General features: G+C 56.7%; 54 protein-coding genes and 1 pseudogene. 10 read left to right on the plus strand and 45 right to left on the minus strand.

Features of this window, described 5'->3' with window-relative positions; translation table 11 throughout:
- Both ACRESD_RS01150 and ACRESD_RS01155 read left to right on the plus strand, forming a co-directional pair.
- Positions 1 to 496 (plus strand): fimbria/pilus outer membrane usher protein (locus ACRESD_RS01150; protein ID WP_431749247.1); only part of this gene is annotated, 496 nt, incomplete at its 5' end.
- Between the two features lie 144 nt (positions 497 to 640).
- A complete protein-coding gene (locus tag ACRESD_RS01155) occupies positions 641 to 862 on the plus strand; it encodes a helix-turn-helix transcriptional regulator (RefSeq protein WP_431749248.1) in 222 nt (73 codons plus the stop codon).
- Between the two features lie 224 nt (positions 863 to 1,086).
- Here the strand turns inward: ACRESD_RS01155 and umuC are convergent, their stop codons facing one another.
- Positions 1,087 to 2,364, minus strand: coding sequence for a translesion error-prone DNA polymerase V subunit UmuC (umuC, locus tag ACRESD_RS01160; RefSeq protein ID WP_431749249.1), 1,278 nt, complete (start codon positions 2,362 to 2,364; stop codon positions 1,087 to 1,089).
- A complete protein-coding gene (locus tag ACRESD_RS01165; protein ID WP_431749250.1) occupies positions 2,357 to 2,782 on the minus strand; it encodes a LexA family protein in 426 nt (141 codons plus the stop codon). Before ACRESD_RS01165 ends, umuC begins: the two co-directional genes overlap by 8 nt.
- Positions 2,783 to 2,883: 101 nt before the next feature.
- Between ACRESD_RS01165 and ACRESD_RS01170 the strand changes: the two genes are divergently transcribed.
- Entirely contained in the window at positions 2,884 to 3,564 is a 681-nt protein-coding gene (locus ACRESD_RS01170) for an SOS response-associated peptidase family protein (RefSeq protein WP_431749251.1), read from the plus strand.
- A gap of 408 nt (positions 3,565 to 3,972) precedes the next feature.
- Here the strand turns inward: ACRESD_RS01170 and praB are convergent, their stop codons facing one another.
- From praB to ACRESD_RS01285, 23 genes are all read right to left on the minus strand, one after another.
- Positions 3,973 to 4,464 (minus strand): alkane oxidation protein activator PraB, encoded by a 492-nt coding sequence (praB, locus tag ACRESD_RS01175; protein WP_431749252.1) that lies wholly within the window; start codon positions 4,462 to 4,464, stop codon positions 3,973 to 3,975.
- Between the two features lie 155 nt (positions 4,465 to 4,619).
- Positions 4,620 to 5,126 (minus strand): lysis system i-spanin subunit Rz, encoded by a 507-nt coding sequence (locus ACRESD_RS01180; protein WP_431749253.1) that lies wholly within the window; start codon positions 5,124 to 5,126, stop codon positions 4,620 to 4,622.
- Positions 5,123 to 5,656, minus strand: a complete 534-nt coding sequence (locus ACRESD_RS01185; protein WP_431749254.1) for a glycoside hydrolase family 19 protein — start codon at positions 5,654 to 5,656, stop codon at positions 5,123 to 5,125. The genes ACRESD_RS01180 and ACRESD_RS01185 overlap by 4 nt, the downstream gene beginning before the upstream one ends.
- 43 nt (positions 5,657 to 5,699) lie before the next feature.
- The gene (locus tag ACRESD_RS01190; protein WP_431749255.1) at positions 5,700 to 6,842 is read right to left on the minus strand and encodes a hypothetical protein; all 1,143 of its coding nucleotides are present in this window, start codon (positions 6,840 to 6,842) and stop codon (positions 5,700 to 5,702) included.
- Positions 6,843 to 6,903: 61 nt separating this feature from the next.
- Complete coding sequence (locus tag ACRESD_RS01195; protein WP_431749256.1) at positions 6,904 to 7,602, minus strand: hypothetical protein; 699 nt, start codon at positions 7,600 to 7,602, stop codon at positions 6,904 to 6,906.
- A 334-nt stretch (positions 7,603 to 7,936) separates the two neighbouring features.
- The gene (gene gpJ, locus ACRESD_RS01200) at positions 7,937 to 11,791 is read right to left on the minus strand and encodes a TipJ family phage tail tip protein (RefSeq protein ID WP_431749257.1); all 3,855 of its coding nucleotides are present in this window, start codon (positions 11,789 to 11,791) and stop codon (positions 7,937 to 7,939) included.
- Positions 11,792 to 11,846: 55 nt separating this feature from the next.
- Entirely contained in the window at positions 11,847 to 12,440 is a 594-nt protein-coding gene (locus tag ACRESD_RS01205; protein ID WP_431749258.1) for a tail assembly protein, read from the minus strand.
- Between the two features lie 58 nt (positions 12,441 to 12,498).
- Entirely contained in the window at positions 12,499 to 12,843 is a 345-nt protein-coding gene (locus tag ACRESD_RS01210) for a hypothetical protein (RefSeq protein WP_431749259.1), read from the minus strand.
- A gap of 90 nt (positions 12,844 to 12,933) precedes the next feature.
- Positions 12,934 to 13,353 carry a hypothetical protein gene (locus ACRESD_RS01215; RefSeq protein WP_431749260.1) on the minus strand — a complete coding sequence of 140 codons (420 nt, stop codon included), beginning with the start codon at positions 13,351 to 13,353 and terminating at the stop codon, positions 12,934 to 12,936.
- Positions 13,354 to 13,512: 159 nt separating this feature from the next.
- Complete coding sequence (locus ACRESD_RS01220; protein ID WP_431749261.1) at positions 13,513 to 14,268, minus strand: C40 family peptidase; 756 nt, start codon at positions 14,266 to 14,268, stop codon at positions 13,513 to 13,515.
- 2 nt (positions 14,269 to 14,270) lie between these two features.
- Positions 14,271 to 15,020 (minus strand): phage minor tail protein L, encoded by a 750-nt coding sequence (locus ACRESD_RS01225; protein ID WP_431749262.1) that lies wholly within the window; start codon positions 15,018 to 15,020, stop codon positions 14,271 to 14,273.
- 9 nt (positions 15,021 to 15,029) lie between these two features.
- On the minus strand, positions 15,030 to 15,368 hold the full coding sequence (locus ACRESD_RS01230; protein WP_431749263.1) for a phage tail protein: 339 nt from the start codon (positions 15,366 to 15,368) through the stop codon (positions 15,030 to 15,032).
- Positions 15,369 to 15,370: 2 nt separating this feature from the next.
- A complete protein-coding gene (locus ACRESD_RS01235) occupies positions 15,371 to 18,652 on the minus strand; it encodes a phage tail tape measure protein (RefSeq protein ID WP_431749264.1) in 3,282 nt (1,093 codons plus the stop codon).
- Positions 18,649 to 18,918, minus strand: coding sequence for a DUF1799 domain-containing protein (locus ACRESD_RS01240; RefSeq protein WP_431749265.1), 270 nt, complete (start codon positions 18,916 to 18,918; stop codon positions 18,649 to 18,651). Before ACRESD_RS01240 ends, ACRESD_RS01235 begins: the two co-directional genes overlap by 4 nt.
- A 47-nt stretch (positions 18,919 to 18,965) precedes the next feature.
- Positions 18,966 to 19,346 (minus strand): phage tail assembly chaperone, encoded by a 381-nt coding sequence (locus ACRESD_RS01245; protein WP_431749266.1) that lies wholly within the window; start codon positions 19,344 to 19,346, stop codon positions 18,966 to 18,968.
- Positions 19,347 to 19,349: 3 nt separating this feature from the next.
- Complete coding sequence (locus tag ACRESD_RS01250; protein ID WP_431749267.1) at positions 19,350 to 19,997, minus strand: phage tail protein; 648 nt, start codon at positions 19,995 to 19,997, stop codon at positions 19,350 to 19,352.
- 71 nt (positions 19,998 to 20,068) lie between these two features.
- Complete coding sequence (locus ACRESD_RS01255; RefSeq protein WP_431749268.1) at positions 20,069 to 20,488, minus strand: phage tail terminator-like protein; 420 nt, start codon at positions 20,486 to 20,488, stop codon at positions 20,069 to 20,071.
- The gene (locus ACRESD_RS01260) at positions 20,485 to 21,060 is read right to left on the minus strand and encodes a hypothetical protein (RefSeq protein ID WP_431749269.1); all 576 of its coding nucleotides are present in this window, start codon (positions 21,058 to 21,060) and stop codon (positions 20,485 to 20,487) included. Before ACRESD_RS01260 ends, ACRESD_RS01255 begins: the two co-directional genes overlap by 4 nt.
- On the minus strand, positions 21,057 to 21,446 hold the full coding sequence (locus ACRESD_RS01265; RefSeq protein WP_431749270.1) for a hypothetical protein: 390 nt from the start codon (positions 21,444 to 21,446) through the stop codon (positions 21,057 to 21,059). Before ACRESD_RS01265 ends, ACRESD_RS01260 begins: the two co-directional genes overlap by 4 nt.
- A complete protein-coding gene (locus ACRESD_RS01270; protein ID WP_431749271.1) occupies positions 21,446 to 21,940 on the minus strand; it encodes a DnaT-like ssDNA-binding protein in 495 nt (164 codons plus the stop codon). The genes ACRESD_RS01265 and ACRESD_RS01270 overlap by 1 nt, the downstream gene beginning before the upstream one ends.
- Position 21,941: 1 nt before the next feature.
- The gene (locus ACRESD_RS01275) at positions 21,942 to 22,277 is read right to left on the minus strand and encodes a hypothetical protein (RefSeq protein ID WP_431749272.1); all 336 of its coding nucleotides are present in this window, start codon (positions 22,275 to 22,277) and stop codon (positions 21,942 to 21,944) included.
- A gap of 57 nt (positions 22,278 to 22,334) precedes the next feature.
- Positions 22,335 to 23,483 carry a P22 phage major capsid protein family protein gene (locus ACRESD_RS01280; protein ID WP_431749273.1) on the minus strand — a complete coding sequence of 383 codons (1,149 nt, stop codon included), beginning with the start codon at positions 23,481 to 23,483 and terminating at the stop codon, positions 22,335 to 22,337.
- Positions 23,484 to 23,558: 75 nt separating this feature from the next.
- Complete coding sequence (locus ACRESD_RS01285) at positions 23,559 to 24,347, minus strand: DUF6651 domain-containing protein (RefSeq protein ID WP_431749274.1); 789 nt, start codon at positions 24,345 to 24,347, stop codon at positions 23,559 to 23,561.
- 197 nt (positions 24,348 to 24,544) lie between these two features.
- On the opposite strand from ACRESD_RS01285, the gene ACRESD_RS01290 reads away from it, so the two are divergent.
- Complete coding sequence (locus ACRESD_RS01290; protein ID WP_431749275.1) at positions 24,545 to 25,084, plus strand: hypothetical protein; 540 nt, start codon at positions 24,545 to 24,547, stop codon at positions 25,082 to 25,084.
- Here ACRESD_RS01290 and ACRESD_RS01295 read toward each other — a convergent pair.
- The 6 genes from ACRESD_RS01295 to ACRESD_RS01320 are packed head-to-tail and all read right to left on the minus strand — an operon-like array spanning position 25,081 to position 30,338.
- Positions 25,081 to 25,329 (minus strand): hypothetical protein, encoded by a 249-nt coding sequence (locus tag ACRESD_RS01295; protein WP_431749276.1) that lies wholly within the window; start codon positions 25,327 to 25,329, stop codon positions 25,081 to 25,083. The genes ACRESD_RS01290 and ACRESD_RS01295 overlap by 4 nt on opposite strands.
- The gene (locus tag ACRESD_RS01300; RefSeq protein WP_431749277.1) at positions 25,326 to 26,438 is read right to left on the minus strand and encodes a hypothetical protein; all 1,113 of its coding nucleotides are present in this window, start codon (positions 26,436 to 26,438) and stop codon (positions 25,326 to 25,328) included. The genes ACRESD_RS01295 and ACRESD_RS01300 overlap by 4 nt, the downstream gene beginning before the upstream one ends.
- Positions 26,439 to 27,833: a DUF4055 domain-containing protein gene (locus ACRESD_RS01305; protein ID WP_431749278.1), complete on the minus strand. Its 1,395-nt coding sequence runs from the start codon at positions 27,831 to 27,833 to the stop codon at positions 26,439 to 26,441.
- Positions 27,834 to 27,838: 5 nt separating this feature from the next.
- Positions 27,839 to 29,170, minus strand: coding sequence for a terminase large subunit domain-containing protein (locus ACRESD_RS01310; protein ID WP_431749279.1), 1,332 nt, complete (start codon positions 29,168 to 29,170; stop codon positions 27,839 to 27,841).
- Positions 29,167 to 29,682: a DUF2280 domain-containing protein gene (locus tag ACRESD_RS01315; protein ID WP_431749280.1), complete on the minus strand. Its 516-nt coding sequence runs from the start codon at positions 29,680 to 29,682 to the stop codon at positions 29,167 to 29,169. Before ACRESD_RS01315 ends, ACRESD_RS01310 begins: the two co-directional genes overlap by 4 nt.
- Before the next feature lie 32 nt (positions 29,683 to 29,714).
- Entirely contained in the window at positions 29,715 to 30,338 is a 624-nt protein-coding gene (locus tag ACRESD_RS01320) for a putative metallopeptidase (RefSeq protein ID WP_431749281.1), read from the minus strand.
- Between the two features lie 118 nt (positions 30,339 to 30,456).
- Between ACRESD_RS01320 and ACRESD_RS01325 the strand changes: the two genes are divergently transcribed.
- Together ACRESD_RS01325 and ACRESD_RS01330 are read left to right on the plus strand one after the other, a co-directional pair.
- Positions 30,457 to 30,711, plus strand: a complete 255-nt coding sequence (locus tag ACRESD_RS01325; protein WP_431749282.1) for a helix-hairpin-helix domain-containing protein — start codon at positions 30,457 to 30,459, stop codon at positions 30,709 to 30,711.
- Between the two features lie 770 nt (positions 30,712 to 31,481).
- Positions 31,482 to 31,670 carry a hypothetical protein gene (locus ACRESD_RS01330; protein WP_431749283.1) on the plus strand — a complete coding sequence of 63 codons (189 nt, stop codon included), beginning with the start codon at positions 31,482 to 31,484 and terminating at the stop codon, positions 31,668 to 31,670.
- An 87-nt stretch (positions 31,671 to 31,757) separates the two neighbouring features.
- On the opposite strand, the gene ACRESD_RS01335 is transcribed toward ACRESD_RS01330, so the two are convergent.
- From ACRESD_RS01335 to ACRESD_RS01400, 14 genes are all read right to left on the minus strand, one after another.
- Positions 31,758 to 32,093, minus strand: a complete 336-nt coding sequence (locus tag ACRESD_RS01335; protein ID WP_071486898.1) for a phage holin, lambda family — start codon at positions 32,091 to 32,093, stop codon at positions 31,758 to 31,760.
- A 163-nt stretch (positions 32,094 to 32,256) separates the two neighbouring features.
- Entirely contained in the window at positions 32,257 to 33,219 is a 963-nt protein-coding gene (locus ACRESD_RS01340; RefSeq protein WP_431749284.1) for a hypothetical protein, read from the minus strand.
- Between the two features lie 117 nt (positions 33,220 to 33,336).
- Entirely contained in the window at positions 33,337 to 33,660 is a 324-nt protein-coding gene (locus ACRESD_RS01345) for a hypothetical protein (protein ID WP_431749285.1), read from the minus strand.
- 98 nt (positions 33,661 to 33,758) lie between these two features.
- On the minus strand, positions 33,759 to 34,013 hold the full coding sequence (locus ACRESD_RS01350) for a hypothetical protein (protein WP_431749286.1): 255 nt from the start codon (positions 34,011 to 34,013) through the stop codon (positions 33,759 to 33,761).
- A gap of 31 nt (positions 34,014 to 34,044) precedes the next feature.
- Entirely contained in the window at positions 34,045 to 34,233 is a 189-nt protein-coding gene (locus ACRESD_RS01355) for a zinc finger domain-containing protein (RefSeq protein WP_431749287.1), read from the minus strand.
- Between the two features lie 163 nt (positions 34,234 to 34,396).
- Positions 34,397 to 35,158, minus strand: a complete 762-nt coding sequence (locus ACRESD_RS01360; protein WP_431749288.1) for an N-acetylmuramoyl-L-alanine amidase — start codon at positions 35,156 to 35,158, stop codon at positions 34,397 to 34,399.
- Positions 35,159 to 35,427: 269 nt separating this feature from the next.
- Positions 35,428 to 36,009, minus strand: a complete 582-nt coding sequence (locus ACRESD_RS01365; protein ID WP_431749289.1) for a hypothetical protein — start codon at positions 36,007 to 36,009, stop codon at positions 35,428 to 35,430.
- Positions 36,006 to 36,647 carry a recombination protein NinG gene (locus ACRESD_RS01370; RefSeq protein ID WP_431749290.1) on the minus strand — a complete coding sequence of 214 codons (642 nt, stop codon included), beginning with the start codon at positions 36,645 to 36,647 and terminating at the stop codon, positions 36,006 to 36,008. The genes ACRESD_RS01365 and ACRESD_RS01370 overlap by 4 nt, the downstream gene beginning before the upstream one ends.
- Positions 36,644 to 37,066 carry a hypothetical protein gene (locus ACRESD_RS01375; RefSeq protein ID WP_431749291.1) on the minus strand — a complete coding sequence of 141 codons (423 nt, stop codon included), beginning with the start codon at positions 37,064 to 37,066 and terminating at the stop codon, positions 36,644 to 36,646. Before ACRESD_RS01375 ends, ACRESD_RS01370 begins: the two co-directional genes overlap by 4 nt.
- On the minus strand, positions 37,063 to 37,551 hold the full coding sequence (locus ACRESD_RS01380; protein ID WP_431749292.1) for a hypothetical protein: 489 nt from the start codon (positions 37,549 to 37,551) through the stop codon (positions 37,063 to 37,065). The genes ACRESD_RS01375 and ACRESD_RS01380 overlap by 4 nt, the downstream gene beginning before the upstream one ends.
- 28 nt (positions 37,552 to 37,579) lie before the next feature.
- Positions 37,580 to 38,386: an ATP-binding protein gene (locus tag ACRESD_RS01385; protein ID WP_431749293.1), complete on the minus strand. Its 807-nt coding sequence runs from the start codon at positions 38,384 to 38,386 to the stop codon at positions 37,580 to 37,582.
- Positions 38,376 to 39,221 carry a replication protein gene (locus ACRESD_RS01390; RefSeq protein WP_431749294.1) on the minus strand — a complete coding sequence of 282 codons (846 nt, stop codon included), beginning with the start codon at positions 39,219 to 39,221 and terminating at the stop codon, positions 38,376 to 38,378. Before ACRESD_RS01390 ends, ACRESD_RS01385 begins: the two co-directional genes overlap by 11 nt.
- Positions 39,222 to 39,286: 65 nt before the next feature.
- Positions 39,287 to 39,709 (minus strand): phage regulatory CII family protein, encoded by a 423-nt coding sequence (locus tag ACRESD_RS01395; RefSeq protein WP_431749295.1) that lies wholly within the window; start codon positions 39,707 to 39,709, stop codon positions 39,287 to 39,289.
- Between the two features lie 82 nt (positions 39,710 to 39,791).
- Positions 39,792 to 39,971 carry a Cro/CI family transcriptional regulator gene (locus ACRESD_RS01400; RefSeq protein ID WP_431749296.1) on the minus strand — a complete coding sequence of 60 codons (180 nt, stop codon included), beginning with the start codon at positions 39,969 to 39,971 and terminating at the stop codon, positions 39,792 to 39,794.
- A 109-nt stretch (positions 39,972 to 40,080) separates the two neighbouring features.
- Between ACRESD_RS01400 and ACRESD_RS01405 the strand changes: the two genes are divergently transcribed.
- From ACRESD_RS01405 to ACRESD_RS01420, 4 genes and pseudogenes are all read left to right on the plus strand, one after another.
- Complete coding sequence (locus ACRESD_RS01405) at positions 40,081 to 40,737, plus strand: LexA family protein (RefSeq protein WP_431749297.1); 657 nt, start codon at positions 40,081 to 40,083, stop codon at positions 40,735 to 40,737.
- Positions 40,738 to 40,755: 18 nt separating this feature from the next.
- A complete protein-coding gene (locus tag ACRESD_RS01410) occupies positions 40,756 to 40,983 on the plus strand; it encodes a hypothetical protein (RefSeq protein ID WP_431749298.1) in 228 nt (75 codons plus the stop codon).
- A 48-nt stretch (positions 40,984 to 41,031) separates the two neighbouring features.
- A complete protein-coding gene (locus ACRESD_RS01415) occupies positions 41,032 to 41,373 on the plus strand; it encodes a hypothetical protein (RefSeq protein ID WP_431749299.1) in 342 nt (113 codons plus the stop codon).
- Positions 41,366 to 41,806 (plus strand): annotated as a pseudogene (locus ACRESD_RS01420) (hypothetical protein); the annotation flags it as partial. The gene ACRESD_RS01415 and the pseudogene ACRESD_RS01420, both read left to right, overlap by 8 nt.

A 41,806-nucleotide genomic window follows, 5' to 3' on the forward strand; every position in this document is an offset into this window, starting at 1 on the left:
GGTGGAGATCAAAGACACGCCAAACGTGGGCGTACTGAACGCTCCTGGCACGCTGACCAACAAAAAGGGATATGCGTTAGTGCCGTATGTGATGCCATATCGGAAAAACCGCGTGGCACTGGACACCAGCGAACTAGACACAAGCGTAGACATTGATGAGGGTGTGACCAATGTTGTGCCGCGACGCGGGGCTGTAGTGAAAGCGAAATTCACTTCCAGTCGTTCGGAAAAGGTCCTGCTCAATGTCCGCCTCCAAGACGGTTCACTGCTGCCGTTCGGCACCTCGGTGCTCAACGAAAAAGGTCGTAGTGCAGGCGTGGTGGGGCAAGCCGGGCAGGTGCTGCTATCGGTTAACGAGGGCAAGGCCTACAGCATGAAATGGGGCGATAAAGCGTCACAGAGCTGCACTATTAGCTTGGATATAAGCCAGATCGAGGCGGTGGATGGCTATCGTGTGATGGCTGCGACATGTAATACCGTTTCCACCCCCTACTGACATGCCCCTACCACCTTCTTTCTATGCCTTTCATGAGACTGCTCCGTTGTTCGTGAGACACCTTTATTGTGGCTTTTTGCTTTTTTGCATGTACATCTCTAGCTGCGTACTTTTATCGCGTTACCTGCACCAACGGAGGATCAAGTGGACGCATTGTTTGGTGAGCGTTTAGCCCGAGCCAGAGCTTCAGCGAACATGACTCAGCGGGATTTGGCGGACCAGGCGGGCATAACCTGGTCCCAGATATCTCGCTATGAGACGTCAAAGGCCTGGCCGCGACTGAGGGTATTGCTCAAGCTCGCTGATGCGCTAGGAGTTACAGCCGAGGCCCTATCTGGCGACGGCAGCAACGATGAAAGCCGCTAGGTCACTCTTATGTTGACTGGCGCGGAGACCAAGGCAATCAAAGACTTTGCTGCAGAACCTCGTACCCTTCCGTTCCGGGCAAGCAGTCATCCCAGCCAATGATGCCAATTGCACAATCCATAGGATGGTTCGCACAGTCACCAAGGGCCAGCAACATCGTGGCACTCAACATTCTCTTCATGAGTATGGCCCTCCCCGGCGTCCTGCCGACCGAACACCACCCCCTACTTGCAAGCCACCGACCAAAGCTGATCAAGCCTCGTCGTATAGCTCTGGCTCATCATTTCCCGGCGCATCCCCCAGTCGGGGTTCGTCGGCACACTGGCCGAACGCAGCGTTCCCCTTCCCCACCTTTCGTTGATCCGGTCGAGCACGGCCATCACTCTGGTCGCCTCGGCTGGCTGAGACACCGCGAATAGATCATCCGTGTATTCGCCTGGCTGGCACAGGTTGAGCAACATCACCTCGGCCTTGCTGTATTTGAAGCCTGGGCGATAGATGTGATCCACCGCATCGACGGCAGCCTTTGTCAGCAGGCGTACGTCATCGGTAGGGTACGGCAGATCTACCACTACCCCGTTTGCGTATTTGGCCTCGTCCGGATTGAACATGCCTGTTCGGATGCAGACGCGCACTTTCTTGCACAGCGAGCCTTGGGCACGAAGCTTTTCAGAGGCTCGCATCATGTAGGTGGCCAGCGCTTCTTTGATCGGCGGCAGCTCGGTAAGGCGCTTGCCAAACATCCGGCTACAGCAGATCTCCTGCTTGGGCGGGTCGGGCTCGTCCAGCTCCAGGCATGAGGTGCCGGCCAGTTCTCGGGCTGTCTTCTCGATTACCACGCTGAACTTCTTGCGGAGTATCCACGGATCAGCCTTGGCCAGGTCCATGGCGGACTTGATACCCAGCGCGTCGAGGTGGACTTTCATCTTCCGCCCGACACCCCACACCTCGGCTACGTCGGTGTTGCGCAATACCCAGTCACGCTTGGCCGGATCAGTGATGTTTACCACCCCTCCGGTCTGTGCTTGCAAGCGCTTCGCTGTGTGGTTGGCCAGCTTGGCCAGGGTCTTGGTGTGTGCGATTCCCACCCCCACCGGGATTCCGGTGCACTGAAAGACCCTGGCGCGAATTTGGCGGCCGAGGGCATCCAGGCCTTCGATACCCGACAGATCGGCGAAGGCCTCATCGATGCTGTAGATCTCGACGGCGGGCACCATGCTCTCGATCAGCGTCATGACTCGTTCGCTCATATCCCCGTACAGGGCGTAATTTGAGGAAAACGGGACAATGCCGTGCTGCTTGAGCTTGTGCTTGATCTGGAAATACGGCTCCCCCATTTTGATAAATGGCTTCGCGTCGTAGCTTCGGGCGATGACACAGCCGTCGTTATTGCTGAGTACCACGATGGGCACCTTCGCCAAGTCAGGTCGGAACACACGCTCGCAGCTCGCATAGAAGCTGTTGCAGTCGATCAGGGCAAAGACAGGTTCCGGCTTAGACATGGCTGCGCACAGTGTTGGTGATCACGCCCCAGATAGAAAGCTCATCGCCCTCCAGGATGTAGCGTGCCGGGTATTTAGGGTTTTCCGACAACAGGATGACCTCTTTCCCACGCTTGCACAGCCGCTTGCAGATAGGGTCATTGTTGAGAAGTGCCACGACCACATGCCCGTGGGCCGGCTCAATGGACCTGTCTACGACAGCCAGATCGCCCTCAAAAATACCGGCCCCCTGCATGCTCTCACCGGTGATGGCGATCAGGTAGACGTGCGGCGCCCTGATATTTAAGACCTCATCCAATGAGATGTGCTGCTCGATGTGATCGGCGGCCGGCGATGGAAAACCCGCTGGCACCCGAAACGAGCAGAAAGGCAGCTTCGTGCCGCCTTCGGATATAGGGCCTAAAATGGTAAAGCTCATGACGCAGCCTTCTACAGATACTGTACGAATGTACAGTTAACTTTGCAGTCGGCTTGCGGTCAATTTTTCTGTAGGGGATTTCGACAGACGGAGGGGCACCTATGTGCGGGAGGATTTCGCAGTACAGCGATATTCGAGAGTACGTTGCAACGCTGGGCATGGCTGGCACCTTGGTGAACTCCGTAGGTGAGGCGCCGATTGAGCGCTACAACGTCGCCCCGTCCACCCAGGTCGCTCTACTCCACATCCAGGGCGAGCTGTTGCATGCCGACTCCGTGCGCTGGGGATGGCGGCCACACTGGGCCAAGGACCGTGCCGCGCCGATCAATGCACGCGTCGAGAAGGTAGCCCACGGGCCATTCTTCCGGGCGATCTGGCCGCACCGGGCAATCACTCCAATCGATAACTGGTTTGAGTGGGTGGATGAAGGCGGGCCGAAGAAGCAGCCCTACCTGATCCGCCGGCGTGACGGCGCCCCCGTACTGTGTGCGGCCATTGGCCAATTACCCGACGCCGATGAAGGTCCGGGCGAGCATGACGGCTTCGTGATCATCACCGCTGATAGCGCCGGCGGCATGGTGGACATTCACGACCGGCGCCCCGTGGTGCTGACGCCGGACCTGGCCCGGGAATGGCTTGACCCGGCAACACCCAAAGAGCGCGCCGAGCAGATGGTGTTGCACCAGGGCGAACCATCGGAGGTGTTTGAGTGGTTTAAGGTCGACGCGGCTGTGGGGAACGTACGGAACAAAGGCCCCGGACTGATCCAGCCAGTAGGCTAGCTTTTGGAGAGGTACCACATCACAAAAATCACTGCCAGTACCCATCCAAGAGTCAGCAGAAACGAAAGACCTGCAAGCTGCTTATCCATGTAGCCCTATCAATTAGCAAATGATCGCAATACGAACGCCTCCGGGAAGAGTAGTTCAGTGCGCTCAGTGTGCAATTGCGCTCACATAAGCCTGGCAAGCCCGAAGCGCAATTAGTGCTTGGTCACCGCCTTTGGTGGTACCGATAACGGAATTTTCCATCACAAATTCCAGATAACGGGATACGGTCTGGACACGTAGCCTATTCCGTAACTCCTACAATTTTGGATTCGACGCAAGAAGGTATTCGATCTGGTAGGACGGGGGCCTCTTACGAGACGCCCGCGTTCAACAGGTGATTAACCCTTTCTCAGAGTCTGCCTACGGGTTAACTGTCAGCGACGGTGCGCCCACACTCAGAGAAACCACGGTGCAGTTGCCACTTAGCGACTGGTTCGCACTGCTGAGGGTTTTGGTATTAGGATCCCAGCTAACTAGGATGGAGGTTGGACCGCAGTTGGTGGTCGGGATCGATTGGATCTTGTAGCTGACATTGGTCATAGTGAGCCCTGTGCTACCTCTCGTGACGCTCAGAAGCCAAGGCGAACCGATGAACATAGGCACATAGATACACAGACCTCCCCCAGTCATGACTACGCGTTCGACTCTGGCCATGCCGTTAATAATATTGCCGCCAAGGGTAATGCCACAGGTCACCGCAGCACCAAATGAAGAAGGTGATTTAACGATAATATAGCCGGGCTCAGTAGTGAAGGGACCTTCCGGGCTGATCGACGCTGCGCTGGACATCGAGCTGGCGACAGAGCACACCGCGAAGGCAGTTGCACAAACGAGGTTTTTCAAGATTTTCATTGTTTTTCCTCACATGTATGGCGAATCATTTCGCCGGGCAGCAAGGCTATGATCGAGAGGTCATCGTGAAACTGCAGAACTTCCCTTTCCAGCCAAGTCTCACTTCATTTGCGTACATGTTAGGTCATGCCAATTATTTCGACGGCAAATGTAGGTCAGCGCACCACGGTCCGGACATACGCCTGGCACGCCCGTAGCGCGATCAATCCTTGGTCGCCGTCGTCAGTGATGGCGATAATTCTTTGAGCATGCGCTGGGTCAAGTTGGGCTCGACAGGCTGCATGAACCACGCCGACGGTGCCGGGGGTGGTAGGCACGTTGCAGCCACTGGCTGAATCCGTGGCGTCGAGAAGGACTGACAGCCGCACATCAGAAGTGGCAAGGCGATCACGCAGTAAAGCCTGGTTGCGCTGGGCATCGGATAGTTCTCGGGTGTGTTGTTTGTCCTGGCTGGCGAGCTGCTGCTCCAAGGCCAGGCGTTTGTCGATCTCTTCCTGTGCCTGCTTGGCTGCAGCCGCGCTGACCTTGTCCAGATCCTTCTGGAACTGCTCAGCCTGTCCGGCCAGCTTCCCGTCGTAGCGCCAGTCCTGCACCTTCCAGGCAGCACCGAAGCCCACCACCATGGAAAACAAGATCAGCAACACCTTCTGCACCGGTGTCATGGCAGCACCTTCAGCGCTTTGTCATACAGCGCCTGGCGGTCATCCTGCCCATTGAGCCCACCATTGATACGACGTGTGATTGTCACGAACGCCCCCTGGTCAGCCAAAGTATTCAACCCGTGGGCGGACCAAAACCACGCCGCCGACATCGCGGCGTACTGTGGTTGCTCCAGCAGTGTGGGCTGATTGATCAGGTCCAGACCCAGCGCATCACCGCATGCCTTGTAGTTTGCCCGGCCAGTGATCTGGATCAGACCGCGACCACGGTACTTAGAGCCATCGCCCGCCACGGTGTTGCCCAGGTCAGCGCGCCCCTCGTAGCGGGCCTGCACCGCCGTCGGCCCCCAAATCTCGCGCACGTAACGCAGTTGGCCAGACTCATGCCCTACCTGGGCAATGAACGCAGCTATCCGCAAGCGGTTCACGATCCCGTACTTGCCCATGGCGGTGTTCAGCACAGGAATAAAAACGCCGGCTTGGCGGCCAGCGTTCGGGAGGATCTGCAGCAACTGCTGCTCGGTGATCGGCATACTTTTCTCCAGACGAAAAAAAGCCCGCTCAATTGGCGGGCAATTACTCTTCAGTGATAGTTGGTGGTGGTGGTGTTTCGATCTTGGGCATTTCGAGCCGCACGTCGATCCAGCTATTCAGCGGGACATCCATCGGCGCGCCTCGACCCGGGAACATCTCGCCATCATCGGAAAGTTTCCAGCTCTGTTTGAAAAGGCGGATGATTACGATGCCATCTTCTGACTGCTCGCTTTCGGTCATACCAAGCGTACGACCGCCATCGGGAGAGCATGGATCTTGTGTCCGCCAGCCCTCAAGCGCCAAACCCAGGCTACCGGCGATCTTGTACTGGCCGACATCCAAGCGCTCTACGGTGACGCCAGCTGCCTCGCTGTTCGCCACTCCCCAATCACCCGCTGGCTCGAAGGTTTGCTCCTGCAAATCAACGCGCTCACTCGTAGTAATACAGGCAACCCTCACGATTGGAGAAGCAGCAGAAAGAGCCCCGCCAGATCCGCGCGTGGTGTTTCCGGTGTGGTACACCTCACGCATAAGCGCGGCGGCGTAACTGCCAGACCGGAAAAACATTTTCCCACTAAACGACAGCAAAATTTGTGCGCCGTAATTTCCATCAGGCCAGGCCGTGTTGATTACTGTTCCGGACTGATCGGCCTCCGGGTAGCCTGCTGTAGTATTGTTCCAAATCTGGAATGAGTTCCCCCACGTGTTTATGGTGGAAGCCAAAGGAGAGGCGCGGTCACCGGCCAACATGACGCTTCCTGGTGTAGACCCTGCATTCAACGTGGCAGCATTGCCCAGGCCAAGACCAGCACGAGCAGCCGCCTGTGTCGTGGCCCCGGTACCACCTTTTGCCACCGGCACTACGTTCTCGGTCGAAACACTCCCCAACCCGGCAAGAGTTGCCCCCCACTGCTGAACCAGCTGATTGACTGCATCGGCCAATGCCTTGGGATAGCCGTTCACCGGCACGATGCCGTACGCAGCACCAGCGACAGACGCACCGCGATAGGCCGGCGAGATCGATACCGACGTGTCACTCGATGGGTTAATTACCTGATAGATGCCGTTATCTGGACCGACAAACATGTCACCGGATCGACAGTTTGAAAACTTTGTACCCGCACCAGTTACAACAGCGTTGCCGTTCGTAACGGTTACGGTCCCTTCTGAAAACCAAGAAGCCATTTCATTCTCCAGGCAAAAAAATACCCGCGGGGCGGCGGGCTATTTGGCGGTTAAATATTGCTTAAGACGTCATTCGTGCAACGACGATAGTTATACCCATGTATGAGGCGTTGTATCCCGGAATACCTATAGCCGCGACCGTAATTACTCGATTGGGGTAGTCCCAAATAAAGCCAATTTGCCTATTGTTTTCGATACCGACCGTGTTAACTCCGACGCCCATGTTGTTTATCAACACATATTCCTCCTCCGCCATAGTAAAGGGCGCCTGAAAGTACGTAATAGATTGACCTTGCCCAGTCTGCCCACTGCCTGTGTACGTCCAGTTGTTGGTAGCCCTTACGAAAAGTGCCGCGGGGGTGCCAGTATCAAAAATCAATTTCTGCTCTGCCCCCCAGATTCGAGCCCCAAACTCTGCAACCGGGCCACTGCCAAACATTCCGGCAAACCATCGGCCAACTGGCTTGATTGTGTAGTTGTTGAATATCCGGATGCGAAACCCGGTCCAGTTGCCCGGACTGCCGTACACCTCTATATTCGCCATGCCGATGTTTCCAGCAGCACTGTCAGGGCGTATAAAAATTAGAGGTTGTTCTTGGGTTGTAAACGGAGTCGGGAAATAGGTCGTAGAGGAATTCCCACTTTCCTCAGTCCCGACATACCTGCCTTTGTGAATAACCATTAACCGGAAAAATTCCGAGTCAATAATTACACGATCATCAGGCGGGGCTGTGAAAGACAGACCATACGATTCGGCCATTATTTGAACCTCACTACAAACAATCGCATAACCGTAGAAGACCTCCCTGAGTTCCCCCAGGGATCTCCTCTCAACGTTTTCCAGACCCTGACGACTCCATTCAGCACCTCGGGCTCAAGTTGTTTGTCACCAAGCGGGGACGCAGCTTGGGCTAGCACACAGAACGCTGACGCGTTCTCAGGGGTGACGCCCGCAACGGCAATATCCAGGAATTTGGCGCTTCCCCATGACGCAGGCGTAAGAACAGCGGTATACACGGTTCGCATGGTGAAGGAGCTGGGTGTGATTTCAGGAACGTTTCCTGGCCCCCAAGTCCACATGCCGTACTTTTCCATCAGGATTGTCTCCCCACCATTACGCGCTTATCTTCATTCCCATCAAACACAGTCAGACCATCGTTATTGAGCAGCGACGACCCACCGGTTCCAGAGCTGCGGAGGGTGAATGTCCCCGCTGGGATGTTGATTTCCAGCAACGGACGGCCTTTCGAATCCACCGCCGGCGAACGCAAGACCATCCCCAGAATGATTTCCTGAATGATCGCCTTGCTGATGATCGCGGTATTGAACACGGCTTGGCCGTTCTCAATGACGAACATCGGGTCAACCTTGCCGCTGATCTCGTTCACGATGGCGAATCGCTGAGCGAAGATCAGAAACTCAGCCTGATCGCCGTTTGACCCAAAGGCCAAGCCCGATACAACTCTTCTGCCATCTACGATGGTCTGGGCCTTCATGGTGGTCTGTGCCGACACCCTGCCGTCCAACCGGACAACCGTCTCGCTCACCGTTTGAACCGACGCACTTGTCTGCCCGATGCTTGACTGCAGCGTTTCCGAAACCTTGGCCTGGGCCTCGATTTCAGATGCTCGCACCTTCCTCTCCGTGCTGATGGCTGCAGTGGACTCCCATGCCTTGATCGCGCCAGCCAGGTCGCCAGAACCATCATCGCCACGCACCGAAGCACGAAGCGACTCATTGCTCGACGCCTGGGATGTGATTTTCCCATCCAGGTTGGTGACCTTGGTATCCAGTCCGGTGATCGCCAGCGCATTGCCGGTCGCTTTCTGGTCAACCGCTCCCAGGTCACTCTTGAGCTGGGTGATCTGTGTTGCTGCGGTCTCCCTGTTAGTGGCCACCACCTGTTCCAGAACGGTCAGTGACGACTTGTTTTCGCCAACCTGCGCGCCGAGGGTAAGCAGTTGCTGAGCCATCGCATCGTTCTCGGTTGCCCGAGTTTTACGCTCAACAGCAAGATCTGCCGTGGATGTCCAACCTTTGATTGCGTCGGCCAGATCGCCAGCGCCGTCATCACCACGAGCAGCAGACCGCAACGCCTCGACCGATGTGGCGGTCGCCAACACCTTGCCGTCGATTTCTTCGATCTTGGTACTGACCAGGGCAATCTGTTGAGAAAGCGCGTTTGTAGTTTCGAGGATCGTCCCAATGTCCTTCCAATACGTGACATTCGGCGGCGTTACACCTGCCGGCACCGCCTGAGTGGCTTGATAAATGTGGCCGTCCTGCTGAACAAATGAGCCGGCCGGGTACGGCTTGGCCGGATCGAATGGCGCGGCGCCGGTGATCTGGCCGAGCAGCCCTTCCAGCTCTTCCTTGGCTACCTCAAGCCGTTCATTTACTGAGCCTGGCCCGTCGCCTGAGATCAGCTCGATCTCTTCTCGCAGGCTCTGATACAGGGCGCCCTTGCCGATCTTCTCGGCGTAGTACGCCTCATAATCGCTCTGCTTGGTGCTGGCCTGGCCGTTGACGGCGCCGGGTACTGGGAAGAACGGCCCGACGTTGCCGGTTCGATCAACCAAGCGCGCCCAGAAGAACAGACTCGCACCGGCCAACAGGCTGTGCATCTCGTGCGAAGCCTGCGGGTAGCTGAAGTCGCTCAGTTTGACGGCGGTCGTCAGGTCGGCCGACTGGCTGTACCAGAGCTCTGTTCGCTGAGTGTCCTCTGCACCAGGTGGAAAACCCCACTGAATGCCGATGCCATAGACCAGGCTGGTGGTGGTCAGGAACGACACCGCCGGCGGCAGGCCGACCTTCCCTTCCAGGTTGGTAAGGTTGGAGTTCTTCCAGATCGACGAGATTTCGAAGGCGCTCACCGAGCGCACCCGGGCCACGTAGGCACCCGAATAAATGCCGGTGACGTCGACGCTGGTTGAGCCGGTGCGCTGCACCTTGATCCAGTTGCCGCTGTCCTTGCGCCACTCCACGTCATAGGCGACAGCACCGTTCACAGCGGGCCACGAAATGTTCATGGTGCTGATCGCCAGGCCCTGGTCGATCGATACGTTCGAAGTGATGGTGACGCTTGCCGGCGCAGGAACCACGGTGATCGGGATCACGCTGATCGGGCGCTCCTCCAGCCGCGCGCCGGTATCGATGTTGCCGAACTTGCTCGGCTCATATTGCAGAGCGCTGATCTCGTAATCGCCCTCAGTTGTCCTGGCAGTCTTCAGCACCCGATACAGCGGGATAGCCAAGTCATCAGCATCGAGCGCCCATTGCAAGTCGGCCACAGGCGTCTCGCTATAGGCGACAGTCACCGTTACGCCACGACCATTGACGCTCTGGATAGTGCGCCCCTCTGCTCGGCCGTCCGGCAAGTTGATGATAAGACGGTCTCCTGCCTTGGCATGAGTATCACGGTCCAGCCTGATAACGCGCCCGGCAGCCTCAGAGATGCGCCCACCGACTTCACGGCCTGCCCGCACCGAGTCAGCAATTGGGATGATATGCCCGGGCAAAGGTATCTGGCCTTCCATGCCCGTCTTGAAGGTGACGGTACGGTCTTGGTTATTGCTCAGCACTGCCCATTTAGCGCGACGCATCGCCTCCGATGCCCGAGTGCAGCCAATGGCGCTGATCTCCGTAGGCTTGTCGCCGAACCGGCGCTGTAACGGAATATCCGCGTACGGGATCACGTCGGTATCGTAGTTGTTCGCCGGGTTGTCGTAGCTGACCAGGCAACGGGTGTAGCGAGTCTTCGTCGAGGCGCCGCCGTAGTTGAATACCCCATCCAACACATTAGAGCGGGTGAAAACGTAATCGATGTCCTGGGCGCGCGGCATATCCGCCTGCATTACAAGCTGGCCCTGGGCCCAATAGGTCATCCCTCGGTAGATCGCAGAGATATCGCGAAGCAACGACCAGGAGTCAGCCTTGCCTTGCAAATTCATATCGCACAAAAAACGTGGCTCCTGACCACCAAGACCGTCTGGCACCAATTGGTCACAGTACTGCGCGATACGGAAAAGCTCCCACTTATCAACCATCCAAGGCTTGATACGTTTGCCCAAACCAAAGCGGTCATCGGTGCATATACCGTAGGTGATCCAAGCCGGATTGTTGGTCCATGCTTGCTTCATTGTGCCATCCCACGCGCCGGTATAAGTTCGCGCGACAGGGTCGTAGTTGCTCGGCACCTGCCACTTACGAGCTTTGCACTTCACGGTTACTGCTGGGATGTTGGTGAATTGCTCTGCGTCGAACTCAATGAACAGAAGCGCCGTGTTTGGATACCGAAGCTTCGCGTCGATTACCTGGGTGTGGCCAGCAATGAACATTGTGTCGGCGATTTTGTCGGTGTTCTGATTCGGCGTGATACGGCGAACACGGACCTGCCAGCCGCTGGTAGCCTGAGGAAGATCGATGCGGCGTGACCGCTCGTACCGGGTAGTGGTCTTCCCGTCCAGCGCATCGACCAGCACTTCCTGGTAAGACCCGCCGTCCGTGGACACATCTACCGCATACTCAATTCGGTAGCCGTTGACGTTCCCCTCATTGTCCTGGCTGGCCAGGCGTGGAGTCGCCAGACGCAAACGCACAGCAGAAAGCTGGAGGTTGGTGAACGACTGAACCCATGGCGCGCCACTTCGCAGTTCAATGTTCAGAGACGTTTCATTTTCAATAGATGGAATGCCCGGAATAAAGGTTTGCTCCACAGACCCCGAGCGCCAGTCCCACTTCACATTGGTGAAGTTGTAGGCGCCACTGGCGTCCTGGATTGGAGTGTTATCGAGGTAGATATCGCGGGCGGTTGGCGTACCCTCGAACTCCCCCTCACCAACTGCGATCAAAATCTTGGCCAGGTTGGTCGAGCGCAAGCTATCCGGTGACTCTACGGGCGATTTTGGCTTGCTCTCACCACCTTTGGCGCCATGAATCTCGATATCCATCTTTCCTCCGGGCATAAAAAACCGCCTCTTGGGCGGCCGGCTCACTGCTTACTGTTTAAGTTTTGTCTTCGGCGTAGATCGATGCCGAAATAATTGCCCCGCCCCACCGGCGCTCACCGATACAGATCGGGACCGGGTTGCCGCTGGCCGTGGTGTTCTTAGCGCTACCGAAAGCATAGGACGGCATGTTTTCGGGGGATGCACTTTGTTTTAGGCCTGATGCCTGGGGGCTGAGCATCTGAATGACGCCGCCCAAAACCAATGAAGCACCAAGTGAATGCCCCCAGCCTTGCATGCCAGGAATAAAAGACGAAGCGACGAAAATCACAGCTCCAATGATTGTTTGGAGCAATCCGGCTCGCTTGCTGCCGCTGACGATTGGCACAATACGAACTTCGTTGACGCCCCCTCGATCAAACTCACATTGACCAACATTTTTTCCGTTACGAAAGATGGCAAATCTCATGCCGAGCAGGTCTAGTCGCCTGACTTCTTCAGAAAAGCCTGGGATCGTAGCCCTTAGTGCGGCAAATACTTCCTTCACGCTCCCGCCATCCAAAAGACGGCGATGAAGGCGGCCAAAGCGTTTGGCTAAAGGACCTGAAAGCTTGATAGCTGTCATTGGTGAGTAATGTGCTGCTGTGGACATATCTTTCCTCCAGGCAATAAAAAAGCCGCCAAATGGCGGCTCTGATCAGTTCGTTCTGTTAGAGACAGGTTTTAACAGCGCCTTCGATTGCTGTACGGCCAACTCCAGGCATCCAAGCCACGCGCTGATAGAAGGCAACGGAGCTGCCATTAGAGGTTTGCTTTACCTCTAGCAACTCATCAGTCAATTTCATCGCGCCAATTACAAGGCGATAACCGCTCTCGGTTTCCGACATAACCGCCTCAGAGCGTGCGTCCTGCCATTTTGGGAAAACGCAAAGCGCATACTGCCTTGGAGACTTCTTGGTCGTGGCCGTAGTGGTCGGGGCGCTGCTCTTGAGATCGCTTGGCGAAACGCACCCAGCAAGCACCACAAGGGCCAGGCCCCCTATGAACAATTTCATGTCGTTCCCTCGTTGAGATATGGCGGAACTTTAGCACTGACGGGCCAGATGCAAAAAGCCCAGCGCGGGACTGGGCTTTTGCGGGCCGAGCTAGTAATCCCACTCTCCAACTCTGAAAAGGCTACCATCTTCTCTATATTTCATCCCTAGTAATGCCTTCCTCCAAAAATGGGATGCCTTCGAATTGAGCGAGTGTAGCGAGTAGCTCTTATAGTTGCGCCGATCCAACAGCGAAAAGACCGCCCTTGCAGAATCCAGTGAAATACCATCTTTTCCACGATGAGGCGGCAGGACAAGGAACTTCGACACTTCAACAGCCTTGCCGTCTTCCTCATTCCAATATCCAAGAAGAACAAATCCGCTCTTTTTCCCATTGAGCTCGATCATTAGTAGCTCACGCTCTGCAGCATTACATTTAGCGTCTACAAATGACCTATCGGGATCGACACGCACCATCTCTTCAGCGCATGCCCAGTCGGTGCTCGGCGTAAGCTTTATGCTTTCCTGCATCTCAAATACTCCAGTAAAAGAGCATCAATCCTAGATTGTTCTTCAAAATGGGTACAGCTGGACGAAATAACAGTGACAGGCCTAGGGCTTGCCGTAGCGGCCATGCGCCTTCATGACGATTTTCCCAAGTCCTAAACCTGCAAGCCTGAGGACTGTTGGTTATTTTGCATCTTTGTGCCTGAGGATCAGGCGTGTTCTGTCTAGCCACGGACCTCCGAACACTAAAACTTCAGATGGCCGACCGTACAGGTGATGCAGCAAGAACGGGCCCAGGCCGAAGACGCCAGACTCTTCGCCAGGTAGCGATGGATCAGTGCCCAGGTAAATCCCCGCATGGTTCGGGTGAACCGTCCGCCCGACGTGCATGACGATCAGATCGCCGCGCTGCGGCCGGTCGACGCGAACAAAGCCGGCAGCCTCGTAGTTCTGCTCATACAGGCTGACGTTCTCCGTACTCTCCCACCAGCCATCGGTGCGCTGGAAGGCCTCAAACTCAAGACCCCATTCGCGCTGATACCAATCCGCGCAGACCTGCCAGCAGTCCCAGGCCCCGTGTACAAACGGGCGCTTGAGCAACGGCGTGCTGCCGGTTGGCGTGATCGTTCTCAGATCCCCCTCAGGCCACGAAAGTATGTGCCAGGGCAACGCCGTGGCCTCGCACATAGCCAGGTCCCGAGGTGATGGTCTAGAGGTCGCATCAGGGTGTGAATGGACAATACCGATCACCTCCCCCAAGTCTTCCGCCGCAGCGTAGTCCTCGGGATCAAGGCGAAACTCTTCGTTCGGCTCCGTGGAGATGTTCCTGCACGGGAAGTACTGCTGCTTGCGGCCGATAGCCAGAACCAGGCCGCAGCACTCTTTCGGGTACTGCTCGGCCGCATGCGCCTGAATCGCGCTCAGGATGTGTTTGCGCATGGTCAACCTCTGGCGATGATGGACACAGCAGGAAATCCACCGTGACTTAAGGGGTTGCCCTTACCGAACCGGCATTCGCACCCCGTCGTCAGCAGCGCGTTGCATTCATCCTTCTCAGGGTCATCCGTAGGGTTGCCATCCTTGTCAAAGTACCTGCCAGTCCAGCCGCAATTCGGCCCACGGTAGCCACCGGTTAGCGCCCAGTGGCACAGAGTCGTCATCTGTCGCCCGATGATTTCTCCACCAACATCCCCAGGGCTCGCCAGCGCCCAACTAACGGTCTCCCCGTCTTCGTTCGTTTTCTGGTCGACATACCAAACCTCGATCGATTCTTGAGTAGGATCAGCCTCGGCGTTTCCGCCTTCAAAGTTCTCTGCATCCAGAAAGCACCCCAGGGTGTGGCGCATGGTCAGCTTGAACTCCAGCAGATCATCAAACGCAAGACACAGTGCAGTGATTCGACCATTGACGTTGCCAACGGCGAGGGAAGGCCTGACAGCGGTCCCATCACCGTTTGCCTCAATGCCATCGATCTGCATCGGCCAGGAGCCGTACTCGTTGCCCTGCCAGTAGATCGACTTCGCCGGCAGTTGGTCTGCATGTGTACCGGCAGCAATAAGCTCTGCAGGCGTATGGGGTATTGCGTGACCATGGAAGCGAAGGATATCGGCACCGTAATCGGATCCATCCAATTCGAACAGCAACACTTCACTCCCAGGCTCTAGAGTCTGGATATCACTGATCAGCGACATGGAAAATCCTTAAGGATGGAAGGCGCGCTCGAATGTCGCCGTCAGTTTGAATACGCCGCCACCCACAGGCGTGGGGACCGGGTTTTTGCAGGTAAAAAGACCTAGCTGGCCAAGCGGCGTAGTCCAGAGAAAGGCCTTTGAGCCCGCATGCCGGTCAAAGAACGCCATGATCTCAAGCACCCTAACCCTGTTACCGGAGTGAGTTATCGGGTAGGAGTCAACCTTGTTATTGATCCCGTCGCCGACCTGCTGTTTATAGCCATCGCCGAACTGAGAAGTACGCACCCGATAGGTAATCTCGGGTGCGTCTCCGTTTTGCGTCGGCCAGGTGAACGTTTCTATTGCCACCGTTACCTCCCATTAATTTTCTTCCAGATTGTTCCGCCTGGCTGTAACTCCTTCGCGATTGCCGTATCGGCCGCCGCTTTGGCAGCCTGTTGGATACCTTTACCAAGCTCGGCAGAAGCTTGCTGTCCAGTTCCAGCCGACTCACTTCCGGACGTCTGAACTGAAACGGATACCGGGAAGTTGTAGGTGTTGCCACCTCCTGACATTGCGGCCATCCCAGGGCCGCCACCGGTGGTAAGCGGCGTCACGCTCCCTCCGTTGGCGCCGGTCATCAGGTAAGACTTCCCGCCCTCGTTGTAGAGTTCGGGACCTAGCTCGTTCACCTGGTACAGAGAATTTGGATCGACGGGCCCGCCAGCCGCTCTGTAACCAGAGAAGTCGACACCGGTGTACCCGGCCTGAGTGGATCCCGCTGACGTTGGAGTCGAGCCACCTCCGGTGAAATAGCTTGTCGCTGCACCTACCAGACTGCCCAGAAGTGCAGAGCTCGCCTGTCGAGTAGCAATGCGAGCCATATCCGCCAAGATCGACTTCGTGAAGTCAGCAAACGACAGCTTCCCGGTCATGGCAAAATTGACGATCGAGTCTTCCATCGAGCTAAACGCATTACCGAACAGGCTCTTGGTCTGCCCTGCAACGTTCTGCGCCGAATCCAAGTAATTCGCCCAGGCCGATGTCGCGCCCTTGGTCCAATCGCCCAGCGCCGCTTCCACATCCGCGTAATTCTGACGGATCTGGTCAGTTGCGGCCTTGTTCGCGTCGGCCAAAGCCTGCGACTTACGCTTGAACTCTTCCTCCGACATATTTCGCGATGGGTCGGACTTCTGGTTTGCCAACTCCAGCGACTGCTGAGCGAACCGGTCTTGCTGGCTGTTCAGTTCGCCGTTGAGTGCATTCTGGCGGTCACCCTGGCCCACGCCGAGTACTGCGCGTTGGCCTGCAAGCTCCAGGGCGCGCTGTTGCTGCCCCAGGGCCTGCACATAGGTGCTGATCGCCCTCTCCTGCTTCGCAAGGCGCCCGGTCTCGTTGGTCGCCAACACCTCAAGCTGGCTATCGGCGTCCTTTTGCGCCTTGACCATCCCTGCGCGCGCGTCCGCGATCTTCTGGTCCAGCTGGATGCTTTGCGCGGCCGTGGTGGTCTTTTTGCCCTTGGCAGTCTCCAGTGCGGATATCTCAGCCTCGTAGGCAGCCGTTACCTGGTCACGCTCGTTACCGATGAGGGCTTGGCGCCGTAGCAGATAGTCAGCATCAGATATCAGCCCAGCCTTCTGCGCGGAGTCCAGTTCCTTCTGGTAGTTTTTGTAGTCGGCTGCAATGGCTGACAGATTGTTCTTGGCGTCATTGAAACCAGTCAGATCTACTTGGGTGCCAGCTGATTTCGGGTCCTTGTTTTTTTCCTGAAGCCCCTTCAGCAGCGTGTCATAGGCACCGCCCGAGAATTTATTGCCATCGAAGCTGACGCCATCGAGTAGCGGTGACTTCTGACCCGTCCTTTCAGCGTTTTGGTAAAGCGTTGTAAATTTATCATTTAGTTTTTGGAGCCCAGCCAGACGCTTGTTGAGCGGGTTTATGTCATCAAGTTGAGCACTCAGCTCCTTCTCGGTTGCGATTAGCTCTTTATTAGCTCGAGTTGTTTCACCGGTAGAGGCTGTAAGGCTTTCACTCGCAGCTTGCCGTGCCTTGAGGGACGCAAGCTTCGCTTCTAGCGCTGGAGTTGAATCATCATCCTCGCCGGTGCCCAGGCCCAGCGCAGAGTTCAGAGAGCTCAGGCCATTCGAAATTGCACCCGAGACGCCACCGCCTTTGCGCGTATCGAGCACCCGCTGCGTGATCTCGATTTGCTTTGCCAGGTCAGGGAAAACCTCGGACCGGACAGCCGCATAGGCGCCCTTGATCGCATTTTTGATGTCGTCCCAATCGCGTTCGACGTCGGAGAGAGAGGCGCGGTAGGTTTTCAAGCGCTCCAGGGCGGACTGATTCAGGTCTTCACTGAGCACATCCAGCGCCCGCTGATGATCGCCCTGATCATCGATCCCCTTGATCACCTGGTACTGCTCAAGCGTCAACAGCCCGTATTGGCTGCTGATCTTCACGGCGGCATCGGTTGCGGTATCGCCGGCATTTGCGAACGACTTGGCAAGCTCGCCCGCCCCCTGCCCAGTGATCTCACTTATTGCTGCAGCAGCTTCCGCCAGATTACGCATCTGCGTACCGCTGGTAGCCGCTCCAGACGCAAGCGACACAACCGCCTCTCTCGCGCCGGAGAGATTACCTGTGACGCGCCCGGCGCCCTCAGCCATTTCCTTAAGGCTGCCAATGGTCTGTCCAGCATCGTTCGATCCGCCGTTAATCGCGGCATTGAACTCCCGCGCCTGTTTCATTGCGTCGAGGTAGGCATAGCCGAGCGAGCCGATCACTGCGACCAACAGTCCAGCCGGGATCAGCATCGAGGCCATGCTTTTCGCTGACGCACCAGCGCCCGCACCCAGTTGGGCAATGGCACGCGCCCCGCTCCCCAGGTCACCCGATTGAAGGGCGTTGGCTAGCTGCATCACATTTTCTTGAGCCTGGCGAGTGCCGAGCCTCAACTTGTCGAACGCTGTCTCCGTCGCGGTCAGCCCAGCACGATCCTTACCGATCTTTGCCAAAGCTTCGTTGTAGCGATTGGCGTCAGTCTCGCCGAGCTTATGTAGCTCGTTAAGGGCTCGCTCGCGCTCTTCGAGCTTTGCCAGCTTGGAGGTTAATGGGTCGATTCCATTAACGGTACGCTTCAGCGCTTCGATCCGGCGGTTTTCCGCATCAATGAGGCGCTGTTTCTGTGCAAGCTCTTTGGATTCGGCCTTCTCGATCCGCTCGAAGGATTTACCGAGCCGTTCCTGATATGCCTCCTGCTGCTCAATGGTGACCAGGCCACCCTTGCGGGCTCGCTCCAGCAGACCTTCAGCCTGAATCAGCGACTCCATGCTGTCGATGTTGCCGGTCATCGCCTTATCGAGCTGGCTGATGATGGCGATTTCACTGGCGGCACTGGCACCAGCTTTTCGGCTGACATCGACCTGGCGTTCTTTTGCGCCAGTAGCCTTGTCGATACCCTGAGCGGCCTCAGCTTCAGCCTGAGCGACTTTCTTGCCGGTTCCAGCCAAGTCATCGCTGGCCTTGCTCAGCCCATCTACCGCCTTCTCCGCGCCCTCGGCAGCAGTAACCAACTTTCCAAGATCGTCAGCAGCTTTGACAGCATCAGACGACTCTACCGCAATGCCCAGGGACGTGAAGTTGGTGCTCATTTGCTTTCTCTCTGTTCCGCCATCACCTGCAGGGCTTCAGCCTCCATGCGCCGGAAGTCGCTGAAAATGGTTTGTCGCTGGCTGATCGGTACACCGCACATCCGAATCACTCCGGAGAGAACGCTGTAGTCCATGCCTGTCGCGCCGCACGCGCCTGTGCGCCATTGGGTGCTCATCGCCTCGAAGACTTTGAAGGCGTCCCAGTTGTCTGGCCAGATGCCGACTTCCTTGTCGGGGATGTCCTGGCGAGACAAACCGAAGGCCATCAGCTCAGCATCTGACGGGCCCGGTTCATACAGCGCGCGTGAGGCGCTTAGGAGTTTCCCAGGCGGGCTTCGCTGAAGGCTTCGGCGTAAGCGTTCAGCACTGCCCTGGGCGCTGAGTTGATCGAGTTGACGAGGATGCGCACGTTTTCAGGTGTGAACTTCTCTTCGATATCCCAGCCGACGACCACGTCCAGCAGTTGGTCGGCCTGCAGTGCGATCTGGGCGGCAGTGAAAGCTTTGAGGTCCATGTCGCCGACCTGCTTGCCCAGTTCGTCGTGCCGCTCGTTCCAGCCGGTGTACAGCTCGGCAAGCGCGGTGCGGTCCAGGTACTTGAACTCAAACTCAACCTTTTCGGCGTTGTACCCAGCACGCTGGATCATCACCGGCGCCTTGAAGGTCGGCTTCTGGATCAATTTGAACTTGGCCATGGATTACACCGCAGCCGCGTAACGGGCTGGGCGACCGGTCAGCGCCAGGCTGATCACACGGGTCATCAGGTTGTTACGGGACATGGTCGGGGTCGACGTGATCGACACATAGCCGTTGTAGATGATGCTGCTGCCGCCCGGCAGGTTCAGGCGAAGCAAGCGAGCCTGTTTGTCGTCGTCAGCAGCTTCACAGACGGCCACATATGGCTTGGACGGATCGTCGGCGACCGTGAAGGTCAGCGTGATCGGGTTCTTTGTGGTCGGCATCTGGCGATCATCATCGTCAGCCAGGAAGCCGAAGGTTAGGAACTGCTGATCACCACCACTGGAGTTCATCTCGGTGATCTGCGAGATCTCGGTAAATGCCGTCACCTCGCGGACAGAACCGATACCGGAGCCCGCCGGGTATTGCTGAACACTAGTGGTGTTCACGCCCTCAAGAGCAAACGTGCCGCTGGCAATTACCCCCACACGGACACCGCGACCGTCGAGGCGAGTCCAGCCGGAATTGACGGCGACTACATCGCCCTCGGCCAGGCCATGGGCTGCAGCAGTTGCGATTGCCGGATTGGCATTGGTCAGCGCAGTGAACGGGATTGCAGCGCCGTAAATCGATGCAATCTCAAGGGTGGCGCCGTTGGGCATTTGCATGGGTGTTTCCTCTTTTCATAAATGACAAAACCCGCACAGAGGCGGGTTTCGGGGGTTGCCCAACGGGCGGTTTAGAACGTGTCGGCTCGGTATTGAAACGACAGAGGCAAAGTACTTGTAGTCTCGCCCTGGATGGATGCGGCAGTGGTCATGGGCGAGCGGACGTAGACCGTGAAATCCGCTTTCGTCAGCGGCAGGTTGTTCGGGTACAGCTGTGCGATCTCTTCGGCAATCGCGCCAGCGGCGCCAGTGCCCAAACCTGACACGGTGACCACGCTGACCTGAAATACGCCCCGATAGGAGACGTGTTTGCCAGCCAAGTCTTCGCTATCGGTATTCCCGGGCATCAGGTATGCCCTCAGGTAGGTAGCCCCGCCGGCCGGTGGCGTGAATGTCACGCCCTCAAATGCGATCACCAGTTTGGGCACACGCGCGTCAGCCCAGGCCTTTAAGCGCGCCTCGAACAGACTTCGGATAATCCGGTCGCTCATGTTGAAAGCTCCGAGACAGCTTTGTTGATGTACATCTGAAACTCCGTCACGGTGATCTGTACCATTCCGGCGGGTGCCTGGTTGGACCAGCCTTCATACTCAAGCCGAGGGCCGTATGGGAGATTGTTCGTGATCCAGATCGCCCCCTTACCAATCGTAAACGTCTGGATGAGAGCTGCCCCCGCATCCCTGGTCGCGCTGCTCTTTGGATCAATGCGGTCGATGCTACTGCTGATTGCCGTATCGAAAGAAGCCTGCCAGTTGCCCCTGAAGCGACCGCCTACATAGTCCTTACCTGCAACGAGGTCCATGCCATCCTTGATCAAGCGCCCAGGCTTTAGGCGGCCATTTTTGGTGAGGTTCGCCGGGTCGTTACGTAGCTCTGTATTCAGCTTTCTAACTTCTTCGTTGTACTGAGCTGCGGTGGCGTTGACCGCCCAGAGCTCTGGGTTACCAACTGGTGACCGATCGATAACGGAAGTCAGAAGGTCGATGGCGGTCTTCTTGACCACCTCTTCAAGGTCGCTCTTGGTCTTTTCGGAGAACTCCCTGATGTCCAAGCTGAAGCTCATTTTCTGGCCTGCACACTGAAGCCGACGGCGATGCCGGCATAATCCCATGGGTCAACGTGCTGAACCGTGTAGGTGTCGCCATCGAAGGCGATCTTGTCCAGCGTCACCGGCTGTGGCGCGTCTGCGCCATCCAACAACACCGGGGAGATCAGAATCTTGACATCGCCCTGCTTGATCAGTGATCCGTCGATGTCTTGCTGGCGATAGTTTTGGCGAAGCCCTGAGCCGTCGAATTGCTCCGTGAGTACCGGGCTCCCGCCGACCTCGGGGTCGTACTCGCCGGTCGTGACCCGAATCAGCGAAAGCTCAAGCCCCTTGCCGCCCCTGGATCGCGGGGCGAGCATCCTTACCGCACTTGCTTTTGCCCGATCATAGATATCTGCCATCAGCTGCGTACCAGGTTGACCTGACTTGAGGATTCCAACAGCCCGGCGAACTGGGCATACGACTGTCGTGTTGACGCCGGCTTGCTCACCGCCTTGCTGGCGACAGCAAACGTGGTGCTGATCGGCCCAACCGTTTCGGAAACAACGGCTCCCGTTTTGGTTTCGGGGGCGACCAGGTCATCGGCATGGATCTCAGCGGCCAAGGCCATCTGGCCTGCCTTGATCTGTGGCGGGATCTCGTCGAGGCGCAACACCCAGCCCTGACGCTTGACCTCGGCCCGCGGCCAGGCCAGTGCCTGGTCACGGTTCACAGCCTTGCCCTTCCATGGCATCGCATCCATTTGCAGGGCGGCGCGGCGTAGCAGGGATTCCTGCGCCACCTCATCAGCGGGGATTGTTTTGCCGAAGTTCGTGGCATAGGTGACCAGTTCGGCGGCCGTTGCGAAGCTATCGGCGCCTGGCACCACCTTGCCGTTCTCGATCACCAAAGCCATATCAGACCTCTTTCCAGCCGAGACGCTTGTGATCGTCCAGGCAGGACGGGTGAACATGCAACTGTTCGCCACCCTGCTCAACCTTCACCAGGCCGGTGTAGTCCAGCTCATCATTTTCGACGACAGGCTTGTCTTTCGACTTATTCGCCGCAGCCTCGTCAGCGAGGCGTTGAGCATCTGCCGCAGCCAAATCAATCGCGTCCTGTGCGCTTTTGCTCCAGTCGACACGCTCCTGCTCGCCCAGGACCTCAAAAGCCTCTGCACTCAAACCGCTGAGCTCGATAGCCTTGGCCAACAGCGCCTTTGCCGCCTTCTGTTCTTTCGTCAGTCCAGCCATTGTCATTCTCCAGAAACAACGCAGGGGCCGAAGCCCCTGGTTGTCGTTGTGATTGAATTACCCCAGCAGCAAGCTGATGTGCTCATCCTTGATCGCGCGGCAGCCCCAGGCCAGACGGACGTGGTAGGCCGTTTGCAGGAACTGGCGGTAAACCGCGATCTCGAACGACAGGCCGGTCAGCGGGTCGGTGATGGTGATCACGTCGTCCGCCGAGTCGCCGCCCTCAGGCATTGCTGGGGCACGGGTGGCCAGTACGATCGCCGAGCGGGCAAACGCCACGTTGGCGGTATACGAGTTGCCCAGCGTCAGAGCGTTGCCGGTCGGGATGACGATCTGCGAGCCGGGCTTATTCAGGGTGAGCGTGCCCGGGGCCGCAACGCCGGTACCGACGACGTACTTGTTGTCGCCGTCAGCGTCGAAGGTGGCGATATCACCCGCCAGAACAGTACCGGTACCAGTCGCCAGGGCGATGTTGGTCGCACCGATGGCAGTGGCACCGCTGGTGACGTACGCGGCACCGGTGCCTTTGACGTGTCGGCCCACCTGGTGGGAATGACGGATCGCCATGTTCATGATGCGGTCTGTCATGCCGTTACGCAGCATGTCGCTGGAGCCCGCCTCGTTGACCTTGAACAGACCAGATTGCTTGCCGCGCATGTTGCCGATGGCGGAGTGCCCCAGGACCAGCTGCAGGTCGTTGGTAGGTGCGCCGTTCTGCTCCAGCACACCCAGGACGCCTGCGAAGTCGGAAAGATCTGCCGCTGTACCGAATGGGGTGGTGCCAGCGGTGCCGAAGGCGCGGGAAGCGTTCCGATAAGCCTCAAACCACAAGTCCTTCTCGATCTCGTTCACCAGAGTCCGCATTGCTTGGTAGAAGCGATCGGCCTGGATAGTCGAGAAGGTGCCAGCATTCTGCAGACCCCGGGTTTGCTCACCGTTCCAGCGAACCGGAACATGCTTGCTCTTAGTGATAGCCACTGCAACGTTGTCGACAGCGGTATCACCAGTGTCAGGAGCGGTTACGCCAGGGATGTTATCAGCCGCAGATTCTGCGCTGGTGATCGGGACCAGTACGTCCTGACCGATAGCGGCCCTGGCAACGGACGAGTCACGGGATACCGCAGGAATGAAGCCCGTCAGCTCTCGCGAGATTACGTCCAGCGCTTCGTACAGGTCCGGCACGAGGCCGTTAAGGGTGCTCGCCATTTTGGCTTTCTCCACAAAAAAACCCGCTCAGTGGCGGGCATTGATTACTTGCCGGGCAACACCCGGCGGCTTTGGTTAGTCAGTTACCAGGCCGCCATTGCGTGCGTGATCTGCTTTGGCGGCAGGATCAAGCGCATCAAATGCGGCTCGCGGAAGGGTCTTCTTATCGCCACCCTTACCGCCATTGTTCGGAGCACCGCCGCCGTTGGCACCGGAGCCCTTCAGAATGTTGTCGCGGTACGGGTAGCGCTCGACCAGGGCTTCCAGCGCCTCGTCGAAGTCAGCCAGCTCACCAGGACGGGCGCGGCTGTAGATCTTGTTACCATCATCGCCATAGGCCACGACCTTGCCATCTTCGACCTTGAAGGCTCTGCCGAAGGTGTTTTGCAGCATGTCGGGCAGAACGGCAATCTTGTCGGTGACGAACTTGGAGCGGCCGAAGGCGCCACCGATCTTCTCTTGGTAGAGAATATTGGTGGTGGTATCACGCTCGGCAGTGACGGCCTTAACCTGCTCTGCGAGCGCAGTAACCTGGGCCTTGAACTTTTCTTCAGTGGCGGCGATTGCAGCGACCTTGATCTCTTCAACCTTGCCAGCTTGAACCAGCTGGCCGGCGTCGAGGTTCGCAACGGTCGCAATGGCGGCGCGAGCCTTTTCAGGATCTTCGATTCCCTCAAAAGCCTTGGCTCGGGCCTCCGCAGCCTCTTTGGCCTCACGGTGCCCTTTGGCTTCGGCGTTCAGCGCGGTGATTTTGGATACAGCCGACGGCGCATCAAACGCCACGTCCTTTCCGTCATCGTGTGTGTAGACCGGCTTTCCATCCTGGACAACTACATGACCTTGGTCGTCGAGTTTCAGTTTCATCGCTTAATCTCCGGGCATCCGCCCATCTGGTAGGCCATCCGACCCGGTGCGGCGCTATCCATCCGGATTCGCGCCCATAAAAAAGCCCCGGCAAGTGCCAGGGCCTCGGTGAAGAATTCATTTATCTGGCATTCTCGATTAGGATTGCCGATCACTACAGCGCAGGAGTTGCGCTGTATGTACAAGGAATAGAAAAGTTGCAAGACACTCAGCACAGCACAATCACCAACGAAGTACCCGCTCACACCGAAAAGCCTTCGATTGGCAGTCACTGGGCAACAGCAGTTGCTCTGCTTGGTGTATTGCTCACGTTCTCTGCTGGCCTGCTTACCTGGTATGCGAATACGCAAGCAACCAAACAATCCGTTGCCCAAAGCTGCATTCAGAGGCTGGATAAGCAAGAGCTAATGATCAGAGAGAAAGCTGACTTACTTCTAAGTAGCATTGCAGCCTTCGGAAGCAACACTACAGACCCAGACCTTACCGACTCCGACTTCCGGCGCCTTGGCGGGAAAGTCACTGAGAGCGCGATGCGATTTACTGCTTATGCCTCGATCGAGCTGACCGGATCTGCAATGTATCTTGCCGGCGTCATTCAAATAGGGCTAATGGCCAAGACACCAGCGCAACAAGAGGAGGCCATCAAACTGGCAAGCACCGCAATGAAGGGGTGGACAGAGAGTTATTTTTCACTCATGAGCGACTTTGAGAAGCGTAGAATCGTCTGTTTAAACTAAATAACTACCCTCTCGCCCTGAAGCAGGCAACCAACGCATATCAGGGTCTTCGTCCCACCAGTCGGCTTGCCATTCTTCATCAGCACACCAATCTTAGTTTCGATCACCTCACGCCCGCCACAGCGATGACATTGAATCATCGTCGCCGGCTTGGGCATCGCACGTACGCGCTTACGCACCTGCTCCGCCGGAGTGTCCGGAGCTGGCGTACCATGAATGAGGTGAAGCTTGGGTTTGTCGGTCATGCAGCCATCTTAGCGAATGCCTGCGCGTCGTGCTGCTTGATCTGCTCCAGGGTCAGCCATTCACCGGTTGGCGAGTAGAAATCCTCAAGGCTCTTGCCGCCCTTGTAGAGTTGGTACCGCATCGGTCCAAGCACCTGGGCCTTGCGGGCGTCCGACTGTCGATCAAACCAAGTCCCGTAAGTCGTATCCCCCGGCACCTGGCCATCCATACTCGCTCGTTGACTTGGCGTCATCTCGTCAACCGGAATACCGAGCTCTCGCCATGACTTGGTTCGCGGCGTTGAAGTGCTGCGACAGCAGAAGTGAATCCGCCCCGGGCCTTGCAGCCACGGTACCTTGTGCCCTATCGGTTTGTGCGTACCGACCTCATACGAAAGCTTGTCCCGGATGATGCAGTCGGTGGAGGTCTTCGTGTCCAAGGTGCTGAGCCAATCTTCGGCCTTCAGGATCTCGCTGTTTGCCACGTTGAACTGTTCGCGTGCTGTGGCCGCTGTGTGGCTCACCGCTGTCTGCACGACTGCTGCCAAGTCTTTACGGGGCCGCTCAAGGAAGCCATCGGCATAGCCGGCCGCCCTGGTGCCACGAATGCTGCGAATGATCTGGTCGGTGGTTCTGCCCTCCAGGTAGCCGGATCGGATCGCATTGCGAACCTTGACCATACGCTCGGTGCCTACCTGCTTTCCCCAGTCACGCAACAGGCGCCCCTGGAATGGCCGCGACATCGCCGCGGCGTAGGCTTGCTCCCCACTGATACCAACGAGTGGGATGCGAACAAGGACAGGCTCCGGAAGGGCCGTCTGAAATAATGTCTGCTGCCAGTTGGTTTCATAGCTGGCGAGCTCCTGCAGGTCAGCCTCAAGGGCCTTGAACACCTCATCGTAAGCTTGTGCATTGACTGCCCTCACCTCGTCCAGCAGCAACTCCAGGCGCTCAACCGTGAAGGATTCAGCTGGCATCCGCTCGAGTGCCTCGGTCAACGCAGCCGAAAGACTGGCATCCGACCGATTCAACTGAGCGATGATGCGCCGCACCACGCCAAGCTTGTACTTCTCCAGCGACACAGCGTGAGCGATGTGCTCGTCCTGAAGAATCTCGTTGACCGTCGCCATTTAGAGAACTCCGAGCGCTGGCCCCTGGTCGGCGATCTTCTGTTTCTCGACCTCCCACTCAATATCATCTGAGACCACGCCGCGGCGCTTGTACTCATTGAATAAGGTTTCGTCAGAGAGCCGGCCTTGGGTTGCCATGTTGAGCAGTAGTGGAAGAGTCGTTTCCGGTGCGAAGTCCACGTCGAAGTTGCCATTCACCTTAACGTGGCCGCCTTCCTTCTCCCCCTTCCAGAGCGCGAAATACTGAAGCACCTGGTCAAGCGTGTCTTCCAACTGGCCAGCCATGGTTTGCAGCGGGCTCATTTCCTGAGCCGCCTCTTCCTCAGCCTGTGTTGCAGTCTTCGTGGACTGCTTGTCCTTCTGAAGCAACTTCGCACCAGCAATGCGCATCTGATCTTCAAGGTCTTCCAGTGACTTGCGGCCAGCCTCAATAGCGGCGCCGGAATGCTCCACCCACTTCATGTCGCCGCCGGCAGGCAGCTTGGTTGCGGAGCTGGTTCCGACCTTAAGTTCAAAAGCGTCGTCGTCGATACCGGAGATCATAAGCATCGGCACCCGGGCGACGTGCAGGATGTTGTCCTGATCGCTCTGGGATTGCCAGTGCTTCTTGTTGAGGTGTGCCAGCTCAAGCAAAGGCGGCGTTGCGGTCATGAAGCCCGTGCGCTTGGTGTAGAAGGTAGCCAGCGGAATCACAGAGAGCGTGTTCGTTCCCTCATCAGTCTTGGTCCATTCCTTCTTCCCGTTGCCGTTGTCGGTCTTGCGGTACACCTTCCACCCGCCAGGAATCAACACCCTGATCTGCGAGATGATGGTCACACCGAAATCGCCTTCGCGTTCTTCGACTGCCTCCGCATACCAGAACTGGGACAGCGAGCATTCGCCGCCCTTCTCTTCGGTGAGCCAGCCAATCACCTGCTGGGGATGGATCATCACTGCGTATGGGCGAACGCCAGCGGCTTTCTCGTCCGCCGCTGTGCGGACAACAGAGTTGCCCCGCTCGTCTTTCGTCTTCGGGTAATCCGCAAGCACATGGCAAAGGCCATGGGAAAGCCCGTTGGTGAACAATTGCTGAGCCCAAACCTGCAGGTTATTGCCCTGTCGGTCGAAGTTCTGTGCATAGGCCTTGATCGACTCAGGCACATCCTCGCCTAGCGCGATATGTTCTGCGAAGACTCGGCCCTTCATGTTCTGGACAGTCTCGCTGAACGCAGGGAGTAGCGTGGATAGCGAGAGACGCTCCTTGTAAGCGTCATCGTCTTCCTTAGGCCACTTCGGCAGGTAGGTCTTTCCCGCCAATTGCATCGCCTTCGTTCCGCCCATCAGCGCGTCAACAAGAGCCCAGTCTTCGCGCATGGCGTCTACTGCCGGTAGCGTTTTGCTTGGGTCATTGCTCATGGGGATCACATTCTCAGGTTTTCAGTAGATGCGGTGCGCTTGATGCACGGCCACTCAACATCGATGCAATAACCGATAGCTGTAGTGATGTGCTGATAGTCGTTTTTCTGATCTTCCTGGAACGTAGAGCCGGCCTGAAGCTGAACCGTGCTCAAGCCTTTATGGCACCAGGGAGCGGTAACAGGATTGATGAACAGGCTGGTTTCGCCTGAAGCGGTCAAGATCTTCGCCCTGACAGCATTCTGCCGATCCTTGATGGCTGGGTGGGCAGGCTTGACCTTGCGCGTGTACGTCCAACCATTGGCCTTCAGCACGCCCTCGATGTCGGTGTAGTCAGACGCGTGGCCGTGCTTCTCTCCCGCCTTGCCTGCCGGGTCGCCGTAGATCAGGACATGCTTGTTCTTGTGGTCCTTGAACTTGTCGACGAACTCAGTCGCCGACTGCTTCGATACCGCGCTGATCAGCACGATCTCATCCAGCAGATAGAGGTCTTTGCCGTCGTTACGCCGGACCCCGATCGCTGATGACAGAGGCGTGAAGTTCTGGTCGTGCATCCACATCAGTTGCTCATGCGGTTCGATGACGGCATTCGTGGTGTTGGCCTTGCTGTAGTCCTCGTAGATCCGGCCAGACGCTGTTTCGAACGAGGCTTCAAACTCTTGCTTGAACTGCTTGGCCGACATAGCCCGCTTCATTGCGTCCATCACGTCAGACGGCAGGATCTCGGCTGACTTCCAATGGAACACCCGGAAATTCGGGTCTTTGCCTGACTCGGCCTGCATGCACAGGTCGTAGTAGTGGTTCAGGCCGTCAGGTACGCCGAGCAACCAGCACCAGGCACGATAATCCGGCATGGTCGGGTTGACGGTGTTCAACGCTGGGAGAATGTTGGCCTCCCAGGCATCCGGTTTGATGTCGGCGAACTCATCGATGCCACCACCGGTCCACGGGATGCCCTCGATCCGCTGCGGCTTGTCCAGGCCGATGACATGGATCTCGCTACCGTTGTCCAAGTAGATGATCAGGTCCGACTCAGAAGGCCGGCGGCTGTGCATGCAGCTCAGCGTGAAGGCCTTCAGGTCATCCCAGAAGATCTTCTTGGCCTGGGCGTGGGTGGGCGCCGCGGCGAAGTACATGCCGGTGTAAGCGGATGCCTGCTTAACGAGGAAGCGTTTGAACCGCTCTGTCTTGCCGCTACGGCGCCCAGCCGGCACCAGAGGGAATCGAATGCCTTCCGATACGGCCGCCACCAACGCGAGCTGCACCGGGTGATCCTTCAGCGGATACCAGCGGGACAGCTGGCGGTCCAGCATCAGGTTGCCAGTGTTCGCAATCATGACGGCAACCTCGCGATCAGGTCAGCCAGCAGCTGGGCGTTTGAGTTGCCGCCGCCCTTCTCTATCAGCTTGAGCTCAGCCTTACGCTTCTCGATCTCAAGCCGTTTGATTTCTTCATCCAGCGACTTGTCAGGCTCAACGCGTCGATTAACGTATACGTCACCGGTTTCTTTGGCGGCCTGCTCATAAAGCTGGGCCGTCAGCGCCAGGTTACGCATGGTCTCGGCCTTCTCGGCAAGACGCCCCAAACCACGAAGCCGATACGCACGGTTCGCGATGGGAATATCGGTAGTTTCTTCGCGGAACCTCTTGCGGGCCGCATGGAAAAGGTCAACCCAAGTCTTTCCGAGCTTCTGCCCGGCAAACTTCGTCGGGTCATGCGTTTCGCACTGCTGGCGGGTGATCTCGATCCCGAATTCTGTCTTGACCGCTGCCACCACCTGAGAGGGCGTATCAAAGCAGGCCAGAGCCTGAACTATGAAGGCTTTGACCTCGCTTCGTAGTACTGCCATATGGTCGTCATCCGTCAATACCTGTCATGGAATCAGGCCGACTTGAGCAGACAGGTTCCGCAGGCCCTCGATATGTTCAATTTCCCCACCTCGGCAGGACTGTTTGCAGCATTCACCAACGCTTGAACGTCAGGGCTTGCACCGTAGCGGCGGACCACACCGACGAACTCCTCGACGTCGTGGCTCTGCAGCTTGATCTTCGGTGCACCGTCTTGGGTGAATGCTGGTTGACCGTACTTATCGGTCGCGTGAGCCAGGTGATACAGCTCGTGTTCGATCAGGGCGCAGAACTCAAGGTCGCTGCACTGGGCGCAGTAGTCAGCAGCCAAGGTGATGATGAAGGCAGGAACATCGCCGAACCAATCACGCATCTGTTGCTCCATCCGGGCTTTCTGCCAACCGCCAGCGCGGAACGCTACCTGTTCGGCCTGGCCCAGGACTGTACGGCCCTGCTTCTCGAAGCTCGTCGATGCCCACATGATCCGAATATCAGCATCCAATAGGTGGGCGTGGTCTTCGTTGTGAATGCTGCCGGTGTCTGCAAGGACCTCGACCTGGAGCCACTCCCATACCTCGGGAGCTGGAGCCAGGCGGATACCGAAGTCAGAAAGCTCTGACAGCTCAAGCAACGCGCCTGACGGCATTGGTCTGTTCATGTGCCCTCCCTGGCGCACCTATTCCGTTGATACTCAAAACGGTGACGCCGGTCTATTGAGGCGCTCTCTAGCGTCGGGCACACTTCTACGGACTCATCGAAGAAAAAGGAATTTAAAGATGCCATTCTCACTGGAAGAAAGAACCGCCCTGCTCGCCCTAAAGGGCGTAGGACCAACCGTCATCACTCGGCTTGAGCAAATGGGTATCGAATCGCTCGCCGAACTCCGAAAATCAGATGTTGGTGACATCCTGGCTCAAGCATCCGCGGCATTAGGCTCGACGTGCTGGAAGAACAGCCCTCAAGCCAGAGCGGCCATCACTGCTGCAGTCGAGCTTGCGAGGGACTCAGCAGAACACAGCCCCACCCGATAGGCTCGTTCGATCGCCTCCAGTCGGGTTGCTTGGTTGTCATGGATTTACTCTGATACTTGAAATGGTGGCGGGTTGCCGGTATTGGCGAGGATCACGGCTTGGAGCCAGTCCCACACTTCTGGTGCCGGCTCTAAACGAATGCCGAGATCAGATAGAGGACACAGCTTCAACATCGTTGCAGACGGAAATGGTCTCTGCATTCCGCCTCCCCTAACCTCACAGCGAACTTTTGATTACCTACTATCATCACTTGACGATCTGACATGCGTGCCCAGCTTGGCAAGGAGCCCAATCGAAATGGAAATTTACCTACTGAAGCTGATATTCATATCTATCCCCACGCTGCTCCTGGTCCTGTATATCACCCTCGGTGTATTCGACCACCTGAGACCAGCGGGGGCCGTCTTGGGGCCATGGAAAACGTTTTTTTACACAGGAACGCTCGGCGCGGGTGCGGGAGTATCCATTGTGTTTGTCATTTGGTTTTTACTCGGGAAAAACTATCCAACCAGAGTCGAAATCTACGTCGTCGCCGCATCGTTTTTGAACGCTTACCTCTATACCGCTACCGCTTTAAACGTGAACGTCCGCAATCTTGCGAATCGGCGTCAAACACGTAGCTCTACCGCTACTTCGCCAGAGCCACCCTCTCCCGTCTAAAGGCATTGCCTTCAAGGTCAAGCGGGGTGCTTGGCTGTCATAGATATTGTTGATCTTGATAAAAGCGGTTGAGTGAGTGACTGTTAAGGTTTTCAGTAGGAGCAGCCCAAATGAAACAGCGCTACGAGATTCAGGAAGACAAGGGTCTTGAACGTGGAAAATGGACCGGCAAGGTTACATACACGGTCTTCGACATGCTGAGCGTCAACTTCCCCAAGGAAGTGCTTACTCATCAAACTGCGGAAGCCGCTCAACTACACTGCAATCGTTTAAATGACGAGCACGCAGCCAGTCTTTAACCTAAGCAGTTGGAGCCCTCATGAGCAGCCCACGCGCTGTGCTTAGTTCCGCGCCACGATTTGGCGCATTCGAAAACGTGGCGCGGATTACTGCCCAGCCCCACGAGTCGGAAACTTAAGTTCCGATACTCGGTCGGCAATATCGGCCAGCTTCTTGACGCCCAGGAATCCAATGAACACCCCGGCAGCCGTTGCCAGGTTCTGCGGTAGGCCGAAGTACTCAAGGACCGGAATCAAGCCAATCGTGATCAGGGTGCAGATTGCCGCCTCAAGTAGCGCCTGACGACGAGTGCCGCCGCCATAGATGATCCTGATACCAGCCATCAAGGCAGATAGTCCTGCGGCATAAAGCGTCGGCGAATGCTGACTCAGCCATGCAAGCACGATGAGCCAGGTGTCTGGTTTGTCTGGCATGTTGGACATCTCTGTTCCTCCCCGTCAGGGAGTTAGGAATACAGCAGGCCATGACCTGCAGATTTGAATCAGCCCCAGCAGCACTCACAGCTCAGAGCGATGAGTGTGGTGGGGCTGAAAACGAAAAAGCCCAGCGTGATGGCTGGGCTCTATTACGCAAGGAGATAGAAAATCATGGAGTCCAGTAAGCAATCTTGCCGCCTGCACCAACAGCTATAAATTTGCCATTGCCGTAGGCGACGCTCCGGATATCGGTTCCTGCGAAAGTGTTGGCTTGCTGAACCCAGCCGATCCCATCCTCGGAAACGGCTGTCTTGCCGCCGTCGCCGACAGCTACATACTTGCCATTACCGTAAGCAATGTCGCGGATAATGGTTCCACCGAAACTGGTGTCTTCAACAGCAGTCCAGCTAAGCCCATAGGATGAATATGCCATCTTGCCATCCGCACCAACGATAAACATTTTGCCGTTGCAAAGCTTCATGGAAAAGATGGTGCTAGTGCCGAAGGTGCTGGTTCTGGGAGTGAAGTTTTGCGGATTATCCGTCGCCATCTTCACAGCGCTAAGCAGCTTCCCATTCGATCCCGCAACCAACACAAAACTGTCAATGACGTTGACGCAGTACACAGTCTCGCTAGGAGTGAAGGTCGTAGTGCGCTCCACCTGGCCTGACCAATCGCCATAACGGGAAAAGACTTTACCGTTAGACCCAACCAGGATCCAGGTCGTGTCGTTGCTGTTAATTGCCCGATAAAACACAATGCCTTGCAAGTCTCCGGACGCGCGAACAGTTGCCGTAAGGTCTGTCCAAGCCCTTTCAGGGTGTGCTGTGCTGCCGAAGATCAGATTGCCGGATTGAGAAAGGGCTTGAAGCGATGACCCAATACCGTTCCAGTACAACTCGTTGATGACCTTCCCGCTATCAGAGGTGAGGGCGCCCTGAATCTTGGTCCACGCTGTACCAGTTGCGCTTCCGCCGACAAGCTGAGTGGTTGAGGGAAGACCGTTGCCACCAGCCGCATAAAACTTGCCCTCTGCAAAAACCACGCGCCGAAGCATGCCGGTGTTATCCACCGGTTGTACTTGAGTCCAAAGATCTTGCAAGGTTTGAGACGCCGAGTTTGTGTTTTCCATTTTAAACTCCGTTACTTAGCTGATTTAAGTTCAGGCCTCTGTATTGGGCGTATGGCGCTCATAGGCGATTGCTTGAGGCTCGTGGCCTTCTGGTTGTTGGACCAGAGAAACTACTACTTACGGCAGCAGGTCGTAGGTCACGTAAGCCGTACCGCCGCCATTCTGCGTCATTGCTACCCACAGACCCTGGCCGGCAGGAATGGTCACAGAGAACGGAAGAGTGGAAGAACCGTTAACGGCGGACAAGATAACGGGCACGTTGGTGACCCAGCGCCCTTCCGGAATGGTCGTGCCGGTGCTAATAAATCCGTCCCCAGCGGGGCTGATCATCGTAGCTGTTCGAATTACAGCGCCATTTACGTTCTGTGCCGGAGTGAAGATTGCCTCGGCGTAGCTGGTTGCGACCGATTTGAAACGGCTGCCGATTTGTACTGGTTCCATTTTTTTACCTATTGAGTCGAATGATTTTTCGCGGAGAATTCCGCTTTCATGTCGCTCAAAGGCGATCCAGTTGAGCTCTTGGCTCTGAGATTTGAGGCTTAAGCGTTTCGGTAAGCATTCGCTACGTCGTAGCCCGACCACGTCAGCTGATAAAGCTGCACACCATCTACGCCAAATCCGGCGTACTCGACATGGCCGGCATCAAGCAATAGCTTGAGATGCGCGTACTCGAGCTCATTGCCGTTCCGGCCGAACTTTTTCTTGAAAACTGCCAGGGCATCGATGCCACCGGTTGGTGCGACTTCGCGGAAGCCTTCAAGAATGCCTTTAACAGTGTTGGTGTAACGGTCCATGTGTTTCTCCTTAGAGTTGTCCCAGTCGGCCCTATGCCGAAAGGGGATCTGCCGTGCTAATCGCTGGCAGTTCGCTCAAAGGCGATTGCTCGAGGCTCGTGGCCTTCACATGATTCAACGTCCCGCATCGGGAACATTTGATCTGGAGCTCTGTAAACCCACCCGTACGGGCGAGAAGTCTTTTGCAATTACCGCATCTGAATTCTTTCAACATCTGCAAATTCCTTTTGCATTGTCTTCCCTATAGGATCGAACAACAGGGGGCTTACATTCGTGCCCCCCTATCTCCGCCGTACGTACAGCCCCATGTACGGCGACTCAAGTTATGTGGCTGATCGATTTCGTATCCAGTGAGCGTGACGCACCGTGCTTTACGCACAAACTCAGGAGTACTTTTCGTTCAGCGCATACAAGATCGCACAGGTTTCTGAATCGAGTATCCCGTCATAGTTTTCGGGGCGAAAGTGCAGTTGAAATGCCCGTACCAGAGCACCAAAAAACACATCGGAAACCGGTGTTTCAATGCCATAGCCATACTGGGAAAACGCCTGAATAACCTGCTCGCGTTCGGGAGTTCCGTCGGTGAATTGCTGAAGGTATTTGTCTTTCACTGACTCTTCGTACCAGGCGCCAATACCAGCCTTGGCGAGGTCTTTCCAAGGAAGCTTCGGTCCCGGGTCTGACTTGCGACCGACCGATATATCAGAATGGGCGACCACGTTTTTCGGCGACATATCCGGGTAACGTTGCAGGATGTTCTTCGCCAGTTGCTTGAGGGCTTTGATTTGAGAAGCCTCATAGCCGGGAAACGTGAACACACCGCCGACGTCCGTGGCCTGATTGACGATCTCGATACCGATAGAGGTGTCGTTCAAGCCTGAGCGGCCGGCCCACTGGCTGACACCTGCATGCCACGCCCGATCCTCTTCAGCCACCAAACTGAAAATTTTCTGCCCTTTAAAACCCGCCGACTTGTAGCTCGGATCAGTCGGATCAGGGATTAGGTAATGGGCACTTGCAGCCCCGGTGGTCAAAGACTTGACCGAGCCAGAAAAGTCCATAGCGGTGTAATGCAACACCAAGAAACGCACACGTTTCCCGTAAGGTTCCAGAGTGCGATAAGAGTTGTAGTCAATCGTAAACATAGTGCGTACCTCTTTCCTATAAGTCCTTTAGGTATTACGCAGCACAAGAGCCTTGAATTACTCGCAGACTAACTCTGCGATCTAGGCTCTTCTCTGAGCATTAGAGTTCCATCTCTATTCGTATGCCCTCCAAACAGCCCCAGTCCTGTCGCACTATTTTGCATTCTTGCAGACGCAAAAAACCCCGCTTAAAAGCAGGGCTGGCAGAGCAAGTTGCCGTAGGCAAAATACTCAATATGGGAAAATAATGCCCTCAGCCGTGCGGGAAGTCAAGCGGCCTCTTTCATCTTGTAAATTATCCCACCAATTGGACTCAGTGCTTTGGCGTCAATGTCGTAGCAGGAGTCGAAGCAGAGCTGCACAAAAGGCTCCCAATCTCTCCCCCAGGCAGCAGATGGGAGCTTGATGCCGTACTCCCCCTCGATCCATGCACGAAAGATCTCTGGCTTGATGAGCGGATCAGGGTTTGAAGACTGCCCGCCTTGGTGCATATATCGATACCGGCGAAACACTCCCTTTGCGACGTACGCGGCACGCTCACGCTTGCAGGCAGTCATGCGCTCTACCCGAGAACACGCCAGGTTGAAAACCGCCTCTTCCGCCTCCTCCCGATCATCATCGGTCGGCTCTGCCGCATACATGGCGTTGCCGAAGGCCCGCAACTGGTAGTGGAGACGCGCTATCGCCGACTGGATGTGGCCAGCTAAGGCCCCGTGCACCGCATGATTTGCCGTAGGCCCCCGCTCACTACTCTGCACCACCACCCCAAGTTCCGCGGCATCTGAGGACTGACCCGGCGCTGGGTTGTAGTTACAGTCATGCCACGCTTGGCGCGCTGAGTTTATCTTCATGCTGCAGCCCTCTTCAGTTCTCTGGTCTTTGCCCGGTACTCGGCGGTAATAGCTTTCAGTTGCTCGATGGTTTCTTTGCGTGGCTCGTGGTCGGCTTCCAAGGCATCGACAGCTTCCAGGCCAATACGGGCGATCAGCCCAGTACGAAAACCCTGGGAAACCGTCTGGCCTTTGCGGGCGAACTTGGACGATCCAGCGTTACAGCTTTTGCACTGCAACCAGATGTTGGTAGGCACCAGTCTCAGCTCAGGCCGGGCGCCCTTACCCATGAAATGCCCCGCATCAAAAGCCCCGCCGGTTTTCCAGCCCTGGGCGTGGAGTATCGATTCCTGCGATTCGCCGCAACTGATGCAGCCGCTGCCGATGCTCAGCTCGTAGGTGCGCCGGTAGTCACGCACGGCCTTCTCCGCATCCTTCATGTGGTCTGCGCGACTCTTTAGGGCCTCCTTGCGCACCTTGATCTCCCGGCGCCCGGCCAGTGCCAGCGACTTTTTCTCCCTGGCCTTCTGCACCTCGACGACGGCCAACGCGCACTTCGGACTGCACACCGCCTGCCCGAGGCGTTGCGGGACGAATGAGGCCCTGCATGCTGGGTTCTTGCAGGTCTTGGGCTTGGGCTGCTTGGCTGGCAGGCTCATACAGACTCATCCTTTTGATTGCCAATACCCAGGACTTCAACCCGACGATTGATTGCAGCCCGCGATCTCCCAAGCTTCATGGCGATTTCATAGCGCGACTCACCGTCACCGACCATCTTCTTGAGGGTGCGGGTATCTTCTTGCGTCCAGAGGGATCGACCCTTGGATGCGAGACGCTTTGTCTCAGCCTGATCTAGAGCGTATTTTTGAGTTTGCGCGGTACCTCTTTTTTCTTTTCGAGATTCCTTGTCCTTTTTGTTTTTCGCTCTAGCTTCGGGCGTGCCAGTTCTTTCGTTCTTCCAGAGCCGCATGCATTCGCAGCAGCCGTTGGTGCTCACGTAGCGTTCGAAATGCCCACGCTTACACTCATCGCCGATATAACGTGCGAGGCCTTGGGCCTTTGCTTGGTCTCGAGTCATGCAACCTCCTTGAATGCTTCAAACTCTGCCATTTCTGTCAGTCGCTCTTCCGTGAGCGTTGGCCAGTCATTCAGCACCAGGTACGCGCAGCACTGGCGCCAAAAGTCTTGGAATGTCTCCTCCCCCATCGAGTCGTAGGAAAGGCTTCGGGGTGTCTTGCGAGTGAGCTGGCCCAGGCCGGGGATGTCGAATGCTTCCTCGTCGCAGTACACGCCCGACTCCAGTTGCAGAGCCTTGATGGCGTCATGGGACTGCTTGCCGGAGAACCGGTCGATGTTCTGGCTCAGCACCCGGCCCAGGCCGTGAACCAAACCATTGAACCGAGGGTTGCGCGGTTGCTTGAGGTCGGCGCGGATCTTGGTATTGATCCGGAAATCCCGCTCGCGGAGGATCGACCGGTCGGCGTCGGAGGACGGCACGAACGCAGCCACCTCCTTGCCGGTTGCAGGATCGACCAGACGGCGCAGCACCAGGTACACGGGCATTGGGCGAGGCTTTGCCGGCCTGGTCATGTCAAAAGCCCTCTTTTCCGCGCTGCGATTCCCAATCGAACGGGACCACGATCATTCCCCCCTCGCGCAGGCGATCGACGCAGCGCTCACCCATGGCAGCCGGTAGCTGGTGCGCATCGAGGTTGGAGATCACCACCGTCGGCCGTTCCTGCTCGTACCTGCCATTGATGATTGCGAACAGGGTCGTCAGCTCAAAGTCGCTTGGCTGCTCTTTGCTCACGCCAACCTCGTCCAGCACCAGCAGGTCGGGGTCGATCAGGCTCGACAGAATCTCGGCTTCACTGCGTTCGCTGTGCTTGTCGTAGGTAGCTCGGATCGCCTGCAGAATTGCGCCGACAGTGCGGTACACCGCTGTGCGTGACGTGTTGTGCAGCAGCTCATTGGCCATTCCAGCGCCGAGGTGCGTTTTCCCTGTCCCCGGCTTGCCGATAAGCACCATGCAACGACCGGTCTTCAGGATCTCGTCGAATATCTGCACGTAGTGCTGACAGAACCGGAGGGCTTTGCGCTGGCCTTCGTTACCGGCCTGGTAGTTGCCCAGGGTGCGAGCGGTAAATCGCTTCGGGATCAGCGCATCGCCCAGCTTGCGAGCAAGCGCCATTCGGAGCTCCATCGCCTTGTTGGCCTGCTCGGCTGCCTCGGACTTCTCCCGCGAGATACGACTGCACTCAGGGCAATTGCTTTTCAGCTCCCGGCCTAGCACCGAGAAGACCTTCTGCTCATAAACGCCATGGGTTTCGCAGTCAGCAGGCTGGATGCGGGTTCCCGGCGGCAGCTCCGGGGAGGCTTGTACTGGCTCAGAGTGCATAGGAACCGTCCTCACGCTGGATCAGTCCGTCGGTGTAGTTCCGGTCGGCAAAACCGGTGTGGCGAGACTGAGGTGCTGGCACCGGTGAGGATTCAGCCAGACGCTTGATCACCCAGGAAGCCTTGAAACCCTGCCACCCTGAGTTCAGCGCTTCGGTGATTGCGTCGTCAGCGGTGATCCCGACCTCTGCGCACTTGGCTAGCTCGGCGTTCACGGTTGACCAGACGGTGGAGGTCACGGAGGCGCGTTTAGCCTTGCGCTGGGTCAGCCAGTCGGCCAGCAGTTGCTCTGGGACGTTGTGCGGGTTGTCGGCCAGCAACTGGGCCATGCCGAATGGAGCCTTGCGGTCAGGCTTCGGCGGTTCAGTTTTGGGTTGGGGCGGATTAATCTCTTTCGAAGAAAGAGTTAATAGGGGTTCTTTCTTTGTATAAAGAAGGGAGTCGTCGGTTTGGGTCTGTTTCGCGGCTGAGCCGATTCGGACCACTTGAGCCGAATCAGACGATATGGTCTGTTTCGGCTCTACAACAAAGATCCACTCTTTGGGGTCGCAGACGCCGATGTCACCGCGCGCACCACCCTCTCGGTACAGCACGCGACGGCGCAGTAGGCCGGAGATAGCCTTCGAAACCGTGTCAGGGTGGATGTGGGTTGCTTTGGCAATATCGACCGCTGGGATTCGATGAGCGCCCGTACTGAAGTTCAGCGTGGCCTTTGCCACGTACAGAACAATCTTCATTTCACGCGCTGACAAATCGATGGCCATCAAGCCATCCATCATCTGGTTGTCCATTCGGGTGAACCCCCGAGGGTTGTGTATCGGAACAATGTTTGGCATGATTTCTCTCGCTTACCGCTGTAGATGAAGCCACCCTCGTCCGGTGGCTTTTTTGTGTTTGAAATTCAGGCGACCTTCACCGAGGCTTTCAACTGCGCTAGCGCGCTTTCGGCGTGGTCGATCTCGCGCAGAATCCGGGCGCGCTCGACCTGATCCACTCGCCCGTCCGCCATCGCAGCATGCGTCTCGACGGTGACCTCGGCGAACTCCAGCGTTGCGCGCCCCAGGGCTTCATGAATGTCGATAGCCATAGGCTGGTCAGTCTTCATGATCGAATAACCAAACTCCCCTGCCAGCGCAGCCAATGGCCGCATGTCCTCCGTATGCAGTAGCAGGGAGTACAGGTGCTTCACGTTGAACCAAGCACCGTCGTAGTTCGCATTAGCGCGCTGAAGCAGGCTCACCGGCGGCATGCTCATCAAAGTGGCGAGATTCTTGGTGTTCGCCTCTTCGACGGAGGTGTCACAAGCCCTCAGAAAATCCTGCATACCTAAAACCTCGAAATTCTTTACGTGGCGCCCTACCGATGCAGAAGCGATCATTTGCTTAATGGATCGGCGGACAGGAGTGTCAGGCGGCCTGATCCTTCTTTGTCGCCTTGAACTTGCCTTTGGAGAGAACCTGAATCTGGTACTGCCGCGATTCAGGAATCGTTTCTCCCCACATGGTCACTGCGCTTGGGCGAATACCCAGGGCCAGCGCCAGCTTTGTCTTGTTGCCGAAGAATTCGGCGACTTCATGCGTATTCATTGCGCATCCTCGTTCTAGCTTATCGTAATTTAAGCATGCTTAATTTGAGGTGACAACGGGGTTTTCTCCCTACTGCATGCTTAAATTCAGTTAACTTAATATTGGGTCCATGGAAAGACACGAACGCATCGCCCGCGCCATACAGGTCAGCGGTAAAAAGAAGGGGGAAATTGCTTCGCTTTGCGGCGTTGCAAATTCGGCCGTCACTCAGTGGATTTCCGGTGAGAGCAAAAGCCTCAGACCGGAGAACCTTTACGCCCTGGCGAAAGCAACAGGCTTCCGAGCTGAATGGCTTGCCATTGGCGAGGGGAATGAACGCGAGGCTTCTGAATCGAACATCTCCCCAGCCATCCAGCCCAGCAAATCATTCCGCTACCCGGTAGTTAGCTGGGTCGCCGCTGGCGCCTGGGCAGAGGCAGTAGAACCCTACCCGGCCGGGATCTCGGACACCTACGAGTTTTCGGAGTACGACTCCAAAGGCCCTGCGTTCTGGCTGACAGTTAAAGGTGACTCGATGACCGCGCCCGCCGGCCAAAGCATCACTGAAGGCACGCTAATTTTGGTCGACACTGAGGCCGAGGTTGCACCAGGTAAGCTGGTCGTGGCCAAGCTGCCGGACAGCAATGAGGCTACATTCAAAAAGCTTGTAAGCGATGGCGGGCGGCTGTTTCTGAAGCCGCTGAACCCTAGCTACCCAATCGAGGCGGTCGACGAGAACTGCCGGATCGTGGGCGTGGTCGTGCAGGCGCTGCAGAAGTTTTACTGATGATGTTCAGGAGGCCCTATGCCCCTTACCAAGCCCAACCAGCAGCTACGCCGCGATCTGAAAGCGGCAGCATCAACTCTGGATGATGCAGCTCATGACTTGTTCCGTTCGGCAAAGCAGTGCGACGAGGCCGGATTTCTTGCCGTTATGGAGAAGATCGGAAAGCTGCATGAGTGCATAGACAAGCTGGAGGGGTATGCGGAAGAGGTGAAGGTGGGACGGATTGAGCGGTCTAAAACTGAATAGATCGCTTACGCAGACCGAAAGATCAACAATTCAAGCAAGGAGAGGATCGTGAGCGACACCGGAGAAGGCAGCATACTCAAGCATCGTCGGTCTAGCTCGTTTGTTGACGAGTTCGCGGACAAGTTCACTGCGATGGCAATGAGCTGGAATGGCGAAACAAGACTGCATGTAACATTCGGGCGAGACTCGCTTGAGATACCTGGGGAGCGGATTGTTCCGGACCCGGACAATCCTGAAAAAGCTATTCTTGAGCCTCAGGTTCCGCTTCCTTACCGAAATGATATTGCAGCTCTTAGTATTCCGATCGAAGTTGCTGAAGAACTGGCCGTTACTCTCCTGAAAATGATTTCTCAGGAAAACAAGCGGAAGGCAGCGCGCTCAGGTGAGTAAGGGATTCGGCTTTGATTTTGATCACTTAAACGTCACGGCAGAAGATTGGGACGTTATTAAGGCGTATGAAGGTAAAGAGCTACCTCCCCATCAAGCATCAAAGATAATTGATCTCAGCGATGGAGTGATTGGCAGAAAGGCTTCAATCGAAACCCGATCAGCCTCAGCTCACCGAATAAATATGAGAGCGACAAGGCGAACGCTAGATTTAATGCCTCCCGATATTGATAGCACGACTAGGAGCCGGCCGGATGACATCGCTCCGAAACCGAGCGATACTGAAGCCATGAGTGACATTAATCGCGAAGAGCTGGACGCCAAATTATCCGCCGTTGAAGCGCGGATGGATCGTCGCATCGCCGATTTCCAAAGCGACATGCGCCAGGCTGTTAGTGACTTCCGACTGGAAATTCAGCCTATCAAGAGTATGAAG

The sequence above is a fragment of the Pseudomonas sp. genome, from assembly GCF_050739995.1.
GTDB lineage: Bacteria > Pseudomonadota > Gammaproteobacteria > Pseudomonadales > Pseudomonadaceae > Aquipseudomonas.

Coding starts and splice junctions, on each gene's coding strand:
- umuC (WP_431749249.1), bottom strand. CDS start 2,364: ATGTCTAAGCCGGAACCTGTCTTTGCCCTGATCGACTGCAACAGCTTC.
- ACRESD_RS01165 (WP_431749250.1), bottom strand. CDS start 2,782: ATGAGCTTTACCATTTTAGGCCCTATATCCGAAGGCGGCACGAAGCTG.
- ACRESD_RS01170 (WP_431749251.1), top strand. CDS start 2,884: ATGTGCGGGAGGATTTCGCAGTACAGCGATATTCGAGAGTACGTTGCA.
- praB (WP_431749252.1), bottom strand. CDS start 4,464: ATGAAAATCTTGAAAAACCTCGTTTGTGCAACTGCCTTCGCGGTGTGC.
- ACRESD_RS01180 (WP_431749253.1), bottom strand. CDS start 5,126: ATGACACCGGTGCAGAAGGTGTTGCTGATCTTGTTTTCCATGGTGGTG.
- ACRESD_RS01185 (WP_431749254.1), bottom strand. CDS start 5,656: ATGCCGATCACCGAGCAGCAGTTGCTGCAGATCCTCCCGAACGCTGGC.
- ACRESD_RS01190 (WP_431749255.1), bottom strand. CDS start 6,842: ATGGCTTCTTGGTTTTCAGAAGGGACCGTAACCGTTACGAACGGCAAC.
- ACRESD_RS01195 (WP_431749256.1), bottom strand. CDS start 7,602: ATGGCCGAATCGTATGGTCTGTCTTTCACAGCCCCGCCTGATGATCGT.
- gpJ (WP_431749257.1), bottom strand. CDS start 11,791: ATGGATATCGAGATTCATGGCGCCAAAGGTGGTGAGAGCAAGCCAAAA.
- ACRESD_RS01205 (WP_431749258.1), bottom strand. CDS start 12,440: ATGTCCACAGCAGCACATTACTCACCAATGACAGCTATCAAGCTTTCA.
- ACRESD_RS01210 (WP_431749259.1), bottom strand. CDS start 12,843: ATGAAATTGTTCATAGGGGGCCTGGCCCTTGTGGTGCTTGCTGGGTGC.
- ACRESD_RS01215 (WP_431749260.1), bottom strand. CDS start 13,353: ATGCAGGAAAGCATAAAGCTTACGCCGAGCACCGACTGGGCATGCGCT.
- ACRESD_RS01220 (WP_431749261.1), bottom strand. CDS start 14,268: ATGCGCAAACACATCCTGAGCGCGATTCAGGCGCATGCGGCCGAGCAG.
- ACRESD_RS01225 (WP_431749262.1), bottom strand. CDS start 15,020: ATGTCGCTGATCAGTGATATCCAGACTCTAGAGCCTGGGAGTGAAGTG.
- ACRESD_RS01235 (WP_431749264.1), bottom strand. CDS start 18,652: ATGAGCACCAACTTCACGTCCCTGGGCATTGCGGTAGAGTCGTCTGAT.
- ACRESD_RS01240 (WP_431749265.1), bottom strand. CDS start 18,918: ATGGCCTTCGGTTTGTCTCGCCAGGACATCCCCGACAAGGAAGTCGGC.
- ACRESD_RS01245 (WP_431749266.1), bottom strand. CDS start 19,346: ATGGCCAAGTTCAAATTGATCCAGAAGCCGACCTTCAAGGCGCCGGTG.
- ACRESD_RS01250 (WP_431749267.1), bottom strand. CDS start 19,997: ATGCAAATGCCCAACGGCGCCACCCTTGAGATTGCATCGATTTACGGC.
- ACRESD_RS01255 (WP_431749268.1), bottom strand. CDS start 20,488: ATGAGCGACCGGATTATCCGAAGTCTGTTCGAGGCGCGCTTAAAGGCC.
- ACRESD_RS01260 (WP_431749269.1), bottom strand. CDS start 21,060: ATGAGCTTCAGCTTGGACATCAGGGAGTTCTCCGAAAAGACCAAGAGC.
- ACRESD_RS01265 (WP_431749270.1), bottom strand. CDS start 21,446: ATGGCAGATATCTATGATCGGGCAAAAGCAAGTGCGGTAAGGATGCTC.
- ACRESD_RS01270 (WP_431749271.1), bottom strand. CDS start 21,940: ATGGCTTTGGTGATCGAGAACGGCAAGGTGGTGCCAGGCGCCGATAGC.
- ACRESD_RS01275 (WP_431749272.1), bottom strand. CDS start 22,277: ATGGCTGGACTGACGAAAGAACAGAAGGCGGCAAAGGCGCTGTTGGCC.
- ACRESD_RS01280 (WP_431749273.1), bottom strand. CDS start 23,483: ATGGCGAGCACCCTTAACGGCCTCGTGCCGGACCTGTACGAAGCGCTG.
- ACRESD_RS01285 (WP_431749274.1), bottom strand. CDS start 24,347: ATGAAACTGAAACTCGACGACCAAGGTCATGTAGTTGTCCAGGATGGA.
- ACRESD_RS01295 (WP_431749276.1), bottom strand. CDS start 25,329: ATGACCGACAAACCCAAGCTTCACCTCATTCATGGTACGCCAGCTCCG.
- ACRESD_RS01300 (WP_431749277.1), bottom strand. CDS start 26,438: ATGGCGACGGTCAACGAGATTCTTCAGGACGAGCACATCGCTCACGCT.
- ACRESD_RS01305 (WP_431749278.1), bottom strand. CDS start 27,833: ATGAGCAATGACCCAAGCAAAACGCTACCGGCAGTAGACGCCATGCGC.
- ACRESD_RS01310 (WP_431749279.1), bottom strand. CDS start 29,170: ATGATTGCGAACACTGGCAACCTGATGCTGGACCGCCAGCTGTCCCGC.
- ACRESD_RS01315 (WP_431749280.1), bottom strand. CDS start 29,682: ATGGCAGTACTACGAAGCGAGGTCAAAGCCTTCATAGTTCAGGCTCTG.
- ACRESD_RS01320 (WP_431749281.1), bottom strand. CDS start 30,338: ATGAACAGACCAATGCCGTCAGGCGCGTTGCTTGAGCTGTCAGAGCTT.
- ACRESD_RS01325 (WP_431749282.1), top strand. CDS start 30,457: ATGCCATTCTCACTGGAAGAAAGAACCGCCCTGCTCGCCCTAAAGGGC.
- ACRESD_RS01330 (WP_431749283.1), top strand. CDS start 31,482: ATGAAACAGCGCTACGAGATTCAGGAAGACAAGGGTCTTGAACGTGGA.
- ACRESD_RS01335 (WP_071486898.1), bottom strand. CDS start 32,093: ATGTCCAACATGCCAGACAAACCAGACACCTGGCTCATCGTGCTTGCA.
- ACRESD_RS01340 (WP_431749284.1), bottom strand. CDS start 33,219: ATGGAAAACACAAACTCGGCGTCTCAAACCTTGCAAGATCTTTGGACT.
- ACRESD_RS01345 (WP_431749285.1), bottom strand. CDS start 33,660: ATGGAACCAGTACAAATCGGCAGCCGTTTCAAATCGGTCGCAACCAGC.
- ACRESD_RS01350 (WP_431749286.1), bottom strand. CDS start 34,013: ATGGACCGTTACACCAACACTGTTAAAGGCATTCTTGAAGGCTTCCGC.
- ACRESD_RS01360 (WP_431749288.1), bottom strand. CDS start 35,158: ATGTTTACGATTGACTACAACTCTTATCGCACTCTGGAACCTTACGGG.
- ACRESD_RS01365 (WP_431749289.1), bottom strand. CDS start 36,009: ATGAAGATAAACTCAGCGCGCCAAGCGTGGCATGACTGTAACTACAAC.
- ACRESD_RS01370 (WP_431749290.1), bottom strand. CDS start 36,647: ATGAGCCTGCCAGCCAAGCAGCCCAAGCCCAAGACCTGCAAGAACCCA.
- ACRESD_RS01375 (WP_431749291.1), bottom strand. CDS start 37,066: ATGACTCGAGACCAAGCAAAGGCCCAAGGCCTCGCACGTTATATCGGC.
- ACRESD_RS01380 (WP_431749292.1), bottom strand. CDS start 37,551: ATGCCCGTGTACCTGGTGCTGCGCCGTCTGGTCGATCCTGCAACCGGC.
- ACRESD_RS01385 (WP_431749293.1), bottom strand. CDS start 38,386: ATGCACTCTGAGCCAGTACAAGCCTCCCCGGAGCTGCCGCCGGGAACC.
- ACRESD_RS01390 (WP_431749294.1), bottom strand. CDS start 39,221: ATGCCAAACATTGTTCCGATACACAACCCTCGGGGGTTCACCCGAATG.
- ACRESD_RS01395 (WP_431749295.1), bottom strand. CDS start 39,709: ATGCAGGATTTTCTGAGGGCTTGTGACACCTCCGTCGAAGAGGCGAAC.
- ACRESD_RS01400 (WP_431749296.1), bottom strand. CDS start 39,971: ATGAATACGCATGAAGTCGCCGAATTCTTCGGCAACAAGACAAAGCTG.
- ACRESD_RS01405 (WP_431749297.1), top strand. CDS start 40,081: ATGGAAAGACACGAACGCATCGCCCGCGCCATACAGGTCAGCGGTAAA.
- ACRESD_RS01410 (WP_431749298.1), top strand. CDS start 40,756: ATGCCCCTTACCAAGCCCAACCAGCAGCTACGCCGCGATCTGAAAGCG.